Origin of the sequence: Pseudoxanthomonas koreensis (genome assembly GCF_041890415.1) — a bacterium.
Lineage (GTDB): Bacteria > Pseudomonadota > Gammaproteobacteria > Xanthomonadales > Xanthomonadaceae > Pseudoxanthomonas > Pseudoxanthomonas koreensis_A.
Window position 1 is genome coordinate 1,176,889 of sequence record NZ_CP169056.1, and the last position, 57,317, is coordinate 1,234,205.

Below are 57,317 nucleotides of genomic sequence, written 5' to 3' on the forward strand. Positions count from 1 at the left end.
GAACTTCCAGATCTGGCAACTGCTCAGTTATGGCTTCCTGCACGGCAGCATCGGCCACCTGCTGTTCAACATGCTGGCCGTGTTCATGTTCGGTGCGCCGCTGGAACTGACCTGGGGCACGCGCCGGTTCCTGGCCTATTACCTGATCTGCGTGGCCGGCGCCGGGCTGTGCCAGTTGGCGGTGGGCTGGTGGACGATATCGCAGGGCGGCGAAGCCTACCCGACCCTGGGTGCATCCGGCGGCGTGTTCGGCCTGCTGCTGGCCTACGGCATGCTGTTTCCGAACCAGCGGGTGATGCTGCTGTTCCCGCCAATCCCGATGAAGGCGCGCACCTTCGTGATCGTGTTCGGCGCGCTGGAACTGCTGCTGGGCTTTACCGGCTGGCAGCCGGGCGTGGCCCACTTCGCCCACCTGGGCGGGATGCTGTTCGGCTGGCTGGTGATCCGCTACTGGCGTGGCCAGCCGCCGTTCGGCGGCCGGCGACCACCCCGCGGGCCCTCGCACCTGCGCCGGGTGAAATAGCCGCCGCCGCAGGTCAGCGCCAGACCTTGATCTGCTCGGCTTCGGTGCGCTGCATCGGCTGGCCTGCCTTGCAGCCGAAGGCGGCACCGAAGGCCGGCAGGTTGCCAAGCGGCACGTTGCTGCGCAGGACGCCGGGGGCGTGGATGTCGGCGGTCAGCCGCTCGCTGGCGGCATTGGCCGACAACTGCTGCGCCCACAGCCTGGACCAGGCCTGGAAAAAGGCCTGGCGGTCGGCCGGCTTGGCTTGCGGCTGCGCCTTGGCGTACGCCTCCCACGCCAGCTCCAGCCCGGCCAGGTCGCCAAGCCCCTCGTCGCGGACCAGGGTGCCGTTGACCTTGGCACCCTTCACGCCGGGATAGTCGTAGGCCACGTACTGGTTGGCCACCCGCTCGCCCAGGTGCAGCCAGGCACTCTTGTCGGCGGGCGTCCACCAGCTGCGCAGCTCGCCTTGCGCATCCACCAGCGCGCCCTTGGCGTCCACTGCGCGGGTGAGCTGGTTGCCGACCAGCGCCGCATAGGCGCCGTACACCACTGCCGGGTCGGCGGCGTCGAACACCGGCGGCTGCAGCACCGCGGCGGTGACGATCAGCCGGTTCTGGGCGATGTCGTAGGCCAGCGCAGGCTGTTGCGGCAGCACGTCCCAGCGGCGGTCGGCGTTGCCCTTGCCGATGCGCCGCATCTCCTCGCGGTGGCGCCACGCCGAGGCGATCAGCATGTTGCCACCGAAGCTGCCGCGGCCCATCGGCTGCACGGTGTAGTCCAGGTCGCGGCGCGGGGTGCCCACTTCGATCGCCAGCGCCCTGAGCTTGGCCGCGGCTTCGGCCTTGGCCTCGTCGCTCATCCATGATGCGCGCGCCACTGCGGCCACCTGGGCCTGCCGCACCTCGTCGATGACCAGCCCTGCCTGCCGGCGCGCGGCGGGTGTGAGGTGGCGTTCGGCATATTCGCGGCCCAGCATCGGGCCCGCTGCGGTATTGATCGCATCCAGGACCTGGCGCCAGCGCGGTGCCGGTGCACTGCGGCCGGCCAGCACCCGGCCACGGAAGCCGAAGCTGGCGTCGCGGAAACTCCTGGACAGGTAAGGCGCCATGGCATCGCCCACCCGCCAGCGCAGGTAGGCCTTCCATTGCTCGGGGCGGACCTTGGCGACCATGCCGTCGAGTTCGGCAAACAGGGCCGGGTCGGGCAGCGAGACCAGGTCGTCCTTGACCCCCTGTGCCTCGAGGAACTGGGCCAGTTGCAGGTTGCGGTAACGCTTGGCCAGTTCGGCGGTCGGCACCGGTGCGTAGGTGCGGAATGGATTGTTGAGGTCGGCAATCGACTGCGACTTGCGCGCGATCGCGGTCTCGATGGCGAACACCGCGGCCGTCTCCGCTTCCAGCCGCGCCGGGGCGGTGCCGGTGAGGGTGAGGATCTGCCTGACGTAATCCCCGTAGCGCTGCAGCAGGGCGCGGGTGTCGGCGTCGTCGCGGGTATAGAAGGCCGGGTCGGGCAGGCCCATGCCGCCCTGCATGAAGTAGCCGATGTGGCGGTCCAGCGCCTTCAGGTCCACGTCCGGGGCGAAGTTGAACGCCACCGGGATGCCGACCTGGTGCAGGGCCGCGATTGCCGCCGGCACGTCCCTTGACCGCTTGATCGCGTCGATGCGCGCCAGCAGCGGGGCGATCGGCCTGGAGCCGTCGGCCTCGACCGCGGCTTCGTCCAGGCCGCTGGCCCAGAAATCGCCCAGGCGCTTCTGCACCTCGTTCTGCGGCGAGGCCATGGCGGCATCGAGCAGGTCGCGCTGCTGCTGCAGGGCGCGTTCGGCCAGCTGTCCCAGGGCGCTGACCGCCTCCGGATCAGCCGGCGCAGGGTTGGCCTTGAGCCATCCGGCGTTGGCCTGGGCGTAGAAATCGGTGCATTGCGCCGGCACCGCCGGCGTGCCGCTGGCGCGCTTGCGTTGCGCGTGGGCGTCGGTGCTGGCCAGGGCGAACAGGCCCAGGCTCAGGGCCAGGACAAGCGGGCGGATGGGCTGCGTCATCGGGGGAATGGGCGCTGGATGGAGGGCGCGGCGAGTGTAGCAAGGCGTTTCAACCTGCCGTACACGCAGCGGCGGCGCCGCGCCGGGCGTGCAGGGGCGGGAGACGCCCGGCATTGCCGGCCCGGATGGATTGGGCCGGCAACTTGAGCGGTTGCGGGCACAATGGATGGGCAATCGCAACGGACAAGGAGTGGGACATGCAGGTCGAATTCCACGGCGCGGCCGGCCAGGTGACCGGATCCATGCATCTGGTCGAGGCCGCCGGCAAGCGGTTGCTGCTGGACTGCGGGATGCTGCAGGGCAGCCGCGAGCAGGAGGCCGGCAACGCCGAGCCGTTCCCGTTCGATCCTGCCGGCCTGGATGCCGTGGTGCTCAGCCATGCCCACATCGACCACATCGGCCGGGTGCCGTTGCTGGTGGCGCGCGGCTTTTCCGGGCCGATCTGGCTGCAGCGCGCCAGCGCCGACCTGCTGCCGGTCATGCTTGAGGATGCCGCCTCGCTGGCCGCATCCGAGGCCGTGCGCGCCAACCGCCATCGTGCCCCGGGCGAGCCGGAACAGGCGCCGCTGTTCACCGCTGCCGACGTGGCCGCGGTGCTGGCATTGCTGCGCCCGCTCGACTACGACGTGCGCACCACCATCCTCCCCGGAGTGGAGATCGCACTGCGCGATGCCGGACACATCCTCGGTTCGAGCATCGTCGAGCTGTGGGCGGATGACAGGAAGCTGGTGTTTTCCGGTGATCTCGGTCCCAGGGGCACGCCGATCCTGCGTGACCCCACGGCGATCGCCGAAGCCGACCTGGTGCTGATGGAATCCACCTACGGCGACCGCAACCACCGCGAGCGCGCCGCCACCGTGCACGAGCTGGGTGAAGTGTTCGAGCACGCCTGGCGCGAGCGTGGCGTGGTGCTGATCCCGGCTTTTGCCGTGGGCCGCAGCCAGGAGCTGCTGTACTGGTTCGCGCGCCATTGGGACGAATGGAAGCTGGAACGCTGGCGGATCTTCCTGGACAGCCCGATGGCGGCCAAGGTGGTGGGCGTGTACGACCGCCACCAGGAACTGTTCGACGAGCAGGCGCGCGCGGTGTGGGCGCGCAAGCCCTCGCCGTTCCGCCTGCCGAACCTGCACTACACCGCCAGCACCGGGGAATCGATGGGCATTAATGCGATTGCCGGTGGCGCCATCGTCATCGCCGGCTCGGGCATGGCCAACGGCGGCCGCATCCAGCACCACCTTCGCCATCGGCTGGCACGGCGCGACACCCATGTGGTGTTCGTGGGCTACCAGGCCGAGGGCACCCTGGGACGGCGCCTGGTGGAGCGCGCGCCGTGGGTGCGCATCCATGGCCGCGACCACCGGGTGAATGCACAGATCCACACCGTCGGCGGGCTGTCGGCGCACACCGACCAGCAGGGGCTGATCGACTGGTACGCCAACTTCCGCAACGCGCCGCCCGTGGCGCTGGTGCATGGCGAGGACCGCGCGCGCGAGGCCCTGGCCGGCGAGATCGGCGAGCGCTTCGGCGCCCGGGTGGATCTGGCCCGGCCGGGGATGCGCCTGGTGGTCTGAGCCTGCGCCCGCGGCGGTGGTATACCTGCGCCATGTCGATCAACGATGCCAACCGTGACGTCCTGCTGGTCGGTGGCGGCCACAACGGCCTGGTCTGCGCCGCCTACCTGGCCAGGGCCGGGCTGAAGGTCACCGTGCTCGAGCGGCGCGGCGTGGTCGGCGGAGCCGCGGTGACCGAGGAATTCCATCCCGGCTTCCGCAACTCGGTGGCGGCGTACACGGTCTCGCTGCTGCAGCCCAAGGTGATCGCCGACCTGGACCTGCACGGCCATGGCCTGCGCATCGTGCGCCGCCGCCGCGACAACTTCCTGCCGCTGCCGGGCGGCGGCTACCTGCTCACCGGCGGTGGCCGCACCGCGGCGGAAGTGGCCAGGTTCTCCGCGCGTGATGCTGCGGCCCTTCCGGCTTACGAGGCGCGGCTGGGGGCCATCGCCGACGTGCTGCGCGCACTGGCCCTGCAGCCGCCGCCCAACGTCACCGATGGCGGCTGGTGGAACGCACTGCCCGAACTGCTGCGCACCGCACGCCTGGGCCGCCGGCTGCATGCGCTGGACCAGACCCTGCGCCAGGACCTGCTGGACCTGTTCACCCTGTCGGCGGCCGAGTACCTGGACCGCTGGTTCGAGAGCGCGCCGGTCAAGGCGCTGTTCGGCTTCGACGGCATCGTCGGCAACTATGCCAGCCCGTATGCGCCTGGCACCGCCTACGTGCTGCTGCATCACGTGTTCGGCGAAGTGGACGGGGTCAAGGGTGCCTGGGGCCATGCCATCGGCGGCATGGGTGCGATCACCCAGGCGATGGCGCGTGCGGCGCAGTCGGCCGGCGCGCAGATCCTCACCGGCGCAGGCGTGGAGCAGGTGCTGGTGGAGCATGGCCGCGCGGTGGGCGTGGCCACGGCCGATGGCCGCATCCTGCGCGCCCGCGCGGTGGTCGCCAACACCAACCCGAAGCTGCTGTACCAGCGCCTGCTGCCGCAAGCGGCGGTGCCACCGGCCACGCGCGAGCGGATGGCCAACTGGCGCTGCGGCTCGGGCACGTTCCGCATGAACCTGGCGTTGGCGCAGCTGCCGGACTTCAGCGTGCTGCCCGGGCCGGGCGACCATCTGACCGCCGGCATCATCATCGCCCCCGACCTGGACTACATGGACCGCGCCTGGCGCGATGCGCGCACGCACGGCTGGTCACGCGAGCCGATCGTGGAAATGCTGATTCCCTCCACCCTGGACGATTCGCTGGCACCACCGGGCATGCACGTGGCCAGCCTGTTCTGCCAGCACGTGGCGCCCGAGCTGCCGGACGGCCGCAGCTGGGACGACCACCGCGACGAGGTTGCCGACCTGATGATCGCCACCGTCGACCGCCACGCCCCCGGCTTCGCCGACGCGGTGCTGGGGCGGCAGGTGTTGTCGCCGCTGGACCTGGAGCGCGAGTTCGGCCTGCTTGGCGGCGACATCTTCCATGGCGCGCTGAGCCTGAACCAGCTGTTTTCGGCACGGCCGATGCTGGGCCAGGCGGATTATCGCGGGGCCATCCCCGGGCTCTACCTGTGCGGCTCGGGGACCCACCCCGGCGGCGGTGTCACCGGTGCGCCCGGGCACAACGCCGCGCAGGTGGTGATCGGCGACCTGCGCTAGGGTCGGGGACTTTCCGGCGCGGACTCTTGCCGCTCCGCGATCCAAGCGTCCACCTTGGCGTCCAGCACGTCCAGCGGCAGCGCGCCGTCCCGGAGCACTTCGGCATGGAAGGCGCGCAGGTCGAAGCGCTCGCCGAGCGCGGCGTGCGCGCGCTGGCGCAGTTCCGCCAGCTTCATCATGCCGAACCGGTAGGCCAGCGCCTGGCCGGGATTGGCCATGCAGCGCTCGGTCTCGGCGATCGCGTCCTCGGTGCTGATCCCGGCGTTCTGCACCAGGTAGTCGATCGCCTGCTGGCGGGTCCAGCCCTGGCTGTGCAAGCCGGTATCCACCACCACCCGCAGCACCCGCACCAGCTCGTTGTGCAGGCGCCCCAGGCGCGGGTACGGGTCCTGGTAGAGACCCAGTTCCTCGCCCAGCGATTCGGCGTACAGGCCCCATCCCTCGGTGAACGCGGTTTCGCCTCCGTAGCGGCGGAATGCGGGCAGGTCGCGCAGCGCCTGCTGCACGGACAGCTGCAGGTGGTGGCCGGGCAGGCCTTCGTGCAGGAACAGCGCCTCCGCCTCCCAGCTGCGGTGGCGGCGCAGGTCATGGGTGTTCACGTAGAGCACGCCGGGCCCGTTCTCGTCGGGACGGCCCCAGGCGAGCGCAGGCGCGGACAGGGCCCGGTGCGGCTCCACCGCGCGGATCTCCAGGCCAGCCTGCTGCAATGGCGGGAACAGGGCCGGCATCCCGGCTTCCACCTGCGCCTGCAGCATCCGATAGCGCTCCAGCACCGCGGCTTCGTCGGCGAAGCCGAAGCGCGCATCGTGCTGCATGAAGCGGAAGAACTTCGCCATCGAGCCGCGGAACCGTGCCTGCTTCATCACGCCACGGATCTCGCCGTGCAGGCGGCGCACCTCGTCCTGCCCGCTGCGGTGGATGTCATCGGGGGCCAGCGCCGTGGCGGTGCTCTGGCGCACGTAGTAGGCGTACCACTGCGCCCCGCCGGGAAGATCGCCCAGGCCGGCGCTGGCGCGGGTGGCCGCCAGGTATTCGGTGGCAACGAAGCCGCGCAGGCGCCGGTAGGCCGGCATCAGCCGGGTGTCGATCAGGCGCCTGTACTCGGCGGCCAGGCGTTCGCGCTCCGCGGCCGGGATGTCGGCGGGCATGTCGATGATCGGCGCCCAGAACAGGGTCTGCTCGGCCTGCGGCCGGATCAGCGCATCCAGTTGCTGCGGCACGTCCTCCACCAGCGCCCGTGGCGGCACCACGCCGGCGGCCATGCCTTCGCGCATGTTGGCAATGGCCTGGTCGAACAAGGCCGGCGCGCCCAGGGCGCGTCGTGCCCAGGCCTCGTAGTCGGCCACGGTGTGGAACGGTTGCGCGCTTGCGCCGGAGCCAAGCATGGCCACCAGCGTGGCCGGGCTGCTGAACCGGGTGACCGGCAGCATCCAGGTGGGGAAGCGCTCGCCCTCCAGCGCGTCGCGCGCGTTGCGCACGAAGATGCGGTAGCTGACCAGGTCCTGCCCGTGCAGCCCGTCCTCGCCGAGGGCTTCGACCTTGCCCAGCCATTCGGCGGTGAAGTCGCGGTTCTGCTGGCGGAAGGCGGGCGACAGGTAGTTCGGCAGGTGGTCGTTGTAGCGCGACTGGCCCTGCAGGGTGGCCTGCAGTGGATTGCGGCGCAGCAGTGCCTCCCAGTAGTCCGCGTACAGCCGTTGCAGTTGCCCGGCCTTGTCGTGCGCCTGCCGCGCCGCGTCGCCGCGCGCCGGCGCTTGCGCGGCAGCCTGCAGCGGTGCGGCCAGCAGCAGCGCAGCCAGGACCCAGGCCAGGCCGCGTGCGGCACGGAAGGGGAGGGCGGAATGCATGCAGTGCTCCGGACAGCGTCAGCCGTGAAGCTTGTCCGATCGCGCCGTCACAGGCCAGCGCTGCGCCGCAGACCCCGCGCCGGGCAGTTCAGGCGCGTTCGCCGGCGCGGGTGAATGGCATGGTTTCCGGCGCCACCGCTCCGCCGGAAATGATGAAGCTCATGGCCTGGTCCACGGTCCAGTCGGTGGGGGTGAGCAGTTCCACCGGCACCACTTCCAGATAACCCGAGGTCGGGTTGGGCGTGGTGGGCACATACACCGCGGCAAGCTCGCGGCCGCTGCCTTCCTCGCGCAGGACCCGAGTCACCAGGCCGATGGCCTTCATGTCGCGGTGGGGGAAGTCGATCAGCACCACGCGCTGGGTGCTGCCCGGCTTGGTCTGCAGGATATCCAGCAGCTTGCGTGAGCTGGTGTAGATGATGTTGGCCAATGGCACCCGCGCGATCACCGCTTCGAACTGGCGCAGCAGGCGCTGGCCGATCACCCGCCGTGCCAGCAGGCCCACGCCCAGGATCACCAGCAGGGTGGCCAGCATGGCGATGGTGTTCTGCACCCACAGCGCCTGCACCCAGCCCAGCGAGTCCGGGAACGACCCCGCGATCTTCTGCGACAGGGGCACCACCCACGGGCTGCTGATGCCCGACAACAGCACGAAGACGAACTTGACCACCACCCAGGTCAGCCAGATCGGCAGCAGGGTGAGCAGGCCGGTGAGGAACAGGCGTTGCGGCGAGGCGCGCTGCGGCGCATTGGCGTCGGGGGACATGCGGGGATTGTACGCCTGCGCCGGTGCCTGCTTGGGTGCCGGTGTACTGCGCGCATGCCGGGGCAGGGCCGCCGGTCAGCGCCCGGATCGGCCACCGGCGGTGTGCGCGGGCGGGTCCGGCCGCCGGTGTGGCTTGCGTCGCACGTAGACCTGCTTGCGTACCCGCGCCACGACCTCGCCGTCCGCGTCCAGCACCTCGTTGTCGAACCACTGCAGGTGCTTGTCGCCGGCGGCGGTGGCGGCACGGATCCTGGCCACGATGGCATCGTCGACCTCGAAGGTGGTCCAGACCGTGCCGTGCCCGGGTTTGACGAACGTGATCTCCGCTGCCTGGTCCCACACGTAGTAATCGCTGCCCAGCCGGTGCATCAGCAACAACATCCAGAACGGATCGCTCATGGCGAACAGGCTGCCGCCGAAATGCGTGCCCACGTAGTTGCGGTTCCACGGCCGCATGCGCAGTTCCACCCGGGCCTGGCGCCAGTCGTCGCTGAGCCGGGTGACATGGATGCCGCAGACCAGGTAGGGCGGCCACAGGTTCATGCCCAGGCGCAGGGTGGATGCCTTCATGCGGAGCGGTCCGGTGGGGAGGGCCGAGCCTACCATGCGCGATGGTATGGATTGTGCCGGCCGCCACGCCGGCGCCTGCCGGCGCGCATGCACGGGCCGGCGGGCACGGCCATGCACGGCCAGCGTGGGTGCGCCGGTGCCTACAGGAGCGGTGCACGGCTGAGCTAGACTGTCGGCCCTTCCGGCCGGCAACGGCCCCCAACGGAACAGACATCCGCGAATGAGCTGGCTCAGCAAACTGATGCCCTCCGGCATCCGCACCGATTCCGGCGCGAGCCGCAAGCGCAACGTCCCCGAAGGCCTGTGGGAGAAGTGCGACCGTTGCGGCGCGGTGCTGTATCGCCCGGAGCTGGAGGAGAACCTCGAGGTCTGCCCCAAGTGCGCCCACCACCGGCCGATCCGTGCCCGTGCGCGCCTGGCCTCGTTGTTCGACCCGGGCAGCACCACCGAGATCGCGGCCACCCTGGCGCCGACCGACGTACTGAAGTTCAGGGATTCCAAGCGCTACGTGGACCGGATCAAGGCCACCCAGAAGGCGACCGGCGAGTTCGATGCGATGGTGGCGATGGAGGGCCGGCTCAAGGGCCGGCCGCTGGTCGCAAGCGCCTTCGATTTCGCCTACATGGGCGGCTCGATGGGGTCGGTGGTAGGCGAGAAGTTCACCCTCGCCGGCGAGCGTGCGCTGGACATCGGTGCCCCGTTCGTCAATTTCTCCGCCAGCGGCGGTGCGCGGATGCAGGAGAGCCTGCTGTCGCTGATGCAGATGGCCAAGACCTCGGCGGTACTGGCGCGCCTGCGCGACGCCGGCATCCCGTACATCTCGGTGCTGACCCATCCCACCACCGGCGGCGTGTCGGCCAGCCTGGCCATGCTGGGTGACCTGAACATCGCCGAGCCGGAGGCGCAGATCGGCTTTGCCGGCCCGCGGGTGATCGAGCAGACGGTGCGCGAGAAGCTGCCGGAAGGGTTCCAGCGCTCGGAGTTCCTGCTCGAGCATGGCGCCATCGACCAGATCTGCGACCGCCGCGAGCTGCGCGACCGCCTGGCCACGCTGCTGGCCCTGCTGATGCGCCAGCCGCAGCCGGAAGACGGCGACTCCCTGGACGCAGCATGAGCGGCACCCGGCGCTGGTTCGGGACCGACGGCATCCGCGGCCCGGTCGGGAAGGCCCCGATCTCGGCTGACTTCGTCCTGCGCCTGGGCAATGCGTTGGGCCGGGTGCTGTCCGCGTCGCGCGAAGGCCGCCCCACGGTGGTCATCGGCAAGGACACCCGGATCTCCGGCTACATGTTCGAGGCCGCGCTCGAGGCCGGCCTGGTCGCCGCCGGGGCCAACGTGCAGATGCTGGGCCCGATGCCCACTCCGGCGGTCGCCTTCCTCACCCGCACCCTGGGCGCGGATGCAGGCATCGTCATCAGCGCCTCGCACAACCCGCACTACGACAACGGCATCAAGTTCTTTTCCGCCGAGGGCGAGAAGCTGGACGATGCCACCGAGCTGGCGATCGAGGCCGCGCTGGATGCGCCCTTCGCCACGGTGGATTCCGAGCGCCTGGGCAAGGTGGTGCGCGCACGCGACGCGGTCGGCCGCTACATCGAGTTCTGCAAGGCCTCGGTGCCGCGCGATTTCGACCTGCGCGGGCTGAACGTGGTGCTGGACTGCGCGCATGGGGCCACCTACCACATCGCCCCGTTGCTGTTCCGCGAGCTGGGCGCGCAGGTGACCGCCATCGGCGCTGCGCCGGACGGGGTCAACATCAACGCCGGCGTGGGCTCGATGCACATCGACAACCTCGCGGCCAGGGTGCGCGAAGCCGGTGCCGAACTGGGGATCGCCTTCGATGGCGATGGCGACCGGGTGTTGATGGTCGATGACCACGGCCAGCCCGTCGATGGCGATGGCCTGCTGTACGTGCTGGCACGCGACTGGCAGGCCAGTGGCCGCCTGCGCGGGCCGGTGGTCGGTACCCTGATGACCAACTATGGCCTGGAGCAGGCGCTGGGCCAGTCCGGCATCGCCTTCCAGCGCGCCCGGGTAGGCGACCGCTATGTCCACCAGGCGCTGGTGGAGGGCGGCGGCGTGCTCGGCGGCGAGGCCTCCGGCCATCTGCTGTGCCTGGACCGGGCCACCACCGGCGATGCCATCGTCAGTGCCCTGCAGGTACTGGATGTGCTGCACCGGTCCGGCCAGACCCTGCGCCAGGCGCTGGACGGGCTGGCGATGCTGCCGCAGCAGACGGTCAACGTACGCCTGGCCGACGGCGCTCCGGCCAAGGCCGTGGTCGAAGCCGACGGCGTGCGCCACGCACTGGCGCAGGCACAGGCGGCGGTGCAGGGCAGGGGGCGGGCATTCCTGCGTCCGTCCGGCACCGAGCCGGTGGTGCGGGTCACGGTGGAAGCCGACGATCCGGCCCTGGTCCAGGCGACCCTGGCGCAACTGGCCGACGCGGTGCGCCTGGCCGCGGCCTGAGCGGTTTTCCTGCATCCTGCACTCGCGGCTTTGCGCGGCCGCCACTATCCTGTCGCGCAAACAAGCATTGGAGTACTGCATGCGCCGCAGGGTGGTCGCGGGCAACTGGAAGCTGCACGGCACGCGTGCGTTCGCCACCGGGCTGGTCGCCGAGATCGCTGCGGGTGCTGCGCCCGGCGTGGACGTGGTGATCCTGCCGCCGTTGCCGTATCTGGGCGACCTGATCGAGGATTTCGAGGGCTCCGCGCTGACCTTCGGTGCCCAGGACGTGAGCTGCAACAGCCAGGGCGCCTATACCGGCGAGGTGTCGGCCTCGATGTTGGTGGACGTGGGCGCGACCTACGGCCTGGTCGGCCACTCCGAGCGCCGCCGCTACCACGGCGAGGGCAATGCCCTGGTGGCGCAGAAGTTCCGCGCTGCCGTGGAGGCGGGGCTGCGCCCGATCCTGTGCCTGGGCGAGCAGCTCGAGCATCGCGAGGGCGGGCGCACCGAAGAGGTGATCCTGGAGCAGTTGCAGCCGGTGCTGGACCTGGTCGGGGCGGAAGGTTTCGCCAGCGCAATGATTTCCTACGAGCCGGTGTGGGCCATCGGCACCGGCCGGACCGCCAGCCCGGAGCAGGCCCAGGCCGCACATGCCTTTATCCGTCGCCAGATCGCCAGGCTGGATGCTAGAATCGCCGATTCCCTGCCGATCCTGCACGGTGGCAGCGTGAAGCCCGACAACGCCGGCCCGCTATGCGCGCAGCCGGACGTGGACGGCGGGCTGATCGGCGGTGCCTCGCTGGTGGCCGCGGACTTCCTGGCCATTGTCCGGGCGGTCGCACCGCCCCGGTAGTCGAGATCCAAGACGATGCTGATGTTGATCCTCAACGTGTTGTACCTGCTGGTGTCGATCGCCATGATCGTGCTGGTCCTGCTCCAGCGCGGTGCCGGCGCGGCCGCCGGCTCCGGCTTCGGTGCCGGCGCCTCGGGCACCGTGTTCGGTGCGCGCGGCGCGTCCAGTTTCATGACCAAGACCACCAAGTGGCTGGCGGTGGCCTTCTTCGGCATCAGCCTGTTCATGGCCTGGCATGCCATCCGCAGCTCCCATCCGGAGGTCCAGCAGGACCTGGGCGTGATGTCGCAGGCGGAGGCCCCGGCCCCGTCCGCCACCTCGCCGGTGCCCGCGCCGGGCGAGATGCCGGCCCCGCCGCCGGCAGCCCCGGAAGTGCCGGCCGCCGTACCGTCGCCTGCAGAGGCTGCGCCGCCGGCGCAGTAGGCCGTACAATGCGCCGCCGCGGCACACGCCGGCGCGGTCCAGACTTGCCCAGGTGGCGGAATTGGTAGACGCACTACCTTGAGGTGGTAGCGACGAGAGTCGTAGGGGTTCGAGTCCCCTCTTGGGCACCAACACATCCAGGCGGCGCGGGTTTCCCCGCTGCCTGGCGCGATCAGGGCGCCATTGGCGCCCTTTTTCGTGCGCGCACGCACGATCATGGTGTTTTCGTGCCCGGAAAGCCGGGGCGAGCGTTTACTAGTGTGCCGGCCAACCGCTACAATTCCGCTGCTGCGCAACATCGCTTGGGCAGCGTGGCATCCACCGTCGCGTGCGTGGCGTGCAGGAGTCCTCACCGGCTCCGGCCCCGACCATGCGGCGGTCGCTCCGCGGCCATCGCGGAACCCAAGCCCGGCACGCCGGGCAGAGGCAAGAGAGAACGCACGTGCTGGCCCATTACCTGCCGACCCTGTTGTTCCTGATCGTGGCCACCGGCATCGGCATCGCGCTGATCATCGTTGGCCGGGTGCTCGGGCCGCACCGTCCGGATGCGCAGAAGCTGTCGCCCTACGAGTGCGGCTTCGAGGCATTCGAGGACGCGCGCATGAAGTTCGACGTGCGCTACTACCTCATCGCCATCCAGTTCATCGTCTTCGACCTGGAAATCATCTTCATCGTGCCGTGGACCCTCGTGTTCCAGGATCTGGGGCCGCGTGCGCTGGTCACCATGGGCCTGTTCGTCGGGATGCTGTTCCTCGGCTTCATCTACGTGTGGAAGAAGGGAGCGCTCGAATGGGAGTGATCCAGACCATCGACCGGCTGATGACCAACCCGATCCCGGAAGGGCGGGTGGACGACATCCTCCGGCCCGAGGGTGACAACCCGCTGCTGGACAAGGGCTACGTCACCACCAGCGTCGACGCGCTGGTCAACTGGGCGCGGACCGGCTCGATGTGGCCGGTGACCTTCGGCCTGGCCTGCTGCGCGGTGGAAATGATGCACGCCGGCGCCGCGCGCGTGGACCTGGACCGCTACGGCGTGGTGTTCCGCCCGTCGCCGCGCCAGTCGGACGTGATGATCGTGGCCGGCACCCTGGTCAACAAGATGGCCCCGGCGCTGCGCAAGGTCTACGACCAGATGCCGGACCCGAAGTGGGTCATCTCCATGGGCAGTTGCGCCAATGGCGGTGGCTACTACCACTACTCGTACTCGGTGGTGCGCGGCTGCGACCGCATCGTGCCGGTGGACATCTACGTGCCCGGCTGCCCGCCCACGGCCGAGGCCCTGGTCTACGGAATCCTGCAACTGCAGAAGAAGATCTGGCGGACCCAGACGGTGGCCAAAAACACCAACACGATCGCCCGCTGATCCCTCCCCGATCCACCGCGCCACCACGGCGCATCACCGACGGAAACGCCAATCCCCATGGCCGAGCCAGTTGCCACCTTCGCCCAACGCCTGCGCGAGCGCTTTCCCAGCGCCCAGGTCGCCGTGGACGGATCCCGCGGCCAGATCACCCTCGAGGCCGGCTCCATCGATTGGCTGGACACCTGCCGCGCGCTGCGCGACGAGTTCGGCTTCGAGCAGCTCACCGACCTGTGCGGCATCGACTACATGGGGTTCGGAAGCGACGAGTGGGATACCGACGACGTGTCGTCCGGCGGCTTCAGCCGCGGCGTGGAAGGCAAGGGGACCGGGCGCTTCGCCTGGGGTGAGCGCCCGAGCGAGCAGGGCGCCGGCAGCATCGAGCCCACCCTGGTGCCCGAGCGCCGCTTCGCCGCCGTGGTCCACCTGCTGTCCTACGCGCACAACCGGCGCCTGCGCCTGCGCTGCTTCGCGCTGGACGACGTATTGCCGGCGCTGCCGTCGCTGACCGGCATCTGGCCGGGCGTCAACTGGTTCGAGCGCGAGGCCTTCGACCTGTACGGCATCGTGTTCGAAGGCCACCCGGACCTGCGCCGCCTGCTCACCGACTATGGCTTCGTCGGCCACCCGTTCCGCAAGGACTTCCCGCTGATCGGCAACGTCGAGGTGCGCTACGACGAGGAGCGCAAGCGCGTGATCTACGAGCCGGTCACCTCGGTGGAGCCGCGCGTCGGCGTGCCGCGCGTGATCCGCGACGACGCGCGTTACCAGGCCGCAGCCGCCGAAGATGTGCAACGGGAGGCCGCCAAGTGAGCGCCCGGATGAATCCCGATTCCACGATCCGCCCGGCCGGCGAGCCGGCGGCCAATCCCGCCGCGCCCCGGCAGGAGATCCGCAACTACACGATGAACTTCGGCCCGCAGCACCCGGCCGCGCATGGCGTGCTGCGCCTGATCCTGGAGATGGACGGCGAGACCATCGTCCGCGCCGACCCGCACGTGGGCCTGCTCCACCGCGGCACCGAGAAGCTCGCCGAGTCCAAGCCGTTCAACCAGTCGATCGGCTACATGGACCGACTGGACTACGTGTCGATGATGTGCAACGAGCATGCCTACGTGCTCGCCATCGAGAACCTGATGGGCATCCGGGCGCCGGAGCGGGCGCAGTACATCCGCACCTTGTTCGACGAGGTGACCCGGGTCCTGAACCACCTGATGTGGATCGGTTCCAACGGCCTGGACCTGGGCGCGATGGCGGTGTTCCTGTACTCCTTCCGCGAGCGCGAGGAGCTGATGGACGTGTACGAGGCGGTGAGCGGGGCGCGCATGCACGCGACCTACTACCGCCCCGGCGGCGTCTACCGCGACCTGCCGGAGCGGATGCCCAAGTACCGCGAGTCGCCCTGGACCAAGGGCACCCGGCTCAAGCGCTTCAACGAGGCGCGCGAAGGCTCGCTGCTGGACTACCTGGAAAACTTCACCCGCGAGTTCCCCAAGCGGGTGGACGAGTACGAGACCCTGCTGACCGACAACCGCATCTGGAAGCAGCGCACGGTCGGGATCGGCGTGGTCACGCCCGAGCAGGCGCTGTCGCTGGGCATGACCGGCCCGATGCTGCGTGGTTCGGGCATCGAGTGGGACCTGCGCAAGAAGCAGCCGTATGCAAAGTACGACGCGGTGGACTTCGACATCCCCGTGGGCAAGGAAGGCGACTGCTACGACCGCTACCTGGTGCGCGTGGCCGAGATGCGCCAGTCCAACCGGATCATCGCCCAGTGCGTGGAGTGGCTGAAGGCCAACCCGGGTCCGGTGATGGTGCAGAACTTCAAGGTCGCTCCTCCTTCCCGCGAGGAGATGAAGAACGACATGGAAGCGCTGATCCACCACTTCAAGCTGTTCTCCGAAGGCTATTGCGTGCCGGCCGGCGAGACCTATGCCGCGGTCGAGGCGCCCAAGGGCGAGTTCGGCTGCTACCTGGTCTCCGACGGCGCCAACAAGCCTTTCCGCGTGCACCTGCGCGCTCCCGGCTTCGCGCACCTGTCCACGATGGACGAGATCGTGCGCGGGCACATGTTGTCGGACGTGGCGGCGATGATCGGTACCTATGATCTTGTGTTTGGCGAGGTGGATCGATGAAGGCCACCGGTAACTTCGAGAATGCGCGCAACGTCGACCCGCAGGTCGTGCTCAGCGATGCGACCCGCGCGCACATCGACCACTGGCTGGGCAAGTTCCCGCCCGACCGCAAGCGCTCGGCGGTGATCCAGGCGCTGCACGCGGCCCAGGAGCAGAATGGTGGCTGGCTCAGCGACGAACTGATCGCCGCGGTGGCCGGCTACCTGGGCATCCCGCCGGTGTGGGCCTATGAGGTCGCCACGTTCTACTCGATGTTCGAGGTCCAGAAGGTCGGCCGCAACAACGTCGCCTTCTGCACCAACATCAGCTGCTGGCTCAACGGCGCCCAGGACCTGGTCGCGCACGCCGAGAAGAAGCTGGGCTGCCAGCTGGGCGAGTCCACCGCCGACGGCCGCGTCTACCTCAAGCGCGAGGAAGAATGCGTGGCCGCGTGCTGCGGCGCCCCGGTGGTCGTGATCAACGGCCATTACCACGAGAAGCTCACCCCCGAGAAGGTGGACGAGCTGCTCGACGGATTGAAGTGAGGCCGGCGCAGATGGCACACCACACCCCCAAGGTTTCCGAGGGCTACGGCCCGGTCGGCCCGGCCCCGAAGGAGCACCAGGCGGTCTACACGACGCTGCACTTCGACAAGCCGTGGTCGTACGAGAACTACCTCAAGACCGGCGGCTACCAGGCGCTGCGCAGGATCCTCACCGAGAAGATCCCGCCGGCCGACGTGATCGAGATGGTCAAGCAGTCCGGCCTGCGCGGCCGCGGCGGCGCAGGCTTCCCCACCGGCCTGAAGTGGAGCTTCATGCCCAAGGGCGACATGCAGAAGTACATCCTCTGCAACTCCGACGAATCGGAGCCGGGCACCTGCAAGGACCGCGACATCCTGCGCTACAACCCGCACTCGGTGATCGAGGGCATGGCCATCGCCTGCTATGCCACCGGTTCGACCGTGGGCTACAACTACCTGCGCGGCGAGTTCCACCACGAGCCCTTCGAGCACCTGGAAGAAGCCACTGCCGAGGCCTATGCCAACGGCTGGCTGGGCAAGGACATCCTGGGCTCGGGCATCGACATCGACATCTACAACGCGCTGGGTGCGGGCGCCTACATCTGTGGCGAAGAAACCGCGCTGATGGAGTCGCTGGAAGGCAAGAAGGGCCAGCCGCGCTACAAGCCGCCGTTCCCGGCCAATTTCGGCCTGTACGGCAAGCCGACCACGATCAACAACACCGAGACCTATGCCTCGGTGCCGGCGATCGTGCGCAACGGCGCCGAGTGGTTCATGAACCTGGGCAAGCCCAACAACGGCGGCTGCAAGATCTTCTCGGTGTCCGGCCACGTGAACCGGCCGGGCAACTACGAGATCCGCCTGGGCACGCCGTTCTCCGAGTTGCTGGAGATGGCCGGTGGCATCCGCAACGGCAACCGCATCAAGGGCGTGATCCCGGGCGGTTCGTCGATGCCGGTGCTGCCGGGCCAGACCATGATGGGCCTGACCATGGATTACGACGCGATCCAGAAGGCCGGCTCCGGCCTGGGTTCGGGCGCGGTGATCGTCATGGACCACACCGCCTGCATGGTTCGCGCCTGCCAGCGCATCGCCCGGTTCTACTACCAGGAAAGCTGCGGCCAGTGCACGCCATGCCGCGAGGGCACCGGCTGGATGTACCGCATGATCAGCCGCGTGGTCGAGCACAAGGCCACCGTGGAGGACCTGCACACCCTGCGCGCGGCCGCCGGACAGATCGAGGGCCACACCATCTGCGCCTTCGGCGAAGCGGCTGCATGGCCGGTGCAGGGCTTCCTGCGCCATTACTGGCATGAGTTCGAATACGCCATCGTCAACAAGCGCTTCCTGGTCGACGACGAACGCGACGGCAGGGTGGTCCGTTCCGGCGAGGAGGTACCCGCATGAGCGCCGCATCCTTCCAGCTCCCCGGACACGCCGCGCGCGTGCGCGTCCAGCCCTTCGACTCGAGGGGCGTTCCCGCTTTCTGCCAGGGTGTCGCCGCATGAGCGCCCAACCGGTTAATCCGAACCTGCCGCCGGACCAGGTCACCATCTTCATCGATGAGGTGGAGCTGGCCGTGCCCAAGGGCTCGATGATCATCCAGGCCGCGGACAAGGCCGGCATCCCGATCCCGCGCTTCTGCTATCACGAGAAGCTGGCGATCGCCGCCAACTGCCGCATGTGCCTGGTCGACACCGAGGTCGGTGGCCGCGCCGCGCCCAAGCCGTCGCCGGCCTGTGCAACGCCGGTCATGGACGGGCTGAAGGTCTTCACCCGCAACGACAAGGCGCTCAAGGCCCAGCGCAACGTGATGGAGTTCCTGCTGATCAACCATCCGCTCGATTGCCCGGTCTGCGACCAGGGCGGCGAGTGCGAGCTGCAGGACCTGTCGTTGGGCTACGGCCGCTCGGTCAGCCGTTTCGTCGAGCGCAAGCGCGTGGTGCCGGACGAGGACCTCGGTCCGCTGGTCGCCACCGAAATGACCCGGTGCATCCATTGCACCCGCTGCATCCGCGTGACCGGCGAGATCGCCGGCACCTACGAGCTGGGCGGCATGTACCGCGGCGAGCAGTTGCAGATCGGCACCTATGACGGCAAGCCGCTGACCACCGAGCTGTCGGGCAACGTCATCGACGTGTGCCCGGTGGGCGCGCTGACCAACAAGGTGTTCCAGTTCCGCGCCCGGCCGTGGGAGCTGATCGCGAAGGAGTCGCTGGGCTACCACGACCCGATGGGTTCCAACCTGTTCCTGCATACCCGCCGGGGCGAGGTGCTGCGCACCGTGCCGCGCGAGAACGAAGCGGTGAACGAGTGCTGGTTGTCCGACCGCGACCGCTACTCGCACCAGGGCCTGGAAGCGGCCGACCGCGCAGTGGTGCCGCAGCTCAAGGTCGATGGCCAGTGGCGCGAGGCATCCTGGGATGAGGCCCTCGAGGCCGCGGCCGGGATCCTGCGCGCGCACCGTGGCGACGCATTGGGCGTGCTGGCCCACCCGGCCACGTCCAACGAGGAGGGCGGGCTGCTGGCGCTGCTGGCCGATGGCCTGGGCACCGGCAATCTCGACCACCGCATCGGCAACCGTGATTTCTCCGACGCCGCCGTGGCCGAGCCGTTCGCGCTGCCGCTTGCCGAAATCGAGCAGGCCGATGCGGTGGTGGTGCTGGGTAGCAACATCCGCCACGAGTTGCCGCTGCTGCATGCGCGCCTGCGCAAGGCGCAGATCAAGCACGGCACCCGCATCCACGTGGTCAACCCGGTCGATTTCGACTTCACCTTCGAGCTGGCCGGCCGCCAGATCGTGCCGCCGTCGGGCTTTGCCGGGGCACTGGACGACGCGGCATTGCGCGAGGCGGTGAAGGATGCCGGGCGCCTGGTGCTGATTGTCGGCGCCATTGCCGAGAACCATCCGCAGGCCGCCGCGATCCGCGCCGCTGCGCGTGCATTCGCCGCCGCCACCGGTGCGGCCCTGTGCCGCATTCCGCAGGGTGCCAACGCCGTGGGCCTGGTCCATGCCGGCGTACTGCCGGCCGCGCGCGATGCCGCTGCCATGATTGCCGAGCCGCGGGCCGCCTATGTCCTGTACGGGATCGAGCCGGGCCTGGATTTCGCCGACACGGCGACCGCGCTGAAGGCACTTGATGCAGCCAAGGTGGTCGCGTTCAGCCAGTTCGCCTGCGAGTCCACCCGCCAGGTGGCCGACGTGATCCTGCCGGTTGGTGCGCTGCCGGAGCTCGAGGCCACCCTGACCAACCTCGATGGCGTTGCCCAGGCCGCACGCGCTGCCGGCAAGCTGCCGGGCCAGGCGCGCGAGGGCTGGCGCGTGCTGCGTGCGCTGGGCGGCATGCTCGAACTGGCCGGCTTCGGGTTCACCGACCTGGCCGGCGCGCGCGCGCAGCTGCAAGGCGGGCGTAGTGTCACGGTCAAGGCCGGCGCCGCCGGCATGGCCGGCGATGGCGGCCTGGAGCTGGCCCTGGTGCCGGCGATCTACCGCACCGATGCGGTGGTGCGTCGTGCTGCCGCGCTGCAGGCGCATCCGCTCAACATCGCGCCGCGCATCGCCCTCAACCCGGCCGACGCCGCCGCTGCCGGCCTGGCCGATGGTGCGATGGCCAAGGTCCGTGGCGCCGCGGGGACCGCGGCCCTGCCGGTGGAAGTGGATGCACGGGTGGCCGCCGGCGCGGCCTGGATCGAGGGCGGCCATGGCGCCACCGCACCCCTGGGTGCAGGCCGGGTCGAAGTGGTGAAGGCATGAACGAACTGCTGATCAACGCGGTCGGGCCGCTGCGCGAATGGTTCTTCGGCCTGGGTGCACTCGGCCCGTCGCTGTGGATCGTGCTCAAGATCCTCACCGTCGCCATGCCGGTGATCATCGCCGTGGCCTTCTACGTGGTCTGGGAGCGCAAGCTGATCGGCTGGATGCACGCGCGCCACGGGCCGATGTACGTGGGCATGGGCGTGTTCCAGGCATTCGCCGACGTGTTCAAGCTGCTGTTCAAGGAAGTCATCCAGCCGTCCAGCGCGCACAAGGTGATGTACATCCTGGCGCCGCTGATCGTGCTGGCGCCCTCGTTCGCCGCCTGGGCGGTGATCCCGTTCGACTACCAGCTGGTGCTGTCCAACGCCAACGCCGGGTTGCTGTACCTGCTGGCGATGACCTCGCTGGGCATCTACGGGGTGATCATCGCCGGCTGGGCGTCCAACTCGAAGTACGCGTTTCTCGGTGCGATGCGCTCGGCCGCGCAGATGGTCAGCTACGAGATCGCGATGGGCTTTGCCCTGGTCGGCGTGATGATCGCCGCCGGCAGCCTGAACCTGACCGAGATCGTCATGGCCCAGTCCGGCAATGCCGGTTTCTTCGAATGGTTCTGGCTGCCGCTGCTGCCGCTGTTCGTCGTGTACTGGGTATCGGGCGTGGCCGAGACCAACCGCGCCCCGTTCGACGTGGTGGAAGGCGAGTCGGAAATCGTGGCCGGGCACATGGTGGAGTACTCGGGCTCGGCGTTCGCGCTGTTCTTCCTGGCCGAGTACGCCAACATGATCCTGGTCAGCTTCCTGATCGCGATCTTCTTCCTCGGCGGCTGGCTGAGCCCGATCCAGGGCTGGGTGGTGGCCGACGTGTCGCCGTGGGTGGACTGGGTCTGGAAGGGCGGCTGGCCCTGGTTGCTGGTCAAGATGTTCTTCTTTGCCAGCAGCTACATCTGGTTCCGCGCCACTTTCCCGCGCTACCGCTATGACCAGATCATGCGCCTGGGCTGGAAGGTGTTCATTCCGCTGACCATCGCCTGGATCGCGGTGACGGCACTGATGGCGTTCTACGGCGTGTTCGAGAAGGGCGCCTGAGATGAGCAAAGTCGTCCATTACTTCAAGAGCCTGCTGCTGCTGGAGATGATCCAGGGGCTGTGGCTGACCTTGCGGTACCTGTTCCGTCCCAAGTACACGATGATGTACCCGATGGAGAAGGTCCCGCAGTCGCCGCGCTTCCGCGGCCTGCACGCGCTGCGCCGTTACTCCAACGGCGAAGAGCGCTGCATCGCCTGCAAGCTGTGCGAGGCGGTGTGCCCGGCGCTGGCCATCACCATCGACTCGACCCGGCGCGAGGACGGCACCCGCCGCACCACGCGCTACGACATCGACCTGTTCAAGTGCATCTACTGCGGCTTCTGCGAGGAAAGCTGCCCGGTGGATTCGATCGTGGAGACGCACGTGCTGGAGTACCACTTCGAGAAGCGCGGGGAAAACGTCGTCACCAAACCGCAACTGCTCGCGATCGGCGACCGCCTCGAGGCGGAGATTGCCGAACGCCGCGCGGCCGACGCCCCTTACCGCTGAGGCCCCGAGATGGACTGGATCAAGATCCTCTTCTACGCCTTCGCCGCCGTGGCCGTCGCCTCGGCCGGCGCCGTGATCAGCGTGCGCAACCCGGTCAACGCCGTGCTGTGCCTGATCCTGACCTTCTTCTCCATCGCCTGCGTGTGGCTGCTGGTCGGCGCCGAGTTCCTTGGCGTGGCGCTGGTGCTGGTGTACGTGGGTGCGGTGATGGTGCTGTTCCTGTTCGTGGTGATGATGCTGGATATCGACGTGGCCGCATTGCGCGAGGGCTGGGTCAGGTTCCTGCCGGTCGGGGTTGTGGTGGCCGTGGTCATGCTGGTGCAGATGCTGGCGCTGATCGGGGTCAAGGCGCGCGCGGTCACGCCGTTCCCGGACAATGCCGCCGCCGCTGCCGCAGATGTCTCCAACACGCACTGGCTGGCCGAGCACCTGTTCACGGATTTCATCCTGCCCTTCGAGTTCGCCGCGGTGATCCTGACCGTGGCGGTGATCGCGGCCGTGACGATCACCTTGCGCAAGCGCACAGGGGTCAAGACCCAGAACCCGTCCGCGCAGACCCGGGTCCGCGCCGCCGACCGGCTGCGCATGGTTGCGATGCCGGCGGTCAAGCCGGCGCCGCATGCTGAAGGCAACGGGGAGGAGCAGGCATGATCGTGCCAGGCATCACCCTCGGGCACCTGCTGGCGCTGGGCGCAGTGCTGTTCTGCATCAGCCTGGCCGGCATTTTCCTCAACCGCAAGAACGTCATCGTCCTGCTGATGTCGGTCGAACTGATGCTGTTGTCGGTCAACATCAACTTCGTCGCGTTCTCGCGCGAGCTGGGCGATGCGGCCGGCCAGATTTTCGTGTTCTTCATCCTCACCGTGGCCGCCGCGGAGGCGGCCATCGGCCTGGCGATCCTGGTCGCGCTGTTCCGCACCCGCGGCACGATCAACGTCGGCGAGGTCGATTCACTGAAGGGCTGAGCGCCGGCAAGCGGCGCGCCGGCGAGAGCTGGAAAGTTGTGGCATGCGCAGGCGGGGCCCAGGGCCCGCGCCCGCACCGACAGGCACGTACTGGATTAGACGGCACACCATGATCATCTCCAAAACCCACCTGCTGCTGATCGTGCTGGCCCCGCTGCTGGGCAGCATCATCGCGGGCCTGTTCGGCCGCCAGGTCGGCCGCAAGGGCGCGCAGTACGCAACCATCCTCGGCGTGGCGGCCAGTTGCGTGCTGTCGTGCTGGGTGCTGTACCAGCTGGTGGCCGGCGGCGCGTCGCCCTTCAACCAGAACGTCTACACCGTGTTCGAGGTGGGGCAGTACTCGGCCCACGTCGGCTTCATGGTCGACCGCCTGACCGCGATGATGATGGTGGTGGTGACCTTCGTCTCGCTGCTGGTGCACATCTACACCATCGGCTACATGGCCGAGGATCCCGGTTATCAGCGCTTCTTCAGCTATATCTCGCTGTTCACCTTCAGCATGCTGATGCTGGTGATGGCCAACAACTTCCTGCAGCTGTTCTTCGGCTGGGAGGCGGTGGGCCTGGTTTCGTACCTGCTGATCGGATTCTGGTTCAAGCGCCCGAGTGCGGTGTTCGCCAACATGAAGGCGTTCATGGTCAACCGCGTGGGCGACTTCGGCTTCGTGCTCGGCATCGCCGGGGTGATGCTGTGGTTCGGCAGCCTGGATTACGCCACGGTGTTCGCCAACGCGCCGTTGCTGCGCGGGGCCGAAGTACACATCTTCGAGGGGCATGCCTGGGGCGTGGCCACCATTATCTGCATGTGCCTGTTCATCGGCGCGATGGGCAAGTCGGCGCAGGTGCCGCTGCACGTGTGGCTGCCCGATTCGATGGAAGGCCCGACCCCGATCTCGGCCCTGATCCACGCCGCGACCATGGTCACCGCCGGCATCTTCATGGTGGCGCGCATGTCGCCGCTGTTCGAGTTGTCGCAGACCGCGCTCAACTTCGTGCTGTTCATCGGTGCGACCACGGCCTTCTTCACCGGCCTGATCGGCATCGTGCAGAACGACATCAAGCGCGTGGTCGCCTATTCGACCCTGTCGCAGCTGGGCTACATGACCGTGGCCCTGGGCGTGTCCGCGTATTCGGCCGCGGTGTTCCACCTGATGACCCACGCCTTCTTCAAGGCACTGCTGTTCCTGGCGGCCGGCTCGGTGATCATCGGCATGCACCACGAGCAGGACATGCGCAAGATGGGCGGCCTGCGCAAGTACATGCCGGTCACCTACTGGACCAGCGTGGTCGGCACCCTGGCCCTGGTCGGCACCCCGTTCCTGTCAGGCTTCTATTCCAAGGACACGATCATCGAGGCGGCCGCGCTGCATGCGCACGGTGCCGGCCACTGGATCGCGACCTACGGTTACTGGGCGGTGCTGGGCGGCGTGATCGTCACCAGCTTCTACAGCTTCCGCCTGCTGTTCCTGACCTTCCACGGGCCCGAGCGCTTCCGCAATGCGCATGGACATGGCGCCCACGCCCACGCGGACCACGCCGCTGGCGCCGATGCGCACGATGCAGGCGATCACGGCGCGGGCGATGACGCACACCACGGCGCGCACGAGCCGCACGAGTCGCCATGGGTGGTCACCGTGCCGCTGGTCCTGCTGGCGATTCCCTCGGTGCTGGTGGGGTTCTTCACCATCGGCCCGATGCTGTTCGGCACCGATTGGCGTGGCCACCATGTCGAGGCGCTGGTTCCGGGCCAGGCGGTGGCGTTCTTCACCGGCGCCATCGACTTCATCGACCCGGCGCGCGACACCGTGGCCGCGGTCGGCCGCGAGTTCTGGCATGGCCCGGTCGGCTATGCGCTGCACGGCATGACCATGCCGGCGTTCTGGCTGACCCTGGCTGGCCTGCTGCTGGCCGCGCTGATGTACCTGTGGAAGCCGGACCTGGCCGGCCGCGCGCGCCGCGTGTTCGCGCCGGTGGTGCGGGTCCTCGAAGAGAAGTACGGCTTCGACCATCTGTGGATCAACGGCTTCGCCGGGGGCAGCCTGGCCCTGGGCCGCGCATCGCGCTGGATCGACAGCAGGCTGGTCGACGGCGTGTTCGTGAACGGCAGCGCGCGGGTGATCGAGCTGGCGTCGCTGCTGCTGCGCCGGACCCAGTCCGGCTACCTCTACCATTACGCCTTTGCCATGATCGTCGGCCTGATCGCACTGCTGGCCGTGCTCATGCGTTTCTGGCGATGAACTGACTGCACGGAAGAACGAGACGTGGCGAACACGCACCTGTTGAGTGTCCTGATCTGGCTGCCGGTCATCGGCGGCGCGCTGATCCTGTTCCTGGGCAACGCCCGGGCATCGGCAGCACGCTGGTCGTCGCTGGCGGTGGCCGTTGCCACCTTCCTGGCCAGCCTGCGGCTGCTGACCGGGTTCGACTACAGCGAACCCGGCATGCAGTTCGTCGAGCGCCACGCCTGGATCCCGGCCTTCGACATCCACTACAACCTCGGTGCCGACGGCATCGCGGTGGCGCTGATCCTGCTGACCACCCTGGTCGGGGTGCTGGCGCTGATCGGCGCCTGGGGCGTGGTGAACAAGCGGGTGCACCAGTACGTGGCGTCGTTTCTGATCCTGCAGGGCGTGACCGTGGGCATCTTCTCGGCCACCGACGCGATCCTGTTCTACGTGTTCTTCGAGGCCATGCTGATCCCGATGTTCCTGATCATCGGCGTCTGGGGCGGGCCGCGCCGGATCTACGCGGCAATGAAGTTCTTCCTGTACACCTTCCTGGGCTCGGTGCTGATGCTGGTGGCCCTGGTGTACCTGTACCTGAAGGGCGGCAGCTTCCAGCTGGCCGACCTGTACGCGCTGCCGCTCACCCTCAAGGAACAGACCTGGGTGTTCTTCGCCCTGGCCATCGCCTTCGCGGTGAAGGTGCCGATGTTCCCGGTGCACACCTGGCTGCCGGACGCTCACGTGGAGGCGCCCACCGCCGGCTCGGTGATCCTGGCGGCCATTGCGCTGAAGATCGGCGGCTACGGCTTCCTGCGCTTCAACCTGCCGATCGTCCCGGACGCCGGGCACGAATGGGCGTGGCTGATCATCGCCCTGTCGCTGGTGGCGGTGGTGTACGTCGGCCTGGTCGCCCTGGTCCAGGACGACATGAAGAAGCTGGTGGCGTACTCCTCGGTGGCGCACATGGGCTTCGTCACCCTGGGCACCTTCATCGCCTTCACCCTGGTGCGTGATTTCGGCTCGGTCGATGCCGCGCGCCTGGGCCTGCAGGGCGCGATGGTGCAGATGGTCTCGCACGGCTTCGTGTCCGGCGCGATGTTCACCTGCATCGGCGTGCTCTACGACCGCCTGCACAGCCGGCGCATTGCCGATTACGGCGGCGTTGCCAACGTGATGCCGTGGTTTGCCGCGTTCGCGATGCTGTTCTTCATGGCCAACGCCGGCCTGCCCGGGACCAGCGGCTTCATCGGCGAATTCATGATCATCCTGGCCAGCTTCCAGAAGCACCCGGTGATCGCCTTCCTGGCCGCCACCACGCTGGTGATTGGCGCCGGCTACACCTTGTGGCTGTATCGGCGGGTGTTCTTCGGCGAGGTTGGCAATGCCCACGTGGCGCAGATGAAGGACATCGGCGGCCGCGAGACCCTGGTGCTGGGCGTGTTCGCCATCGGCGTGCTGCTGCTGGGCGTGTGGCCCAAGCCGCTGACCGACCTGATGGAACCGACCATCGCACAACTGGCGACCCAGATCGCCAACAGCAAGCTGTAAGGATTGCCCGAAGATGATCACGTCCTACGCGATGCCGACCGCCGCCGAGCTGCTGCCGCTGTTGCCGGAGCTGGTGATGATCGGCGGTGCCTTCGCCCTGCTGATGGCCGACCTGTTCATCAGTGCCCGGCACAAGGTCTGGACCCACTTCCTGTCGATCGTGGTCATGGCGGTGGTGCTGGCGCTGCTGGCCACCGGCACCGGCGGCCAGGGGGAGGTGTTCGGCGGCATGTTCGTGCGCGACACCGCGGCGGACGTGATGAAGATGGCACTGGTGCCGATCAGTGCACTGACCCTGATCTACGGCTGGAGCTACCTGCGCGAGCGCGGGCTGTACCAGGGCGAAGTGGCCGTGCTGGTGCTGTTTGCCACCGCCGGCATGATGATGCTGGTGTCCGCCGGCAGCCTGGTCACCGTGTACCTGGGCCTGGAACTGCTGGCGCTGTGTTCCTACGCGCTGGTGGCGATCGACCGCGACAACGGCCTGGCCACCGAAGCGGCGATGAAGTACATCGTGCTCGGCTCGCTGGCGTCGGGCCTGCTGCTGTACGGCATGTCGCTGATCTACGGCGCCACCGGCACCTTGTTGCTGGATGGCATCCAGCTGGCCGTTGCAGGCTCGGACGAGCGTGCACTGCTGCTCACCGGCACTGTGTTCATGGTTGCCGGCGTGGCCTTCAAGCTCGGTGCCGCGCCGTTCCACATGTGGCTGCCCGACGTGTACCAGGGCGCCACCGCGCCGGTGGCGCTGTTCGTCAGCTCGGCGCCCAAGCTGGCCGCGTTCGGCATGGCCTGGCGCCTGCTGGAGATGGGCGTGGGCCCGCTTGCGCCGGAGTGGAAGTGGTTGCTGGCCGGCCTTGCAGCGGTCTCGCTGGTGGTCGGCAACCTGATGGCCATCGCCCAGACCAACATCAAGCGCATGCTGGCCTATTCGACCGTCTCCCACATCGGCTTCCTGCTGATGGGCCTGGCCGGTGGCGATGCGCGCGGCTACTCGGCGGCGCTGCTCTACGCCATCGTCTACGCGCTGATGTCCACGGCCGCCTTCGGCGCGATCATCGCGCTGTCGCGGCAGGGCTTCGAGGCTGAGAACATCGATGACTTCAAGGGCCTGAACGCACGCAACCCGTGGATGGCGCTGCTGGTGGGCTGCGTCATGTTCTCGCTGGCCGGGATTCCGCCGCTGCTGGGCTTCTGGATCAAGCTGGCGGTGCTCGACGCGGCGGTGCAGGGCGGGTTGCTGTGGCTGGCGCTGCTGGGCGTGCTGAGTGCCGTTGCCGGCTGCTTCTACTACCTGCGGGTGGTCAAGGTCATGTACTTCGACGAGCCCGCCGGCGCGCCGCTGGTGCCGCACAACGACCGCGTGCTCGGGGTCGTGCTGGGCGTCAATGCGCTGGGCCTGGCGCTGCTGCCGGTGGCATTGAACCCGATCATGGCCTGGTGCCAGAGCGCGTTCGGCTGACCGTGCGCGTGCAAGGCCCGGGCATGCGGGCCATTCAGGCTTTTGGCGTCCTCCGGGCTTGCAATACAAACCCCGGGACACCATAATTCCGCCTCTGCTGCGGGGTGGAGCAGTCTGGCAGCTCGTCGGGCTCATAACCCGAAGGTCGCAGGTTCAAATCCTGCCCCCGCTACCAAGTTCGGTGATTGCGTTTTTCCCGGTCCGCCGGGGTTCCGGAATCTCCAGCTCGGGCTTGTGACGACGCATGTTCCCGTCGTCACACCGATCCAGCACCATCGGATGAGGGCCCGGAAGGGCTCTCGATCGACAAGAGGCCCGGACGGGCCTCTTGTCGTTTCCGGGGTCGGGAAATTCCCGGCCATCGGGTTTCACGCGTTGGAGTACAACCGCCTCAATGAGCGAGAAGACCAGCGAAATCGCACAACTCCTTGGCCCGACCGTCGAGTCGCTGGGCCTTGAGTTGCTGGGCGTGGAGTACCTGCCGGCTCCCGGCGGCGCGACCGTGCGCCTGTACATCGATGTTCCGGTCGCGGACGGCGAAGCCTCCCGTACCGTGACCATCGAGGATTGCGAGGCGGTCAGCCGCGAGGTGTCGGCGCAACTGGACGTGGCCGACCCGATTTCCGGCAACTACACCCTGGAGGTGTCGTCGCCGGGGCTGGACCGGCCGCTGTTTGCTCCATCGCACTTCGCACGCTTTGCCGGGCAGCAGGCCAAGGTGGCACTGAAGCTGCCGCAGGACGGCCGGCGCCGCCTGCAGGGCACGATCCTGCGGGTCGACGATGCGGTGGTGACGTTCGACCTGGACGGCACCGAGTTCGTGGTGGCCACCGACAACATCGAGCGCGCGCGCCTGGTTCCCGATTGGGACGCCATGGGCCTGGCGCCCTCCAAGAATTCGCCTTCGCGGGGCAAGCCCGGCAAGGCCAACAAGCATCCCTCCAACAAGCCGGCGGCCGGCGAGCCGCACGCGGAGTAATTTAGATGAGCAAGGAACTTCTGCTGGTAGTGGATGCGGTCGCCAACGAGAAAGGCGTGCCGCGCGAAGTGATCTTCGATGCACTGGAGGCGGCGTTGGCCTCGGCGGCCAAGAAGCGCTACCTGGACCAGGACGTCACTGCCCGGGTGGCGATCGATCGCAAGGACGGCAGTTACGAAACCTTCCGCCGCTGGGAAGTGGTGGCAGACGACGTGGTGATGGAATCGCCCGACCGCCAGATCCGGCTGATGGATGCGGTGGACGAGGCCGATGGCGTGGACGTGGGCGATTTCATCGAAGAGCAGATCGAGAACCCCGAGTTCGGCCGCATCGCCGCCCAGGCCGCCAAGCAGGTGATCGTGCAGCGCGTGCGCGAAGCCGAGCGCCAGCAGGTGGTGGATGCCTGGAGCGACCGGGTGGGCGAGCTGGTCACCGGCATCGTCAAGCGTGCCGAGCGCGGCAACATCTACGTGGACCTGGGCGGCAACGCCGAGGCCTTCATCTCCAAGGACAAGGGCATCCCGCGCGACGTGCTGCGCACCGGCGACCGCGTGCGCGGCTACCTGTACGAAGTGCGCAGCGAGCCGCGTGGCCCGCAGCTGTTCATCAGCCGGGCGGCGCCCGAGTTCATGATCGAGCTGTTCAAGCTCGAGGTGCCGGAAGTCGGCCAGGGCCTGGTCGAGATCAAGGGCTGCGCCCGCGACCCGGGCGACCGCGCCAAGATCGCGGTGATCGCCCACGACACCCGCACCGATCCGATCGGCGCGTGCATCGGCATGCGTGGTTCGCGCGTGCAGGCGGTGAGCAACGAGCTCAACGGCGAGCGCGTGGACATCGTGCTGTGGAACGAAAACCCGGCCAGCTTCGTCATCAACGCGATGGCGCCGGCCGAGGTGCAGTCGATCATCGTCGACGAGGAAAAGCACTCGATGGACCTGGCCGTGGCCGAGGACCGCCTGGCCCAGGCGATCGGCAAGGGCGGCCAGAACGTGCGCCTGGCCAGCCGCCTGACCGGTTGGCAGCTCAACGTGATGACCCAGGACCAGGTTGCGGCCAAGTCCGAGGCCGAGCAGGCCGTCGCCCGCCAGCTGTTCCAGGAAAAGCTGGAAGTGGACGAGGAGATCGCCGGCATCCTGGTGGCCGAGGGCTTCAGCACGGTCGAGGAGATCGCCTACGTGCCGGTCGGCGAATTGCTGGCGGTGGAGGGCTTCGACGAGGACATCGTCGAGGAACTGCGTGCCCGCGCCCGCGACGCGCTGCTCAACGACGCCCTGGCAGTGGAGGAAGAGCAACTGGACAGCAGCCAGCCGGCCGAGGACCTGCTCGCGCTGGACGGGATGGACGAGGACACCGCCCACGCCCTGGCCGCCCATGGCGTGCGCACCAGCGAGGACCTGTCCGAGCTGGCGGCAGACGAGGTGGCGGAATTCGGCATCGAGGGCCTGGACGAGGATCGTGCCGCGGCACTGATCCTGGCCGCCCGGGCCGAGGAAATCGCGCGTCTGGAGCGTGGCGAATGATCCGGCAATGAACGGAACCCTGCACCGAACAGGGCTTAGAATCCGCGTTTCCCTTGCTCTGCGCGAGGGGGCGCCAAACAGAGCATAGGACCCGAATGTCGCAGCAAACCACCATCCGCAAGCTCGCCGATCTGGTCAACACGCCGGTCGAGAAGCTGCTGGAACAGCTTGCCGAGGCAGGCATGAAGTTCAGCGGCCCCGACCAGGTCGTCACCAGCGCCGAGAAGATCAAGCTGCTCGGCTTCCTGCGCCGCACCCATGGCAAGGCCAGCACGCAGGCCGAGGAAGTCAGCGCCCCGAAGAAGATCACCCTGGCCCGGCGCAAGGTCCAGGAGCTGACCGTCGGCGGTGGCCGCAGCAAGACCACGGTGAATGTCGAGGTCCGGCAGAAGCGCACCTACGTCAAGGCGCCGGAAGCCCAGCAGGCGCCCACCGCGATCACCCCGGTGGACGACGAGCACGCCGAGGTCCTGCGCAAGCTGGAGGAATCGCGCCAGCGCAACCTCGCCGAGCAGCAGCGCCTGGCCGAGGCCGACCGCGCGCGCGCCGAGGAAGCGGAGCGCAAGAAGCAGGAAGAGGAGCAGGCGCTGCGCGCCGCCGAGGAGCAACGCCAGGCCGAGGCCGAGGTGGAGACCCAGAAGGCCCCGGCCGCACGTCCGCAGGCCGCCGATGCGGCGCCGCGCACGCCGCGTCCTGCCGCGCCGCCGCACCGCACCGACGACACGCGCGGCCACAAGCACAAGACCCGTGGCTCGCACGCGATGGTGGCAGGCATCGAGGACGACGAGTCGGCCAGCCGCTTTGCCGGCCAGCTGCACCTGTCGGCCGCCGACCGCGCGCGCCGTTCCAGCGCCCGTCCGGGCAGCCGCGCCAAGCCGCGGCGCCAGGAAAGCCGTGCCGGAGCCAGCGGCGGCGTCGGTGGCTTCGAGCGTCCGACTGCGCCGGTGGTGCGCGAAGTCGCGCTCGGCGACTCGATCACCGTGGCCGACCTGGCGCAGAAGCTCGCGCTCAAGGGCAGCGACGTGGTCAAGGCGATGTTCAAGATGGGCGTGATGGCCACCATCACCCAGACCATCGACCACGACACCGCGGTGCTGGTGGTCGAGGAACTGGGGCACAAGGCCGTGCGCGCCGACAGCGACGACGCCGAAGTGGAGCTGCTGGCGCACGTGGAGCAGGCGCAGGGCGAACAGACCGCGCGTCCGCCGGTGGTCACCATCATGGGCCACGTCGACCACGGCAAGACCTCGCTGCTCGATTACATCCGCCGCACCAAGGTGGCCACCGGCGAGGCCGGCGGCATTACCCAGCACATCGGTGCGTACCACGTGGAGACGCCAAAGGGCGTCATCAGCTTCCTGGATACGCCAGGCCATGCGGCCTTCACCTCGATGCGCGCGCGTGGCGCCAAGCTGACCGACATCGTGGTCCTGGTGGTGGCGGCCGACGATGGCGTGATGCCGCAGACCAAGGAGGCGATCCAGCACGCCAAGGCGGCCGGCGTGCCGCTGATCGTGGCGATCAACAAGATCGACAAGTCCTCCGCGGACCCGATGCGGGTCAAGAACGAGCTGCTGGCCGAGCAGGTGGTGGCCGAGGACTTCGGCGGCGACACCCAGATGGTGGAACTGTCGGCCAAGACCGGCGACGGCGTGGACGACCTGCTGGACGCAATCTCGCTGCAGGCCGAAGTGCTGGAACTGAACGCGGTGCCGGACGGCAACGCCAGCGGCGTGGTGATCGAGTCCGCGCTGGACAAGGGCCGCGGCCCGGTGGCCACCGTCCTGGTCCAGCAGGGCCAGCTCAGGAAGGGCGACTACCTGGTGTGCGGCGTGCAGTACGGCCGCGTGCGCGCGCTGTTCGACGAGACCGGCGGCCAGCCCGCCTCGGCAGGCCCGTCCATTCCGGTGCAGGTCCTGGGCCTGTCCGGCGTGCCCGATGCCGGCGACGATTTCGTCGTGGTCAAGGACGAGCGCCTGGCCAAGGACGTGGCCCAGCAGCGCGATGCCAGGCGCCGCGAATCGCGCCTGGTGCAGAGCGCGGGCAGCCGCATGGAAGACATCATGTCGCAGCTGGGCAAGGGCGAGGGCCAGCTGGTCCTCAACCTGCTGGTCAAGGCCGATGTGCAGGGCTCGGTGGAGGCGCTCAAGCAGTCCTTGACCGCACTGTCCAACGACCAGATCCGGATCAACGTGATCAGCTCCGGCGTGGGCGGCATCACCGAGTCGGATGCGAACATCGCCGCAACCACCAAGGCCACGATGATCGGCTTCAACGTCCGTGCCGATGCATCGGCACGCAAGATCATCGAGACCAACGGCGTGGACCTGCGCTACTTCTCGATCATCTACGACGTCATCGACCAGGTGAAGCAGGTCGCGTCTGGCTTGCTGGGCGTGGAGATCCGCGAGGAGATCATCGGCATCGCCGAGGTCCGCGACGTGTTCCGCAGCTCCAAGTTCGGCGCCGTGGCCGGCTGCATGGTCGTGGAGGGCGTGGTCAAGCGCAACAAGCCGATCCGCGTGCTGCGCGACAACACGGTCATCTACGAGGGCGAGCTGGAATCGCTGCGCCGCTTCAAGGAAAACGTGGAGGAAGTGCGCAACGGCACCGAGTGCGGCATTGGCGTGAAGGAGTACAACGACGTCAAGCCGGGCGACCAGATCGAGTGCTTCGAGCGCATCGAAGTGCAGCGCACGCTGTAATCAAGGCCGCCGGCGGATTGCCGGTGGAGTGGGGTGACAGGACGGCCCGCGCGGCCGTCCTGTCGTTTCACGGCCGGCCCGCTGCGTCGTCACGGTGCCCGGGTTAACGTCCAGAGTGCACCGGCCACGGCGCCGGCCGTCAAGGAGTCCGTCATGTCCAGCAAGTCCTTTCATCGTACCGACCGTGTATCGGCGCAGCTGCGCCGCGAGCTGGGTACGCTGGTTCACGAGGCCGTGCGCGAGCACGGGCTTCCATCGGTCAGCGTGTCCGACGTGGAAGTCACCCGCGACCTGGCCCACGCCAAGGTGTTTGTCACCGCGTTGATGCAGGAGCGCTCGCGCGAGGCGATGAAGGCGTTGAAGGAACTGGCCTGGGACATCCGCATGGAGCTGGGCCGCCGGATGAAGTTGCGGCACGTGCCCGAGCTGCACTTCCACTACGACGATTCGGTGGACCACGGCGAGCGCATCGACAGCCTGCTGCGCGACCTCGATGTGGGCGAAGCGGACGACGAAGGCGAAGGCGGCACCAGCGCCACCTGAGCGGCGCCAGCAACGTCAGCGCGTGGCGTCTTCCTTGCCGGCCGGCGCGCGCGCGCGCCAGTAATCATTGGCCTCGGCGATGGTGCGGAACTCGATGGCAACCAGCTCGGCGGCGTGCATCAGCAGCTCCGGGTCCTCGGCATACTTTTCCCGCACCCGCTTCTTGGCGGCATCATCGCGCTGGATGCTACCGATGGTCTTGCGCACCATGGTGATTGCCAGCTGCCGGCCTTGCAGCGGGGTGTCGGTGATCAGGCTGGGCATGTAATCGGCGGCCGGCGCGGCAGGTTCGGCGGCCATGGTTGCCGCGGGCGCGAGCAGGGCGAGGGTGAGCAGGAAGGGACGGATCATGGAATGGCTCCTGGCGTTGGCGAGGACTGCGCCCGCGCGGCGGGCACCCATCAGGGTGGAGGGTGATGGGCCGATGGAGTTTGATGTGGGTCAAGCACCGGCCACAATGTCACGATGACGACACCAGCGCGCATCAAGTTCCGCGATATCGACGGAATCCTCCTCCTGGACAAGCCGGCGGGCATGAGCTCCAACGCCGCGCTGCAGTCCGCACGGCGCCTGTTCCGCGCCGCGAAGGGCGGCCACACCGGCAGCCTGGATCCATTGGCTACCGGCCTGCTGCCGTTGTGCTTCGGCGAAGCCACCAAGCTGGCCGGCCTGCTGCTCGGCGCGGACAAGGCCTACGAGGCCGACATCATGCTGGGCGCCACCACCGACACCGACGACGCCGACGGCCAGGTGCTGCGCCGGCGCCCGGTGCCGGCCCTGGAGCGGGCATCGCTCGAGGCCGCGCTGGGCACGTTCACCGGTGTGCTGCAGCAGCGCGCGCCGGTGTACTCGGCGCTCAAGCAGGGCGGCGAGCCGTTGTATGCGCGTGCGCGGCGCGGTGAGGTGATCGAAGCGCCGGTGCGCGAGGTGAGCGTCCACGCCTTCGAGTTGCTCGACCACGACGCCAGCCGGCTGCGCGTGCGGGTGCGTTGCGGGTCGGGCACCTACATCCGCAGCCTGGCCCGTGACCTGGGCGAGGTGCTGGGGTGCGGGGCGCACATCGGGACACTGCGCCGACTGTGGGTCGAGCCGTTCCGGCAGCCGCGGATGTGGAGCCTGGAGGCCTTGCAGGCACTGGCCGGGTCGGGCGGCGAGGCCGCGCTGGATGCCTGCCTGCTGCCCCTGCACGCTGGCCTGGCGGGGTTTGCCCGGGTCGAACTGGGCGCGGACGAGGCCGCGCGCTTCGTCCTGGGCCAGCGCCTGCGCGGGCCGTGGCCGGTGGCCGACCCTGCCGGGGTGTTCGGCCCGCAGGGCGTTGCGCTGGGGCTGGGCCGGGTGGGCGAGGGCGGGCGCCTGTCTCCGCAGCGGCTTTTCCGCCCGCCCGGATCCGGCCAACCAGGCTGATGCCTTGTCCGCAAAGATGCCGGGAGGTACAATTCGCGCGCCTTTTTCAGGCAATTTTTTCCGCGTCCCGTCCGGGATGGCGGCCATCCGCAAGCGGCGGGTCAGGCGGTGCGCCCAGCGCGTTCCTGCCGGCCTCGCATCCAGAGAACCCACATGTCCATTGATACCCAGAAAATCATCGCCGACAACCAGCGCGGCACCAACGATACCGGCTCGCCTGAAGTCCAGGTCGCCCTGCTCACCGCGCGCATCGTGCAGCTGACCGAGCACTTCAAGACCCACAAGAAGGACCACCACAGCCGCCGTGGCCTGCTGCAGCTGGTCAACCAGCGTCGCAGCCTGCTCGACTATCTCAAGCGCAAGGACAACGAGCGCTACAAGAGCCTGATCGAAAAGCTCGGCCTGCGTCGCTGATGCATCACCCCGCCGCGGCGCAGAAATGCGCCGCGGTTTGCGTTTCGGGCGCCTGAAGGCTGCAGGCCCCGCTGCGACACCGCGCGCAGCGCGATGTACGCCAAGGGCCGGAGTCTCCGGCCACCCGGTGGCGGCAAGGGCCGCGACCGGTCAATCAAGCGAATCACCCCAAGGAACCGACGTGGCAAAAATCAGCAAAACCTTCCAGTACGGCAAGCACCAGGTGACCCTGGAAACCGGCGAGATCGCCCGCCAGGCCGGCGGTGCCGTCATCGTCAAGTTCGATGACACCGTGCTGCTGGTCTCGGCCGTTGCAGCGAAGTCGGCCCGTGAAGGCCAGGACTTCTTCCCGCTGACGGTCGACTACCAGGAGAAGTTCTACGCCGGTGGCCGCATCCCCGGTGGCTTCTTCAAGCGTGAAGGCCGTGCCACCGAGAAGGAGACGCTGATCTCGCGCCTGATCGACCGCCCGTTGCGCCCGCTGTTCCCGGAAGAATTCCGCAACGAAGTGCAGGTCATCGCCACGGTGATGTCGCTGAACCCGGAAATCGACGGCGACATCCCGGCGCTGATCGGTGCCTCGGCCGCCGTCGCCCTGACCGGCGCCCCGTTCAACGGCCCGATCGGTGCGGCCAAGGTCGGCTACATCAACGGCGAGTACGTGCTGAACCCGACCGTCAGCGAGCTGAAGAACTCCAAGCTGGAGCTGGTCGTCGCCGGTACTTCCAACGCCGTGCTGATGGTGGAATCCGAGGCGGCCGAGCTGTCCGAGGACGTGATGCTGGGTGCGGTGATGTTCGGACACCGCGAGATGCAGAAGGTCATCGCGGTCATCAACGAGCTGGTCGCCGAAGCCGGCAGGCCCAAGTGGGACTGGCAGCCGCCGGCCAAGAATGAAGGCCTGGTCGCGGCCCTGCGCAACGCCGTTGGCGAGAGCCTGGCCGGTGCCTTCCAGGTGCGTGACAAGCTCGAGCGCCGCGATGCGATCTCCAGCCTGAAGAAGGCCGTCCTGGCAGCCCTGGCGCCGGAAGCCGAAAGCAAGGCCTGGAACGCCGGCGAGCTGTCCAAGGAGTTCAGCGAGCAGGAATACCAGACCATGCGCAACTCGGTCCTCAAGACCAAGGTGCGCATCGACGGCCGTGCGCTGGACCAGGTGCGCCCGATCAACTCGCAGGTCAGCGTGCTGCCGCGCGTCCATGGTTCCTCGCTGTTCACCCGCGGCGAGACCCAGGCGATCGTCGCCGTCACCCTGGGCACCGCGCGCGATGGCCAGGTCATCGATGCGGTCTCCGGCGAGTACAAGGACCACTTCCTGTTCCACTACAACTTCCCCCCGTACTCGGTGGGCGAAGCCGGCCGCATGATGGGCCCGAAGCGTCGCGAGATCGGCCACGGCCGCCTGGCCAAGCGCGGCGTGCTGGCGGTGATGCCGACCATGGAAGCCTTCCCGTACACGATCCGCGTGGTCTCGGAGATCACCGAGTCCAACGGTTCCTCGTCGATGGCTTCGGTGTGCGGCAGCTCGCTGGCGCTGATGGATGCCGGCGTGCCGATCAAGGCGCCGGTGGCCGGTATCGCCATGGGCCTGGTGAAGGAGGGTGACGATTTCGTCGTCCTGTCCGACATCCTGGGCGACGAGGATCACCTCGGCGACATGGACTTCAAGGTGGCCGGTACCGCCGGTGGCGTGACTGCCCTGCAGATGGACATCAAGATCGAGGGCATCACCGAAGAGATCATGAAGCAGGCGCTGTCCCAGGCCAAGGCTGGCCGCCTGCACATCCTCGGCGAGATGGCCGGTGCGATGTCCACGCCGCGCCAGGAGCTGAGCGAGTTCGCGCCGCGCCTGATCACCATCAAGATCCACCCCGACAAGATCCGCGAAGTGATCGGCAAGGGTGGTTCGGTGATCCAGGCCATCACCAAGGAAACCGGCACCCAGATCGACATCCAGGACGATGGCACCATCACCATCGCCTCGGTCAACGGTGCAGCCGGCCAGGCCGCCAAGGCGCGCATCGAGCAGATCACCTCCGACGTCGAGCCGGGCCGGATCTACGAGGGCAAGGTCGCCAAGATCATGGACTTCGGTGCGTTCGTGACGATCCTGCCGGGCAAGGACGGCCTGGTCCACGTGTCGCAGATCTCCAACGACCGTGTCGAGAAGGTCAGCGACGCGCTCAAGGAAGGCGACGTGGTCAAGGTCAAGGTGCTGGAAGTCGACAAGCAGGGCCGCATCCGCCTGTCGATCAAGGCCGTCGAGGAAGGCGAGGGCGTGACCGAGTGATGCCGGCCGCCGCCGGCCTGTGACCAGGCCGGCGGCAGCGTCATCCCGCTCATCCCGGAGTACATGCGCGCCTGGATGCAGGATGCGGGCCGCCCGCACAGGGCCGCGCCCGGCGCATGAACGGCCGCTTGCGACATCCTGTCGCGCGCCTTGTGGCGGGGGCAGGACGTCCCTACACTGATTTCGTCTGGCGAGATGCTTCGCCCGAAGTTTCCGGGGGTGTCCTGGTTTCGACGGGGGTTGCGAAATCGACTGGCGCATGCCGAGGGGGCAGCTTTCCTCGTTAATCCAGCGGCAAAACTCATAGTTGCCAACGACGACAACTACGCTCTCGCCGCTTAAGGCGTAGCCCCGAACCCACTTGTTCTCGTGCTCGTGGATGTAGGGTCATTATCACGGGATCGCCATCGGTGGCTGCCTGTCAGCCGATGTCCAAAATAAAGCAGGCTGGTTCCGGGGCGCGCTTCGCACGCCGTGCTGCCACGGAACGAGACCCAACGGCGAGCTAAGCATGTAGTGCCGGAGATGGAGTACCTTCGGACGGCGGTTCGACTCCGCCCACCTCCACCAATACGCCGTCTCGCGACGGTACGGCGAAGGCCGGAACCCACGCAGGGTTCCGGCCTTTTCTTTGCCGGGCTGGCGGCTGGACGCCTTTTGTAGGAGCCGGTCTTGCCGGCGACCGGCCACAGGCTTGCGCCATTGCCAGGGATCGCCCAGCACCGCGTCACGTGAGGCAGGCGCGTGCGTCATGCACTGCCGCGGTCGCCGGCAAGGCCGGCTCCTGCATGCGGCGGCCGATGAGCGTGACACGGTGTGGTGCGATGCCTGCTGCCGAGAACAAGCCTCCTGCAGCACCGCTCGCGCAATGGCCGGATGGTCCCTCCCGGAGGCGAGGCCGCGTCCCATCCCGTTACTTGGAAATGAACCTTCTTCGTGCCTGTCCCTCCAGGCCCCGAGGCCAGGGCTCACCGCCCGCCCGGGCCGGACTGCACGAACTCGGCGATCGCGTCGGCGTGCGACTGGATCAGCCAGTCCTCGCCATGCAGGGCGGTCGGATTGGTCGATTCCACCTCGCTGCTGCCAAGCACGTTGCCGGCCGCATCGGTGATCGTCACCTCGCTCACGATCCGGTCGGTGCCGGCCATCACGCCGGCCAGTACCCGGGCGGCGCGCTGGCGCATCTGGTAGCGGGTGACCCGGATCGTGACGGTGGCCCGGGCATGGGGACTCAGGCGGCGCCACATGCGCTGGGTCAGGCGCGAATCCAGGGTGGCGCGTGCCTGCTGGGGCATGCCGTCGCCCACCAGTTCATAGCGGAAAACGTCTGCGTGCCAGAGCTGGTTTGCGGTGCGCACGCTGGCCGCGGTGCCTGCGCAACCAGCCAGCAGGCTGGCCATCAGCAGGCCGAAGGCCGCCTTCATCCATCGTGTCCTGGGTGCCAGCCGTGGCATCGGGGTGCCTCAGGTGAACATGCTGGTGAGCTTGCCGTTCTCGTGGAAGTAGATGTTGAAGCCATAGGTGGAAAACGCGCCGGGCACGATGGCCAGCAGTTCGCTGGCGGCCTTGTGCGCCATCGAGCGCGCGGAGTATTTGCGCTTGCCGCGGCCGCGGTTCTTGCGGTACTGCTCGGCCAGCTTGGAGAAGAAGATCATGTCGATGGCGGTGCCATCCACCCAGTCCACGCCCTTGCGGTAGCCAGCCAGCCAGTCCAGGTTGGTGCGCCGCGACTCCAGGAAGAAGCGCGCCACCTCGATGTTGCCGGTCAGGCAGGTGCCCAGGAACAGCCCCTTGATCTGGCCCTCGCGGTTGGACTTGAAGAAGCAGTTGCGCAGCCCGGTGCGGCTGACCGCGTTGGCGGCATTGGGGCCGACGTGGTTCTCGTCGCCATGGCTGGCCAGGTACACCACCTCGGTGCGCGTGTCGGTGGCGCGCGCCTGCAGGGTCGCCGCCAGCGAGGTCTTCTCCGAGAACATGTCGTAGAAGAATGCGCTGGGGTTGCCGAAGTGGATCGCCGAGACCGCCTCGAAGATCGGGCGCACGCTGTGGTTGCCGCTGTCCCACCAGCGGCTTTCGATCACGGCGAAGGGAGAATCGCTCATGGGCTCCTGGCTCAGGCCATGGTGGGCCGCCGCACGGGCAGCGGAAGGGAAGCCTAGCACCGCTGGTGGTGACGGCCGCGCCGCGCAGGGAATTCCTACATTCGCCCAGCAGCTTGGCCGATAGAGCCGCCGCGCCTGCTGCGTAGCCTGAAGGCATTCCAAGCGCAAGGACGCGCCATGCCGCGACATGCAGGCCAGGCAGCAGCGCCATCCGCCTGTTGCAGTGACGTGGCGCAGGTGGGGTCATGAACGCCACGGCCACGCTCCCGGCGGTGCCACCGCCGGCAAGCCCTCCCGGGCAGGCGTCGCCCCTGCCCGCGCAGGGGCTGGCCTGTGCCGCCGCGCTGTTGGCGGGCGTGGTCGGTTGCCTGTTCCTGCCGGCGTTGGTGCCGCCCCTGCTGCGATGGCTGTGCGTGGTGGCGGGCCTGGTGGCCTGGGCCTGGCCCTGGCGCGGCCGGGTGGCCGGTGCACTGCTGCTGGGGTTCGGCTGGGCCGGGCTGCAGGCCGGCTGGGCGCTGGCCGAGCAGTTGCCGGTGGGATGGGAGGGGCGCGAGGCCCGCATGGCGGGGCGGATCGTCGGGCTGCCCGATCACGACGTGCGCCGGACCCGGTTCCTGTTCCGTGTGGGTGAGCAGGCTCCGGCGCCACTGCGCGGGCGCCTGCTGCAGCTGTCGTGGTACGACGACTATGGCGCCACCGAACCCGGCCCGCGGATGACCTTGCGCCCCGGCGCGCACTGGCAGTTGCAGGCACGGCTGCGTGCGCCGCGCGGGCTAGCCAACCCGGGTGGTTTCGATGCCGGACGCCACGCGCTGGCGCAGGGGATCGCGGCCACCGGCTACGTGCGGGTACCGGAGCAGGCACGCGAACTGGCGCCGGCCGCCGGCATCGATGCCTGGCGCGGGCGCGTGGCAGACCGGATCGAGGCAGCGGTGGGGTCATCCTCGTCGCGTTTCGTGCGGGCGCTGGCGCTGGGCGATACCCGCGCGTTGTCCGATGCCGATTGGCACACCTTGCGCGCGGTGGGGCTGACCCACCTGATCGCGATCTCGGGGTTCCATGTCGGCCTGGTCGCCGGGTTCTGTGCGTGGCTGGCGATGGCGGCGTGGTGGTGCGTGCCGGCACTGGGCCGGCGCTGGCCGCGACCACAGGCCGCTGCAGTGGCGGCGGTGCTCGGGGCGGCCGGCTATGCGGCGGTGGCCGGTTTCGCGTTGCCCACGGTGCGCACCCTGCTGATGATTGCCGTGGTGGCCGCGGCGCGGTTGCTGCGGCGGCCGCTGGGCATGTGGCAGGCACTGGCGCTGGCGTTGCTGGTCATCCTGCTGGTCGATCCGCTGTCCGCACTGCAGGCGGGGTTCTGGCTCAGTTTTGCCGGGGTGGCCTGGCTGGTGTGGTGCTTGCCGACGCAGGGTGGCTCGCGGCGCTGGTTGCGCGAGTTCCTGTCGGCGCAGGGCGTGGCCACGGTGGGCCTGCTGCCGCTGGGTGCGGTGCTGTTCCACCAGGCCTCGCTGGCCGGGCCGCTGGCCAACCTGCTGGCAATCCCGTGGTGGAGCCTGGTGGTGGTGCCGCTGTCGTTGCTGGGCACGGCGCTGGAGGCGGTGCATGCCGGTGCCGGCGAAGGACTGTGGAGGCTGGCGGCGGCGTGCTTTGATCCAAGCTGGGCGCTGTTCGAGCGCATGGGGTCAAGCCGGTTTGCGCTGTGGTGGCTGCCGGAGGCGCGCGCCACTGCCTTGCCGCTGGCGCTGCTGGGTGCGCTCTGGCTGCTGTTGCCGCGCGGGCTCCCGGGCCGGGCCCTGGCCGTGCTGCTGTGGCTGCCGCTGCTGCATCCGCCACGCGAGCTGCCGCCGCCCGGCGGCGTGGAACTGCATGTGCTGGATGTCGGGCAAGGCCTGTCGGTGGTCGTGCGCACGGCGCATCATGCGTTGCTGTACGACGCCGGCCCCGCGGTGCGCGATGGCTACGATGCCGGTGAGCGGGCAGTGCTGCCGGCGCTGCGAGCGCTTGGCATAAGCCACCTGGACCGGGTGGTGATCAGCCACGCCGACCAGGACCACGCCGGTGGCTGGCCGGCGGTGCGCCAGGGCGTGCCGGTCGACCTTGCGCTGGCGCCGGATGGCGCACCGCTGTCGGCGGACGCACTGTGCCTGGCCGGGCAGGCGTGGAACTGGGATGGCGTGGAGTTCGGCTTCCTGCATCCGACCGAGCATTTCCCCTACCTGCGCAATGAGGCCAGCTGCGTCCTGCGGATCGCCTCGGCGCATGGCACGGTGCTGCTGCCGGGTGACATCGGCGAGGTGATCGAGCAGCGCCTGCTGCGTGACCCGGCCGCGTTGCGTGCCGAGGTGGTGGTCGTGCCCCACCACGGCAGCGGAGGCTCGTCCTCGGCCGGGTTCGTCGCCGCCACCGGCGCGCGCCTGGCGCTGGTGGCGGCCGGTGACGGCAACCGCTTCGGCCATCCGCGGGTGGACGTGGTGCGCCGCTGGCAGCGTCACGGTGCCGAAGTGCTGGCCACGCCGCGCTCGGGCGCGATCCGGGTCTGGCTGGACCGGGACGGCCTGGCCGTGCGCGAACGCAGGCCGTGGAAGGCACGGCTCTGGGAGCGGCAGCGGCCGCCGCCTGGCGATCTGCCGTAGGGACCTTGCACGCGTCCTCTTGCCGCGTATTGGCGTGAAAGCCACGCCGGGGCATGTTCTTGCGCCTTGCACAAGCGCGCATATGGCCCCGATCCGGCCACCGGGCTGGCGTCCGGCGGGCGTTTCCCGTCATCCTTACGGTTCGTGGACGCGGCTGCGAGGCCGGAGGTGGTTCAGGTGTGGGAGCTGGTCAAGGCTGGTGGATGGCCGATGTTGCCGCTGATCGTGCTGGCCCTGGTGGCGCTGGCGATCATCCTGGAACGGTTGTGGACCCTGCGCCGGGTGGAGGTGATGCCGCCGCGCCTGGGTGAGGAAGTGCGCAACTGGGCCACGCGTGGCGAGCTGGACCCGGCGCATATCGAGTCGCTGCGCCGCAATTCGCCGCTGGGCACGCTGCTGGCCGCGGCGCTGGATGTGCGCCACCGGCCGCGGCCGCTGATCCGCGAGCGCGTGGAGGACACCGGTCGCCACCTGGTGTTCCGCATGGAACGCTTCCTCAGCGCGCTGGGCACCATTGCCTCGGCCGGGCCGCTGCTGGGCCTGCTGGGCACGGTGGTGGGTATGATCCAGATGTTCCTCGGCATCCTCGACCATGGCCTGGGCGACGTGAACCAGTTGGCCGGCGGCATCGGCAAGGCGCTGGTGTGTACCGCCACCGGCATGATCGTGGCGGTGCCGGCGCTGATCTTCCATCGCTACTTCCGCAGCCGCATCGCCGGCTACGTGATCGAGATGGAAGAGCAGGCCACCGCGTTGCTGGATGCGCTGGAAACCCGCGGCACCGCCGTGCCGGCGCAGCTTGCGGCTGCGCGCGCCGCTGCAGCCGCGTCGCCGGCGCCCGCACCGGCGCCGTCGAGCGACTGAGGCCGGCATGCGCATCCGCGACCATCGTGCCCATGATGAGCCGGCCATCGACCTGGTCCCGCTGATCGACGTGATCCTGGTGCTGATCATCTTCTTCGTGATCACCACCACCTTCGATGTGCGCTCGACCCTGCAACTGCAACTGCCGGTGGCCAGCCCGCAGGAGCCCGCGCCGCCACGCACCCTCAATATCCTGGTCAATGCCGACGGCCGCTATTTCATCGGTGACCGCGAGGTGCTGCACAGCGGGGTGGAGGCGGTGAAGCAGGCCATTGCCGATGCCGCCGGCGAGGATCGCGACCAGCCGGTGATGCTGCGGGCCGACGCGCGCACGCCGTACCAGGCGGTGGTGACCGTGCAGGACGCGTTGGCGCAGCTGGGTTTCCGCCGCATCGCCATCGCCACTGCACCCGAAGCGCCCGGTGCAACGGCGGAGCCGGCACCTTGAGCAAGGCCCACACCCCGGTCTGGCCGATCTACCGTCGCCTGCTGGGATACAGCCGCGCGTACTGGGTGTTCCTGGTTGCCGCGCTGGTGGGGATGACGGTCGAGGCAATCGCCGGCGCCAGCTTCGTGCGCCTGATGAAGCCGCTGACCAACAATTTCGTGCGGCCCACGGCCGAGGACGCGGTGCTGCTGCCGCTGGCCATCGTCGCCCTGTTCGTGTTGCGCAGCCTGGCCACCTTCGTCACCGACTACGGCATGGCCCGCACCGGGCGCAGCGTGGTGCGCGACCTGCGCGAGCAGACCCTGGCCAAGTACCTGCGGCTGCCTTCGGCGCACTTCGACGTCGAATCCACCCCGGTCATGGTCAGCCGCCTCAACTTCGACACCGAGCAGGTCACCCAGGCCAGTTCCGAAGCGCTCAAGACCCTGGTCACCGACAGCCTGACCATCATCGGCCTGCTTGGGCTGATGCTGTGGGCCAGCGTGAAGGTGACCCTGGCGATGCTGCTGATCACTCCGCTGATCGGCGTGATCGTGTGGTACGTGGGCAAGCGCTACCGGCGCATCAGCGGCGGCATCCAGGACGGGATGGGGCGCATGGCCGCCAGCGCCGAGCAATCGCTGGCGGCGCAGCAGGACGTCAAGATACACGGCGCGCAGGCACTGGAAACCGGCCGCTACGCCAGCCTGGCCAACCGCATCCTCGGCCTGAACATGAAGGTCGAGAGCACCCGTGCCGGTGCCTCGGCCATGGTCCAGCTGCTGGCCGCACTGGCGTTGGCCGCCATCGTCTGGGTGGCCGCGCGCGAAGCGCTGCAGGGCCGGCTGGATGCTGGCGACTTCGTGATGCTGATGACGGCGATGATGGCGATCATCCCCTCGCTGCGCCGCTTGACCAGCGTGCAGACGGCGGTGGCGCGCGGGGTGTCGGCGGCCGAACGCCTGTTCCAGATCATCGACAGCGAGGAAGAGCCCGATACCGGTACGCGCAGCATCACCCGCGCCCGCGGTGAGCTGGCGTTCGAGCAGGTGAGCCTGCGCTATCGCGACCAGGCCGGGTTCGCCCTGGAGGACATCAGCTTCAGTGCGCGGCCGGGCACGGTCACTGCCATCGTTGGTCGTTCCGGCAGCGGCAAGACCAGCCTGGTGCGGCTGGTGCCGCGCTTCTACGAACCCAGCAGCGGCCGCGTCACCCTGGACGGGGTGGACCTGGATGAATACCGCATCGCCGACCTGCGCCGGCAGATCGCCCTGGTGGGGCAGAAGGTGATGCTGTTCGACGACACCGTGGAGGCCAACATCGCCTACGGCGCGCCGATGGACCGCGCGGCGATCCGCGCCGCGGCCGAGGCCGCCAACGCCTGGGAATTCATCGAGCGCCTGCCGCAGGGCCTGGATACGCCCATTGGCGAGAATGGCGCGCTGCTGTCCGGCGGCCAGCGCCAGCGCCTGGCCATCGCCCGCGCGATCCTGCGCGACGCGCCGATCCTCATTCTGGACGAGGCCACCGCCGCGCTGGACAACGAATCGGAGCGGCTGGTGCAGGACGCATTGCAACGGCTGATGCCCGATCGCACCACCCTGGTCATCGCCCATCGCCTGTCCACCATCGAGCATGCCGACCAGGTGCTGGTGCTGGACCACGGTCGCCTGGTCGAGCACGGCACCCATGCCCAGTTGCTGGCGGCAGACGGCCTGTACGCACGCCTGCACGGCATGCAGTTCCGCGAGCGTGCGCTTGGATGAGCGCGATGGAGTGGACCGCAAAGCCATGAGCAAGGCTGCCCCGAAGACGCCCGCCTGGTGGTTCGGCGAGGCTTCAGTGCCCTGGCTGATGCGCGCGCTCACCCCTGTCTACAGCGGCGTGGTGGCGTTGCGGCGCCGGCTGTATCGCCGCGGCTGGTTGCGCACCCATCGGGTGGATGCACCCGTGGTGGTGGTTGGCAACCTGGCGGCAGGCGGTGCCGGCAAGACCCCGATGGTGCTGGCGCTTACCGAACAACTGCTGGCGGCCGGCTGGCGTCCGGGAGTCGCCAGCCGTGGCTACGGGCGGCGCGACGCCGGCACCCCGCGCTGGATCACCAGCGACACCCTGCCGGCCGATGGTGGCGATGAGCCGGTGCTGATCGCCCACCGGCTGGCAGTGCCGGTGCGGGTGGACCGCGACCGGGTTGCCGCCGCCCGCGCACTGGTCCAGGCCGGTTGCGACATCGTGGTCTGCGATGACGGGCTGCAGCACTATCGCCTGGGCCGCGACATCGAGATCGAGGTGATCGATGGCGCGCGTCGTTACGGCAACGGCCGCATGCTGCCGGCAGGCCCGCTGCGTGAGCCGGCGGCACGCGGCCGTGGCTGTGATTTCCGGGTGATCAACCTGGGGCATCTGGAGGCCGTGGCGCCGCCGGCCCCGCAAGAGGCCGCCGCCGGCCATGCGGCGGGCGAAGCTGGGGCCACGTCCGGTATCGACTTCCATGGTGGCGCGCTCGCCCAGACTGATGGGGGCCGGCCCCAGGCAGCGGGCAATGGCACGGGGCTGGATCCCGGTGCGCGCAACGGCACGGCCACCGGCTTCGGCGAATGGCCCATGAGCCTGCGCTCGCGCAATGCAGTGCCGCTGGTCGGCGGTCGCCCGCGGCCGTTGTCGACGTTTGCCGGCCAGCGGGTGCACGCGGTGGCGGGCATCGGCAATCCGCAGCGGTTCTTCGACGCACTGCGCGCCATGGGTATGGGCGTGGTGCCACACGCCTTCTCCGACCACCACGCCTATTCCGCCGCCGACCTGGATTTCGGAAGCCATCTGCCGGTGCTCATGACCGAGAAGGATGCAGTCAAGTGCACGGCCTTCGCCGACGAGCGCTGCTATGCGGTACCGGTGGATGCCGAGCTGCCGGCCGCGTTCTGGGTGGCCCTGCTGGACCGGATCGGGCGCCCCGGCTGACCCTCCTTGCAGGAGCCGGCCTTGCCGGCCACCGTGGAGGCGGACGGATCGCTGGCATCCGGTTTCACCCAGGGGTTTTTCGCCATCGCGGTCGCCGGCGAGGCCGGCTCCTACAATGGCCGCCTGTTCCAGGAGCACACCACATGCCCTCGTCACCGGATTTCGTCGTCGCCATCCCCGCGCGCCTGGCGTCCAGCCGCCTGCCGGACAAGCCGTTGCAGCCACTGGGTGGCGAGCCGCTGGTGCTGCACGTGGCCCGGCGTGCGCTGGCCGCCGGCGCCCGCGAGGTATGGCTGGCGACCGATGATGCCCGCGTCGCCGCGGCACTGGCCGGGATCGAAGGCGTGCAGGTGGCGATGACCTCGCCCGGCCACGCCTCCGGCACCGACCGCCTGGCCGAGTGCGCCGGCATTGCCGGCTGGAGCGCCGACACCATCGTGGTGAACCTGCAGGGCGACGAGCCCTTCGCCCCGGCCAGCGGCATCCGCGAGGTTGCACGCCTGCTGGCCGACAGCGGTGCGGACATGGCGACCCTGGCCGAGCCGGTGACCGAGGTGGAAACCCTGTTCGATCCCAATGCGGTCAAGCTGGTGCGGGCCGCCTCCGGCGATGCGCTGTACTTCAGCCGTGCACCGCTGCCGTGGCCTCGCGATGCCTTTGCCGGTGACCGCAGCGTGCTGCCGGCGGGCGGGCACTGGCTGCGGCACATCGGCATCTATGCGTTCCGCGCCGGCTTCCTGCGCCGGTTTGCGCAGATGCCGCCCGGGCGCCTGGAACAGGTGGAATCGCTGGAGCAGCTGCGCGCGCTGGAGGCGGGCTACCGCATCGCCGTGGCTCTGGCCCCGGAGCCGTTCCCGCCCGGGGTCGATACCCCGCAGGACCTGGCCCGGGCGCAGGCCCGACTGGACGGAGCCCGGGCATGAGCACGGTGACGCGCCTGCTGGTGGTGTGCCTGGGCAACATCTGCCGCTCGCCCATGGCCGAAGGCGCATTGCGCGCACGGATCGAGGCCTCGCCGCTGGCGGGCAGGGTGCAGGTGGACTCGGCCGGCACCGGGGGCTGGCACGCCGGGCAGCCGCCGGACCGGCGCGCGATCGCCTGCGCCGGCCGCCACGGGGTGGATATCGGCGGCCTGCGCGCGCGCCAGCTGCGTGGCCAGGATTTCCATGATTTCGACTGGCTGCTGTGCGCCGACGCCGACAACCTGCACAACGTGCGCCGGCTGGCACCCGACGGCCTGGCCGGGCGCGCGGCGCTGCTGCTGGAGTGGACCGGAACCGCCGGCGGCGACGTGACCGAGGTGCCCGATCCGTACTACGGCGGGCAGGAGGATTTCGAGCACGTCTGGGGCCTGGTCGATGCCGCCGCGCAGGCCGCGGTCACCCGGTTGCTGCAGCCGTCCCGCGCTCCGGCATAATCGGACCCATGAGTACCGCCACCCTGCAGGAATTGCCCGCCGGCCTGAACTGGCTGAACGCGTCCCAGGCGCAGCTCCACGAGTTGCGGGGGCGGCCTGTCGCGCTGGCCTTCGTGAACGCCGCTTCGGCCTGGTGCGCGCAGCGCCTGGCCGAGCTGGCGCTGTGGCAGGCACGCAACCCGGGCAGGGTGCAGGTGCTGGTGGTCCAGGTGCCGCGCTTCGACAGCGAGCGCCAGCCGCAGCGCTCGCTCAAGCTGCTGCGCCGGCTGGGGCTTACATTCCCGGTGCTGCTGGACGCGGACTGGGTGGCCTGGCAGCGCTACGGCATCGAATCGTGGCCCACGGTGCTGCTGATCGACGCCGATGGCTGCGAGCGCGAGCGCATCGTCGGCCTGGGTGGCGAACTGGAGCGTGCGCTCACCACCCTGTGCGAAGACCTGCCGCCACCGCAGGATGACGACGGCCCGGTGGCCGAAACCCATCCGGAACCGCGCCTGGCGTTGCGCTTTCCCTCGGCGGTGGTGGCAACGCCCGATCGCCTGTACGTGGCCGACAGCGGCCATCACCGCATTCTCGAGTGCAATCACGCCGGGCGCGTCCTGCACCAGTACGGGCTGGGCACGGCCGATTTCATCGATGGCCCGGACGGCCAGGCCGCGTTCCAGCGCCCGCAGGGCCTAGCCCTGGAGCGCGAGTACCTGTACGTGGCCGACACCGGCAACCACGCGCTGCGCCGGATCCACCTGGGCACCCGCGTGGTCGACACGCTGTGCGGCAACGGCCGCGCCGGCGATCCGGCGGAAGTGCCGGGGGCCACGTCCGACAAGAGCCCGCTGAACCGCCCGCTGGGCCTGGCGGTGGCCGGCAACCAGGTGTACGTGGCCTGCGCCGGCGACAACCGCATCTGGAGCTACGACCTGGGCCGCAGCGAGCTGCACCTGCGCGCCGGCACCGGGCAACTGGACCTGCGCGATGGCAACGCCCGCAGCATGGCCGCCTTCGCCCAGCCCTGTGCCCTGGCCGCCGTGCAGCAGCAGTTGTACGTGTGCGACGCGCTGGGCTCGGCGGTGCGCTCGCTGCAACTGCGCAGCGACCTTGTGCAGACCCTGGTGGGGCAGGGTCTGTGGGACCACGGCGATGCCGACGGCCCGCGCGCCAGTGCCCGCCTGCAGCACCCGCAGGGCATCGCCCTGAGTGCCGACGCACCGCTGCTGTGGATCGCCGACAGCGGCAACGGCAGCCTGCGCACCCTGCGCCTGGGTGGCGGCGACCTGGCAACCGTGAACCTGCCGCGGCGCCTGCACGGGCCCACCGGGCTGTCGGTGGCGGCCGGTGCGGTGTGGATCGCCGAGACCGATGCCCACGGCATCCTGCGCTACGACATCGCCAGCGGCGAACTGAGCGATGTGACCATCGGCGAATGACGGTGGGGGCGGTGCCGCAATTCGATGGCAAGGCATTCGCCGCGCAACTGAGTACCGCGCCGGGCGTCTACCGCATGTACGCGGCCGATGGCGGCCTGCTGTACGTGGGCAAGGCCGGCGCGCTGAAGCGGCGCGTGGCCAGCTACTTCAACAGCGCGCCCAAGACCGCACGCACGCACGCCATGGTGGCGCAGATCGCGCGCATGGAGGTCACGGTCACCCGCACCGAGGCCGAGGCGCTGCTGCTGGAAAACCAGCTGATCAAGTCGCTGGCGCCGCGCTACAACGTCGCCCTGCGCGACGACAAGAGTTATCCCTACGTCCTGCTGACCCAGGAAGCCTGGCCGCGGCTGGCGTTCCACCGTGGCCCGCGCTCGGTGCCGGGGCGCTATTTCGGCCCGTATGCCAGCGCTGGCGCGGTGCGCGAGACGATGGACCTGATGTTCAAGCTGTTCCGCCTGCGCAGCTGCGAGGACAGCGTGTTCCGCAACCGCAGCCGCCCATGCCTGCAATACCAGATCGGGCGCTGCAGCGCGCCGTGCGTGGAGCTGGTGGACGCCGCCGAGTACGCCGCGTCGGTGCGCCGCGCCAGCATGTTCCTGGAAGGGCGCAGCGACGAACTGGGCGAAGAGCTGGCCGCGGCGATGGAAGCGGCCAGTGCCGCGCTGGAGTTCGAGCAGGCCGCGCGCCTGCGCGACCTGCTGGCCACCCTGCGCGGGGTGCAGGCGCGCCAGTACGTGGACGGCCACGCGGCCAACCTCGACGTGCTGGCGTGTGCCATGCAGGGCAGCACCGCCTGCGTGCTGCTGCTGGCGTTCCGCGACGGCCGCAACCTCGGCACCCGTGCGTTCTTCCCGCGCACCAATGGCGAGGAGAGCGCCGAGGAAGTGCTGGGCGCGTTCGTGTCGCAGTACTACGCCGAGCAGCCGGCACCGGCCGAGATCGTGCTGGACCGTGCGATTCCGGATGCGGACCTGATCGAGCTGGCCCTGGCCGAGGCGGCCGGGCGCAAGATCGCGCTGAAATCCAGCGTCCGCGGCGAACGCGCCGGCTACCTGGACCTGGCCCGGCGCAACGCGCAGATCGCGCTGGCCACGGAACTGGGCAGCCGCGGCGCGCAGCAGGCCCGCAGCGAATCGCTGCGTGAACTGCTGGGCCTGGCCGAACCGCCGGCGCGGATCGAGTGCTTCGACATCAGCCACACACTGGGGGAGGCCACGGTCGCGTCCTGCGTGGTGTTCGACCCGGCCGGCCCGGTCCGCAACCAGTACCGCCGCTACAACATCACCGGGGTCGACCCGGGCGACGATTACGCGGCCATGCGCCAGGCCGTGGAGCGGCGTTTCCGTCGCGCGCTGGAAGCCGAGGCTGCAGGGCAGGCGGCCAATGCGGTGCTGCCGGACGTGCTGCTGATCGACGGCGGCGCGGGCCAGCTTGCGCAAGCACGCGAGGCGCTGGCCGACCTGGGCGTGGAAGGCGTGCTGCTGGTTGGCGTATCCAAGGGTGAGGCACGTCGCCCCGGCGAGGAAACCCTGGTCATGGCCGACGGCCGCCAGGTGCGTCCCGGTCCGGCGTCACTGGGGCTGCAGTTCATCCAGCAAGTGCGGGATGAAGCGCACCGGTTTGCCATCACCGGCCACCGCGGGCGCCGGCAGAAGGCGCGCACCACCAGCAGGCTGGAGGACATCCCCGGCATCGGCCCGCGCCGGCGTGGCGCGTTGCTGCGTCATTTCGGCGGCCTGGCCGGGCTCAAGGCCGCCGGCGAGGAGGAGATTGCACGGGTGGAAGGCATCAACGCCGCACTTGCCGCGCGCATCTACGCTACCCTGCACGGACTCGTTCCCCCCGGGCCGACCGATCCGCAGAACCGATGAAGTTGACCATCCCCACATGGCTGACCCTGCTGCGGATCGTGATGATTCCGGTACTGGTGCTGGTGTTCTACCTGCCCTATCGCTGGACGAATTTTGCCGCTGCAGGCGTGTTCATCCTGGCGGCCCTGACCGACTGGCTGGATGGCTGGGTGGCACGCCGCTACCGGCAGCACTCCGCCTTCGGCGCGTTCCTGGACCCGGTGGCCGACAAGCTGATGGTGGCCGTGGCCCTGTTCCTGATCGTGCAGGGGCACCCGACGCCGTGGATGGCGTTCTGGGCGGCGGTGATCGTGGGCCGCGAGATCGCGGTGTCGGCATTGCGCGAATGGATGGCCGAACTGGGCCAGCGTGCCACGGTCAAGGTGGCCGTCATCGGCAAGGTCAAGACCACCGCGCAGATGGTGGCGGTGGCGTGCCTGCTGTACTCGATCAACCCCCGGCGGATCGCCGACGGTGTGTTGCCGTCGCGGCCGGGTGCCGACATCTGGATGGGCGAGGTGCTGTTCCACCTGGGCGACTGGCTGCTGGCAGGGGCCGCGCTGCTGACCCTGTGGTCGGGCATCCAGTACCTGCACGCCGCCTGGCCTGCGCTGAGCGCGCAGGAGCGGGCAGTGACCTCCGCCCGCGGGGGCAGAAAAGTTCGCCGGACTGGTTGACAGTCCTCGCCGAACATCTAAAATGCGCATCTCCACGCGGGAATAGCTCAGTTGGTAGAGCGCAACCTTGCCAAGGTTGAGGTCGCGAGTTCGAGTCTCGTTTCCCGCTCCAGATCCGGAAAAACCCGCAGGCGCAGGCCTGCGGGTTTTTTGTTGCCGCCAGGACCGGGATTTGTAGGAGCCGGTTTTGCCGGCGACCGCGGCCTCCTTCCTGGCTCCCCGCGCCGCCGCCGCCCTCCGGAATGGATGCTGGTATTCCGAACCACAATCAGGGTTTTCTGATGCCGTGCCGCGTTTGATCCGGTAACTTCACCCTTGGCCGGGTCGAGCGGCACGCGGATTCCGGCACCGGGGGATGGGAGGCCAGGTTCCGCACACGCCCCGGCTTGGCGTTGGCGGGGGAGCGCCCGGTCCGCTGGCGATTTGCTGCCGGGCGCTGGTAGCGGATCAGTGGCACGCTCCACGGCTGTGAGTGGTTCCGGTCCGATGGCCGGAACGTCAGGGGCATTCAAGGACAGAACCAATGCAACATGGACGTGCGATGGCGCGGGCGCGCCTGCGGGATGGATGCTGGTTGGCGTTCCTCATGCTGTGCACCGCGGCTGTCCCGGCCCTGGCCCAGGAGCCGGACCTGGCCAGCCAGGAAGCGTTGCGCCAGCAGCAGCGCGAGCGTGCACTGCGCGAACGCGAGGAGGCGCGCGCCGATGTGCGCCTGGGGCGGCAGGCCGAGGCCACGGTGCGCCTGCCTGCAGACGAAGCCCCCTGTTTCCCGATCCAGCGCATCGTCCTGGACGGCGAGGGCGCGGACCGGTTCGCATGGGCGTTGCACGCGGCCGATCCGGCCGACGATCCGGCCACGGGGCGCTGCCTGGGCACCGAAGGGGTCGGCATCGTGATGCGTCGCGTGCAGAACGCGATCATCGCCCGCGGCTTCGTCACCACCCGGGTACTGGCCGCGCCGCAGGATCTCAAGTCCGGAACCCTCACCCTGACCGTGGTCGCCGGGCGCGTCGGCTCGGTGCGCCTGGACGGCGACGGCGCACCACGCGCCGGGGTTCGCAATGCGGTCGCGGCACGCCCGGGCAACCTGCTCAACCTGCGCGACATCGAGCAGTCGCTCGAGAACTTCCAGCGCGTGCCTGGAGTGGCGGCAGACGTGCGCATCGTGCCCGGGGAGGATGCCCAGGCAGGTCCCGGCGTGAGCGACCTGCTGATCGACTGGGCGCCACGGCGGCGTGTGCGTACCCATCTGTCGCTGGACGATGCCGGCAGCCAGGCCACCGGCAGGCTGCAGGCCGGTGCGACCCTGTCGCTGGACAATGGATTGCGGCTCAACGACCTGTTCTACGTCAGCCTGGGGCGTGGCGTGTTCAATGGCCACGGCAAGGAAACCTCGAACTGGACCGCGCACTACGACGTGCCGTACGGCTACTGGCTGTTCGGCATCACCGCCGGCGGTTACGAGTACGGGCAGACGGTGCCCGGTGCTTTCCAGACCTACATGTACCGCGGTGCCAGCCGCAATTCCGAGCTGCGGATCTCGCGCCTGCTGCGCCGGAATGCCAGCAGCAAGACCGGTGCCTACGCGCGGGGCTGGCGGCGCTCGTCCAGCAACTTCATCGACGATGTCGAGGTGGAAGTCCAGCGCCGGCGCATGGCCGGCTGGGAACTGGGCCTGACCCATCGCCAGTTCCTGGGCACGGCCACGCTCGATGCGAGCCTGGCCTGGCGCCAGGGAACCGGAGCGTTCGCCGCACTGGCCGCACCGGAGGAACTGTTCGGCGAGGGCACCTCGCGTGGGCGCGTGGTCCTGGCCGATGCGCAGGTCAGCATTCCGTTCCAGGCTGGCGACCGGCGCCTGCGCTACACCGGCGCCATGCGGACCCAGTGGAACCGCACGCCGCTGGTGCCGCAGGACCGCTTCTCGGTCGGCGGCCGCTACACCGTGCGCGGCTTCGATGGCGAGGTCGCGTTGACGGGCGATCGGGGCTGGCTGTTGCGCAACGAGCTGGGCATGGCCTGCGGCCGCGGCATGGAGATGTACCTGGCCCTCGATGGCGGCTGGGTCGGTGGCAGGTCGGCGCATGGGCTGCCGGGCCGGCACCTGGCCGGTACCGCGCTGGGCCTGCGCGGCGGCTGGCGCGGCATGTACTGGGATGGATTCATCGGCACCGCGCTGGACACGCCGAAGGGCATGTCCGCCGACACCACCCTGGGCTTCAGCCTGGGCTGGTCGCACTGACGTTGGCGTCACCGTGATCGAGAAGGAGCGAGATCAATGAACCGCATCTACCGGCTGGTCTTCAATCGTGCCCTGCGCGTGTGGCAGGTTGCCTCTGAACTGGTGAGTGGCCCGCAGGCCGGCGGCAAGTGCGGTGGCGCATCCTCGACGGCGGTGTTGCGGCCGGTGAGTTTCGCGCTGTGGCTCGCCTTGGGTTGGGTGACGGTGATGCCCGCGCACGCCCAGCAGGGCCGGATCATCGCCGATCCGCGCGCGCCCAGGGACGAGCGCCCCACGGTGCTGGAGACGCCCAACGGCCTGCCCCAGGTCAACATCCGCACCCCCTCGCGCGATGGCGTCTCGCGCAACGTGTACAGCCAGTTCGACGTCGGCCAGTCCGGCGTGATCCTCAACAACTCGCGTACCGACACCCAGACCGAGTTGGCGGGCTGGATCGGCGGCAACCCGTGGCTTGCCACCGGGCCTGCGCGGGTCATCCTCAACGAGGTCAATTCCAGCGATCCCAGCCGGCTGCATGGCTACGTGGAGGTGGCCGGCCAGCGTGCCGAGGTGGTGATCGCCAATCCGGCCGGCATCCAGGTCGATGGCGGCGGGTTCATCAATGCAAGCCGGGTCACCCTGACCACGGGCACGCCGGTGATGAAGGGCGGCGCGCTGGATGGTTACCGGGTGGAGCGCGGTGGGATCGTGGTGGAGGGCGGCGGTCTGGATGCCAGGCAGGCCGACTACACCGACCTGATCGCCCGCTCGCTGCAGGTCAATGCAGGGATCTGGGCCGAGCATCTGCAGGCCAGCCTGGGCAGCAATACGGTGCGTGCCGACCACGGCGAGGTCGCGCCGCTGGCCGGTGGAACGGGAGCCCCGCCGACGTTTGCGCTGGACGTCGGCGCACTCGGCGGCATGTACGCCAACAAGATCTGGCTGGTCGGCAACGAGCACGGCGTTGGCGTGCGCAATGCCGGGCAGATCGGTGCGCAGGCCGGCGACCTGGTGGTCACCTTCGACGGCAGGCTGGAGAACACCGGGTCGATGCAGGCGCGCCACGATGTGCGCGTGGCCGCGGCCGGCGGCATGGCCAACAGCGGCACGCTCAGCGCCGAGCAGGCGCTCGTGCTCGATGCCGGCGGCGCGCTGGACAACAGCGGTGGCACGCTCAGCGCGCAGCACCTCGAGATCGATGCCAGCGCGCTGCGCAATCATGACGGGTCGATCGTCCAGACCGGTGGACACGGGCTGTCGCTGACCGCGGCGACCCTGGCCAACCGGGACGGTGGCCGCATCGGGATTTCCGCCCCCGCCCCGCAGGATGGGGAGCCGGACGCGACTCCGCCGGAAAATCCCGTCGCTGACGCGGGCGACGATGCGCCGGGCAGTGATGAATCAGGCAGCGATGAACCAAACAGCGATGGCACCCCGGTCGCCGAAGGCCCGGGAACCGACGCCGCGCCGGAGGCGGCGCCCGGGTTCCTGAGGATCGCCGGACGCATCGACAACGACGGCGGCGCAATCCATGCAGGCGGCGGGATCGACCTGCGCGTGGACAGCGGCCTGGACAACACCGATGGACACCTGGGCGTTGATCATCTGGCCCTGGCCGGCGGCGCCCTGGACAACGCCGGCGGCCAGTTGCTGGTGGCCGGCGACATCGACCTGGCGCTGGAGCGCGTCGTCAACGACGGCGGACACCTGGAAGCCGGCGGCGTGCTCGATCTGGAGGTGGGCGAGCTGGCCAACCGCGGTGGCACCCTCGTGCAGCGCGGGCAGCAGGCGTCGGCGCTGCGGGTCGAGGGCAGCTTCGACAACACCGATGGCGTGGTGTTCACCGCTGCATCGGCATTCGAACTGCACAGCAGCGAACTGCTCAACGCGCGTGGCCGGATCGAACATGGCGGCGATGCGGGGATGCATCTGCGCACCGGCCAGCTCACCGGGCAGGAGGGCGTGATTGCGACGGCCGGCTCGCTGGTGCTGGAAGCGGGCGAGGTCGACCACCGCGGCGCCACGCTCTCGGCCGCCGGGTTGCGCCTGGACGCGACAGGTTTCGACAACGATGGCGGGCTGGTGGCCAGCCGCGGCGAACTGTCGATCCACACCGGTGCGCTTGGCAATGCGGCAGGCACCATCCAGCAATCCGGCGAAGGCGGCCTGGACATCCATGCCGACACGCTCGACGGCCAGGGCGGCATCCTGGCCAGCGACGGCGCACTGCAACTGCATGCCCGATCGGTGGACCTGCGCGACGGCACCACCCAGGCGCAGGCCATCGTGCTGGACACCGGGGAGCTGGTGACCGCCGGCGGCACGATGATCGCCCTGGGCGACGCTGCCCTCGAGATCACGGCCAGCGAGCGGATGGACAACAGCGGTGGCCATATCCAGGGCAACGGGGTCCTGCAACTGGATGCAGGCATCCTCCACAACCGCGATGGCCTCATCGCCGCGTCCGGGCCAGGCGACAGCCGCATCCACGTGGGCGGCTTGCTGGACAACACGCGCGGCGTCCTGGCCACGGGCGCAACGACGGATCTGCGGGCCGGTGAACTGGTCAACCGGGGCGGCGCCGTCCAGGCAGCGGGCCCGCTCGGCATCGTGGTGGGCGGGCCACTGGACAACAGTGGCTCCGGCTTCCTGGGCGCCAGCGGCGGCCTGCACCTGGAAGCACCTGCCGTCCTCAATACGGGCG

At 69.1% G+C, this 57,317-nt stretch carries 46 protein-coding genes, 3 tRNA genes, 1 other RNA gene and 1 pseudogene (2 of these 51 only partly in view); 44 read left to right on the forward strand and 7 right to left on the reverse strand.

All coding sequences use genetic code 11. The features are described from left to right. On the forward strand, positions 1-523 hold the 3' portion of the coding sequence (locus ACEJ41_RS05440) for a rhomboid family intramembrane serine protease (protein WP_374013772.1). 152 nt of this gene lie to the left of the window's left edge; only the last 523 of its 675 coding nucleotides appear in the window; its start codon lies beyond the left edge, outside the window; its stop codon occupies positions 521-523. A 13-nt stretch (positions 524-536) separates the two neighbouring features. On the opposite strand, the gene ACEJ41_RS05445 is transcribed toward ACEJ41_RS05440, so the two are convergent. Beyond that, a complete protein-coding gene (locus ACEJ41_RS05445) occupies positions 537-2,543 on the reverse strand; it encodes a M13-type metalloendopeptidase (RefSeq protein ID WP_374013773.1) in 2,007 nt (668 codons plus the stop codon). A gap of 197 nt (positions 2,544-2,740) precedes the next feature. Here ACEJ41_RS05445 and ACEJ41_RS05450 point away from each other — a divergent pair, with 197 nt between their 5' ends. Both ACEJ41_RS05450 and ACEJ41_RS05455 read left to right on the forward strand, forming a co-directional pair. Further along, complete coding sequence (locus ACEJ41_RS05450; protein ID WP_374013774.1) at positions 2,741-4,114, forward strand: MBL fold metallo-hydrolase; 1,374 nt, start codon at positions 2,741-2,743, stop codon at positions 4,112-4,114. Between the two features lie 32 nt (positions 4,115-4,146). Then, the gene (locus ACEJ41_RS05455; protein WP_374013775.1) at positions 4,147-5,748 is read left to right on the forward strand and encodes a phytoene desaturase family protein; all 1,602 of its coding nucleotides are present in this window, start codon (positions 4,147-4,149) and stop codon (positions 5,746-5,748) included. Here the strand turns inward: ACEJ41_RS05455 and ACEJ41_RS05460 are convergent. The 3 genes from ACEJ41_RS05460 to ACEJ41_RS05470 form a co-directional block, all read right to left on the reverse strand. Then, a complete protein-coding gene (locus ACEJ41_RS05460; RefSeq protein ID WP_374013776.1) occupies positions 5,745-7,592 on the reverse strand; it encodes a DUF885 family protein in 1,848 nt (615 codons plus the stop codon). The two genes, ACEJ41_RS05455 and ACEJ41_RS05460, sit on opposite strands and share 4 nt — an antisense overlap. An 88-nt stretch (positions 7,593-7,680) precedes the next feature. Further along, positions 7,681-8,358 carry a DUF502 domain-containing protein gene (locus ACEJ41_RS05465; RefSeq protein WP_374013777.1) on the reverse strand — a complete coding sequence of 226 codons (678 nt, stop codon included), beginning with the start codon at positions 8,356-8,358 and terminating at the stop codon, positions 7,681-7,683. A 75-nt stretch (positions 8,359-8,433) separates the two neighbouring features. After that, positions 8,434-8,928, reverse strand: coding sequence for a DUF4442 domain-containing protein (locus ACEJ41_RS05470; RefSeq protein ID WP_374013778.1), 495 nt, complete (start codon positions 8,926-8,928; stop codon positions 8,434-8,436). 220 nt (positions 8,929-9,148) lie between these two features. On the opposite strand from ACEJ41_RS05470, the gene accD reads away from it, so the two are divergent. The 24 genes from accD (at position 9,149) to rbfA (ending at position 33,932) form a co-directional block, all read left to right on the forward strand. Then, on the forward strand, positions 9,149-10,042 hold the full coding sequence (accD, locus tag ACEJ41_RS05475; RefSeq protein WP_374013779.1) for an acetyl-CoA carboxylase, carboxyltransferase subunit beta: 894 nt from the start codon (positions 9,149-9,151) through the stop codon (positions 10,040-10,042). Beyond that, the gene (gene glmM, locus ACEJ41_RS05480; protein WP_374013780.1) at positions 10,039-11,397 is read left to right on the forward strand and encodes a phosphoglucosamine mutase; all 1,359 of its coding nucleotides are present in this window, start codon (positions 10,039-10,041) and stop codon (positions 11,395-11,397) included. The genes accD and glmM overlap by 4 nt, the downstream gene beginning before the upstream one ends. 79 nt (positions 11,398-11,476) lie before the next feature. Further along, the gene (tpiA, locus tag ACEJ41_RS05485) at positions 11,477-12,232 is read left to right on the forward strand and encodes a triose-phosphate isomerase (protein ID WP_374013781.1); all 756 of its coding nucleotides are present in this window, start codon (positions 11,477-11,479) and stop codon (positions 12,230-12,232) included. A gap of 15 nt (positions 12,233-12,247) precedes the next feature. Further along, positions 12,248-12,655 (forward strand): preprotein translocase subunit SecG, encoded by a 408-nt coding sequence (gene secG, locus ACEJ41_RS05490; protein ID WP_374013782.1) that lies wholly within the window; start codon positions 12,248-12,250, stop codon positions 12,653-12,655. 46 nt (positions 12,656-12,701) lie between these two features. After that, positions 12,702-12,786 (forward strand) — tRNA-Leu (locus ACEJ41_RS05495). Between the two features lie 311 nt (positions 12,787-13,097). Continuing rightward, the gene (locus ACEJ41_RS05500) at positions 13,098-13,454 is read left to right on the forward strand and encodes an NADH-quinone oxidoreductase subunit A (protein WP_374013783.1); all 357 of its coding nucleotides are present in this window, start codon (positions 13,098-13,100) and stop codon (positions 13,452-13,454) included. Then, entirely contained in the window at positions 13,445-14,020 is a 576-nt protein-coding gene (locus ACEJ41_RS05505; protein WP_374013784.1) for an NADH-quinone oxidoreductase subunit B family protein, read from the forward strand. The genes ACEJ41_RS05500 and ACEJ41_RS05505 overlap by 10 nt, the downstream gene beginning before the upstream one ends. Positions 14,021-14,077: 57 nt before the next feature. After that, positions 14,078-14,830: an NADH-quinone oxidoreductase subunit C gene (locus ACEJ41_RS05510; RefSeq protein ID WP_374013785.1), complete on the forward strand. Its 753-nt coding sequence runs from the start codon at positions 14,078-14,080 to the stop codon at positions 14,828-14,830. An 8-nt stretch (positions 14,831-14,838) separates the two neighbouring features. Continuing rightward, positions 14,839-16,152: an NADH-quinone oxidoreductase subunit D gene (locus ACEJ41_RS05515; protein WP_374013786.1), complete on the forward strand. Its 1,314-nt coding sequence runs from the start codon at positions 14,839-14,841 to the stop codon at positions 16,150-16,152. Further along, positions 16,149-16,676: an NADH-quinone oxidoreductase subunit NuoE gene (gene nuoE / locus ACEJ41_RS05520; RefSeq protein ID WP_374013787.1), complete on the forward strand. Its 528-nt coding sequence runs from the start codon at positions 16,149-16,151 to the stop codon at positions 16,674-16,676. The genes ACEJ41_RS05515 and nuoE overlap by 4 nt, the downstream gene beginning before the upstream one ends. A gap of 11 nt (positions 16,677-16,687) precedes the next feature. Beyond that, positions 16,688-18,061: an NADH-quinone oxidoreductase subunit NuoF gene (gene nuoF / locus ACEJ41_RS05525; RefSeq protein WP_374013788.1), complete on the forward strand. Its 1,374-nt coding sequence runs from the start codon at positions 16,688-16,690 to the stop codon at positions 18,059-18,061. 97 nt (positions 18,062-18,158) lie between these two features. After that, on the forward strand, positions 18,159-20,408 hold the full coding sequence (nuoG, locus tag ACEJ41_RS05530; protein WP_374013789.1) for an NADH-quinone oxidoreductase subunit NuoG: 2,250 nt from the start codon (positions 18,159-18,161) through the stop codon (positions 20,406-20,408). Beyond that, on the forward strand, positions 20,405-21,496 hold the full coding sequence (gene nuoH / locus ACEJ41_RS05535; RefSeq protein ID WP_374013790.1) for an NADH-quinone oxidoreductase subunit NuoH: 1,092 nt from the start codon (positions 20,405-20,407) through the stop codon (positions 21,494-21,496). Before nuoG ends, nuoH begins: the two co-directional genes overlap by 4 nt. Position 21,497: 1 nt before the next feature. After that, positions 21,498-21,986, forward strand: a complete 489-nt coding sequence (gene nuoI, locus ACEJ41_RS05540) for an NADH-quinone oxidoreductase subunit NuoI (RefSeq protein WP_374013791.1) — start codon at positions 21,498-21,500, stop codon at positions 21,984-21,986. 9 nt (positions 21,987-21,995) lie between these two features. Continuing rightward, positions 21,996-22,637 (forward strand): NADH-quinone oxidoreductase subunit J, encoded by a 642-nt coding sequence (locus ACEJ41_RS05545; protein ID WP_374013792.1) that lies wholly within the window; start codon positions 21,996-21,998, stop codon positions 22,635-22,637. Continuing rightward, positions 22,634-22,951, forward strand: a complete 318-nt coding sequence (gene nuoK, locus ACEJ41_RS05550) for an NADH-quinone oxidoreductase subunit NuoK (RefSeq protein ID WP_374013793.1) — start codon at positions 22,634-22,636, stop codon at positions 22,949-22,951. Before ACEJ41_RS05545 ends, nuoK begins: the two co-directional genes overlap by 4 nt. Before the next feature lie 109 nt (positions 22,952-23,060). Then, positions 23,061-25,187 carry an NADH-quinone oxidoreductase subunit L gene (gene nuoL / locus ACEJ41_RS05555; protein WP_374013794.1) on the forward strand — a complete coding sequence of 709 codons (2,127 nt, stop codon included), beginning with the start codon at positions 23,061-23,063 and terminating at the stop codon, positions 25,185-25,187. Positions 25,188-25,211: 24 nt separating this feature from the next. Continuing rightward, complete coding sequence (locus tag ACEJ41_RS05560; protein WP_374013795.1) at positions 25,212-26,723, forward strand: NADH-quinone oxidoreductase subunit M; 1,512 nt, start codon at positions 25,212-25,214, stop codon at positions 26,721-26,723. 13 nt (positions 26,724-26,736) lie between these two features. Then, entirely contained in the window at positions 26,737-28,185 is a 1,449-nt protein-coding gene (nuoN, locus tag ACEJ41_RS05565; protein ID WP_374013796.1) for an NADH-quinone oxidoreductase subunit NuoN, read from the forward strand. Positions 28,186-28,283: 98 nt separating this feature from the next. Beyond that, positions 28,284-28,360: transfer RNA gene (locus ACEJ41_RS05570), tRNA-Met, on the forward strand. 219 nt (positions 28,361-28,579) lie between these two features. Then, a complete protein-coding gene (gene rimP, locus ACEJ41_RS05575; protein WP_374013797.1) occupies positions 28,580-29,164 on the forward strand; it encodes a ribosome maturation factor RimP in 585 nt (194 codons plus the stop codon). 5 nt (positions 29,165-29,169) lie between these two features. Further along, positions 29,170-30,684 carry a transcription termination factor NusA gene (nusA, locus tag ACEJ41_RS05580; RefSeq protein WP_374013798.1) on the forward strand — a complete coding sequence of 505 codons (1,515 nt, stop codon included), beginning with the start codon at positions 29,170-29,172 and terminating at the stop codon, positions 30,682-30,684. 95 nt (positions 30,685-30,779) lie between these two features. After that, entirely contained in the window at positions 30,780-33,389 is a 2,610-nt protein-coding gene (infB, locus tag ACEJ41_RS05585; protein WP_374013799.1) for a translation initiation factor IF-2, read from the forward strand. A gap of 153 nt (positions 33,390-33,542) precedes the next feature. Next, positions 33,543-33,932 (forward strand): 30S ribosome-binding factor RbfA, encoded by a 390-nt coding sequence (gene rbfA, locus ACEJ41_RS05590; protein ID WP_374013800.1) that lies wholly within the window; start codon positions 33,543-33,545, stop codon positions 33,930-33,932. Positions 33,933-33,947: 15 nt separating this feature from the next. Here the strand turns inward: rbfA and ACEJ41_RS05595 are convergent, their stop codons facing one another. Continuing rightward, positions 33,948-34,283, reverse strand: coding sequence for a hexameric tyrosine-coordinated heme protein (locus ACEJ41_RS05595; protein ID WP_374013801.1), 336 nt, complete (start codon positions 34,281-34,283; stop codon positions 33,948-33,950). 114 nt (positions 34,284-34,397) lie between these two features. On the opposite strand from ACEJ41_RS05595, the gene truB reads away from it, so the two are divergent. The 4 genes from truB (at position 34,398) to ssrA (ending at position 38,607) form a co-directional block, all read left to right on the forward strand. Next, positions 34,398-35,336: a tRNA pseudouridine(55) synthase TruB gene (gene truB / locus ACEJ41_RS05600; RefSeq protein WP_374013802.1), complete on the forward strand. Its 939-nt coding sequence runs from the start codon at positions 34,398-34,400 to the stop codon at positions 35,334-35,336. Positions 35,337-35,489: 153 nt separating this feature from the next. After that, on the forward strand, positions 35,490-35,750 hold the full coding sequence (rpsO, locus tag ACEJ41_RS05605; protein WP_374013803.1) for a 30S ribosomal protein S15: 261 nt from the start codon (positions 35,490-35,492) through the stop codon (positions 35,748-35,750). Between the two features lie 181 nt (positions 35,751-35,931). Beyond that, positions 35,932-38,037, forward strand: a complete 2,106-nt coding sequence (gene pnp / locus ACEJ41_RS05610; protein WP_374013804.1) for a polyribonucleotide nucleotidyltransferase — start codon at positions 35,932-35,934, stop codon at positions 38,035-38,037. A gap of 215 nt (positions 38,038-38,252) precedes the next feature. Then, positions 38,253-38,607, forward strand: a transfer-messenger RNA (tmRNA) gene (ssrA, locus tag ACEJ41_RS05615). A gap of 398 nt (positions 38,608-39,005) precedes the next feature. Here the strand turns inward: ssrA and ACEJ41_RS05620 are convergent. Beyond that, on the reverse strand, positions 39,006-39,461 hold the full coding sequence (locus ACEJ41_RS05620; RefSeq protein ID WP_374013805.1) for a DUF4410 domain-containing protein: 456 nt from the start codon (positions 39,459-39,461) through the stop codon (positions 39,006-39,008). A 39-nt stretch (positions 39,462-39,500) separates the two neighbouring features. Further along, positions 39,501-40,139 (reverse strand): hypothetical protein, encoded by a 639-nt coding sequence (locus tag ACEJ41_RS05625; protein ID WP_374013806.1) that lies wholly within the window; start codon positions 40,137-40,139, stop codon positions 39,501-39,503. A gap of 245 nt (positions 40,140-40,384) precedes the next feature. On the opposite strand from ACEJ41_RS05625, the gene ACEJ41_RS05630 reads away from it, so the two are divergent. From ACEJ41_RS05630 to ACEJ41_RS05690, 13 genes and pseudogenes are all read left to right on the forward strand, one after another. Continuing rightward, the gene (locus ACEJ41_RS05630; protein WP_374013807.1) at positions 40,385-42,772 is read left to right on the forward strand and encodes a DNA internalization-related competence protein ComEC/Rec2; all 2,388 of its coding nucleotides are present in this window, start codon (positions 40,385-40,387) and stop codon (positions 42,770-42,772) included. 177 nt (positions 42,773-42,949) lie between these two features. After that, positions 42,950-43,636 carry a MotA/TolQ/ExbB proton channel family protein gene (locus ACEJ41_RS05635; RefSeq protein ID WP_374013808.1) on the forward strand — a complete coding sequence of 229 codons (687 nt, stop codon included), beginning with the start codon at positions 42,950-42,952 and terminating at the stop codon, positions 43,634-43,636. A gap of 7 nt (positions 43,637-43,643) precedes the next feature. After that, positions 43,644-44,084 (forward strand): ExbD/TolR family protein, encoded by a 441-nt coding sequence (locus tag ACEJ41_RS05640; protein WP_374013809.1) that lies wholly within the window; start codon positions 43,644-43,646, stop codon positions 44,082-44,084. Then, the gene (gene msbA, locus ACEJ41_RS05645) at positions 44,081-45,829 is read left to right on the forward strand and encodes a lipid A export permease/ATP-binding protein MsbA (RefSeq protein WP_374013810.1); all 1,749 of its coding nucleotides are present in this window, start codon (positions 44,081-44,083) and stop codon (positions 45,827-45,829) included. The genes ACEJ41_RS05640 and msbA overlap by 4 nt, the downstream gene beginning before the upstream one ends. A 25-nt stretch (positions 45,830-45,854) precedes the next feature. Next, positions 45,855-47,021: a tetraacyldisaccharide 4'-kinase gene (gene lpxK, locus ACEJ41_RS05650; protein WP_374013811.1), complete on the forward strand. Its 1,167-nt coding sequence runs from the start codon at positions 45,855-45,857 to the stop codon at positions 47,019-47,021. A gap of 143 nt (positions 47,022-47,164) precedes the next feature. Next, on the forward strand, positions 47,165-47,944 hold the full coding sequence (gene kdsB, locus ACEJ41_RS05655) for a 3-deoxy-manno-octulosonate cytidylyltransferase (RefSeq protein WP_374013812.1): 780 nt from the start codon (positions 47,165-47,167) through the stop codon (positions 47,942-47,944). After that, a pseudogene (locus ACEJ41_RS05660) lies at positions 47,941-48,446 on the forward strand (low molecular weight protein-tyrosine-phosphatase); the annotation flags it as partial. The gene kdsB and the pseudogene ACEJ41_RS05660, both read left to right, overlap by 4 nt. Then, a complete protein-coding gene (locus ACEJ41_RS05665; protein ID WP_374014076.1) occupies positions 48,447-49,862 on the forward strand; it encodes a hypothetical protein in 1,416 nt (471 codons plus the stop codon). It abuts the pseudogene before it with no gap. Further along, complete coding sequence (uvrC, locus tag ACEJ41_RS05670; RefSeq protein ID WP_374013813.1) at positions 49,859-51,736, forward strand: excinuclease ABC subunit UvrC; 1,878 nt, start codon at positions 49,859-49,861, stop codon at positions 51,734-51,736. The genes ACEJ41_RS05665 and uvrC overlap by 4 nt, the downstream gene beginning before the upstream one ends. Then, positions 51,733-52,392 (forward strand): CDP-diacylglycerol--glycerol-3-phosphate 3-phosphatidyltransferase, encoded by a 660-nt coding sequence (gene pgsA, locus ACEJ41_RS05675; protein ID WP_374013814.1) that lies wholly within the window; start codon positions 51,733-51,735, stop codon positions 52,390-52,392. Before uvrC ends, pgsA begins: the two co-directional genes overlap by 4 nt. A 36-nt stretch (positions 52,393-52,428) precedes the next feature. Next, positions 52,429-52,504: transfer RNA gene (locus tag ACEJ41_RS05680), tRNA-Gly, on the forward strand. A 474-nt stretch (positions 52,505-52,978) separates the two neighbouring features. Further along, on the forward strand, positions 52,979-54,634 hold the full coding sequence (locus ACEJ41_RS05685) for a ShlB/FhaC/HecB family hemolysin secretion/activation protein (protein WP_374014077.1): 1,656 nt from the start codon (positions 52,979-52,981) through the stop codon (positions 54,632-54,634). Positions 54,635-54,670: 36 nt separating this feature from the next. Next, positions 54,671-57,317: the start of a hemagglutinin repeat-containing protein gene (locus ACEJ41_RS05690; protein ID WP_374013815.1), read on the forward strand. 9,260 nt of this gene lie beyond the right edge of the window; 2,647 of the gene's 11,907 nt are visible here — the first part of the coding sequence; the start codon lies at positions 54,671-54,673; its stop codon lies beyond the right edge, outside the window.

Bases quoted from the DNA above. Each gene is read 5' to 3' on its own strand.
- ACEJ41_RS05445 (WP_374013773.1), bottom strand. From the start codon at position 2,543: ATGACGCAGCCCATCCGCCCGCTTGTCCTGGCCCTGAGCCTGGGCCTG.
- ACEJ41_RS05450 (WP_374013774.1), top strand. From the start codon at position 2,741: ATGCAGGTCGAATTCCACGGCGCGGCCGGCCAGGTGACCGGATCCATG.
- ACEJ41_RS05455 (WP_374013775.1), top strand. From the start codon at position 4,147: ATGTCGATCAACGATGCCAACCGTGACGTCCTGCTGGTCGGTGGCGGC.
- ACEJ41_RS05460 (WP_374013776.1), bottom strand. From the start codon at position 7,592: ATGCATTCCGCCCTCCCCTTCCGTGCCGCACGCGGCCTGGCCTGGGTC.
- ACEJ41_RS05465 (WP_374013777.1), bottom strand. From the start codon at position 8,358: ATGTCCCCCGACGCCAATGCGCCGCAGCGCGCCTCGCCGCAACGCCTG.
- ACEJ41_RS05470 (WP_374013778.1), bottom strand. From the start codon at position 8,928: ATGAAGGCATCCACCCTGCGCCTGGGCATGAACCTGTGGCCGCCCTAC.
- accD (WP_374013779.1), top strand. From the start codon at position 9,149: ATGAGCTGGCTCAGCAAACTGATGCCCTCCGGCATCCGCACCGATTCC.
- glmM (WP_374013780.1), top strand. From the start codon at position 10,039: ATGAGCGGCACCCGGCGCTGGTTCGGGACCGACGGCATCCGCGGCCCG.
- tpiA (WP_374013781.1), top strand. From the start codon at position 11,477: ATGCGCCGCAGGGTGGTCGCGGGCAACTGGAAGCTGCACGGCACGCGT.
- secG (WP_374013782.1), top strand. From the start codon at position 12,248: ATGCTGATGTTGATCCTCAACGTGTTGTACCTGCTGGTGTCGATCGCC.
- ACEJ41_RS05505 (WP_374013784.1), top strand. From the start codon at position 13,445: ATGGGAGTGATCCAGACCATCGACCGGCTGATGACCAACCCGATCCCG.
- ACEJ41_RS05510 (WP_374013785.1), top strand. From the start codon at position 14,078: ATGGCCGAGCCAGTTGCCACCTTCGCCCAACGCCTGCGCGAGCGCTTT.
- ACEJ41_RS05515 (WP_374013786.1), top strand. From the start codon at position 14,839: ATGAATCCCGATTCCACGATCCGCCCGGCCGGCGAGCCGGCGGCCAAT.
- nuoE (WP_374013787.1), top strand. From the start codon at position 16,149: ATGAAGGCCACCGGTAACTTCGAGAATGCGCGCAACGTCGACCCGCAG.
- nuoF (WP_374013788.1), top strand. From the start codon at position 16,688: ATGGCACACCACACCCCCAAGGTTTCCGAGGGCTACGGCCCGGTCGGC.
- nuoG (WP_374013789.1), top strand. From the start codon at position 18,159: ATGAGCGCCCAACCGGTTAATCCGAACCTGCCGCCGGACCAGGTCACC.
- nuoH (WP_374013790.1), top strand. From the start codon at position 20,405: ATGAACGAACTGCTGATCAACGCGGTCGGGCCGCTGCGCGAATGGTTC.
- nuoI (WP_374013791.1), top strand. From the start codon at position 21,498: ATGAGCAAAGTCGTCCATTACTTCAAGAGCCTGCTGCTGCTGGAGATG.
- ACEJ41_RS05545 (WP_374013792.1), top strand. From the start codon at position 21,996: ATGGACTGGATCAAGATCCTCTTCTACGCCTTCGCCGCCGTGGCCGTC.
- nuoK (WP_374013793.1), top strand. From the start codon at position 22,634: ATGATCGTGCCAGGCATCACCCTCGGGCACCTGCTGGCGCTGGGCGCA.
- nuoL (WP_374013794.1), top strand. From the start codon at position 23,061: ATGATCATCTCCAAAACCCACCTGCTGCTGATCGTGCTGGCCCCGCTG.
- nuoN (WP_374013796.1), top strand. From the start codon at position 26,737: ATGATCACGTCCTACGCGATGCCGACCGCCGCCGAGCTGCTGCCGCTG.
- rimP (WP_374013797.1), top strand. From the start codon at position 28,580: ATGAGCGAGAAGACCAGCGAAATCGCACAACTCCTTGGCCCGACCGTC.
- nusA (WP_374013798.1), top strand. From the start codon at position 29,170: ATGAGCAAGGAACTTCTGCTGGTAGTGGATGCGGTCGCCAACGAGAAA.
- infB (WP_374013799.1), top strand. From the start codon at position 30,780: ATGTCGCAGCAAACCACCATCCGCAAGCTCGCCGATCTGGTCAACACG.
- rbfA (WP_374013800.1), top strand. From the start codon at position 33,543: ATGTCCAGCAAGTCCTTTCATCGTACCGACCGTGTATCGGCGCAGCTG.
- ACEJ41_RS05595 (WP_374013801.1), bottom strand. From the start codon at position 34,283: ATGATCCGTCCCTTCCTGCTCACCCTCGCCCTGCTCGCGCCCGCGGCA.
- truB (WP_374013802.1), top strand. From the start codon at position 34,398: ATGACGACACCAGCGCGCATCAAGTTCCGCGATATCGACGGAATCCTC.
- rpsO (WP_374013803.1), top strand. From the start codon at position 35,490: ATGTCCATTGATACCCAGAAAATCATCGCCGACAACCAGCGCGGCACC.
- ACEJ41_RS05620 (WP_374013805.1), bottom strand. From the start codon at position 39,461: ATGAAGGCGGCCTTCGGCCTGCTGATGGCCAGCCTGCTGGCTGGTTGC.
- ACEJ41_RS05625 (WP_374013806.1), bottom strand. From the start codon at position 40,139: ATGAGCGATTCTCCCTTCGCCGTGATCGAAAGCCGCTGGTGGGACAGC.
- ACEJ41_RS05630 (WP_374013807.1), top strand. From the start codon at position 40,385: ATGAACGCCACGGCCACGCTCCCGGCGGTGCCACCGCCGGCAAGCCCT.
- ACEJ41_RS05640 (WP_374013809.1), top strand. From the start codon at position 43,644: ATGCGCATCCGCGACCATCGTGCCCATGATGAGCCGGCCATCGACCTG.
- lpxK (WP_374013811.1), top strand. From the start codon at position 45,855: ATGAGCAAGGCTGCCCCGAAGACGCCCGCCTGGTGGTTCGGCGAGGCT.
- kdsB (WP_374013812.1), top strand. From the start codon at position 47,165: ATGCCCTCGTCACCGGATTTCGTCGTCGCCATCCCCGCGCGCCTGGCG.
- ACEJ41_RS05665 (WP_374014076.1), top strand. From the start codon at position 48,447: ATGAGTACCGCCACCCTGCAGGAATTGCCCGCCGGCCTGAACTGGCTG.
- uvrC (WP_374013813.1), top strand. From the start codon at position 49,859: ATGACGGTGGGGGCGGTGCCGCAATTCGATGGCAAGGCATTCGCCGCG.
- pgsA (WP_374013814.1), top strand. From the start codon at position 51,733: ATGAAGTTGACCATCCCCACATGGCTGACCCTGCTGCGGATCGTGATG.
- ACEJ41_RS05685 (WP_374014077.1), top strand. From the start codon at position 52,979: ATGCTGTGCACCGCGGCTGTCCCGGCCCTGGCCCAGGAGCCGGACCTG.